44 protein-coding genes, 2 tRNA genes and 1 pseudogene are annotated in these 45,224 nt (G+C 63.3%); 27 read left to right on the top strand and 20 right to left on the bottom strand.

Translation table 11 applies throughout. The features are described 5' to 3' along the window. From F2P46_RS31295 to F2P46_RS31280, 4 genes are all read right to left on the bottom strand, one after another. A partial coding sequence (locus tag F2P46_RS31295) for a flagellin (RefSeq protein ID WP_166897822.1) occupies positions 1–818 on the bottom strand: 818 nt, incomplete at its 3' end. A gap of 223 nt (positions 819–1,041) precedes the next feature. Further along, entirely contained in the window at positions 1,042–1,899 is an 858-nt protein-coding gene (locus F2P46_RS31290; protein ID WP_166897819.1) for a flagellin, read from the bottom strand. A gap of 224 nt (positions 1,900–2,123) precedes the next feature. Further along, on the bottom strand, positions 2,124–2,984 hold the full coding sequence (locus F2P46_RS31285) for a flagellin (RefSeq protein ID WP_166897816.1): 861 nt from the start codon (positions 2,982–2,984) through the stop codon (positions 2,124–2,126). A 227-nt stretch (positions 2,985–3,211) separates the two neighbouring features. Next, the gene (locus F2P46_RS31280; RefSeq protein ID WP_166897813.1) at positions 3,212–4,072 is read right to left on the bottom strand and encodes a flagellin; all 861 of its coding nucleotides are present in this window, start codon (positions 4,070–4,072) and stop codon (positions 3,212–3,214) included. Positions 4,073–4,363: 291 nt separating this feature from the next. Between F2P46_RS31280 and F2P46_RS31275 the strand changes: the two genes are divergently transcribed. From F2P46_RS31275 to F2P46_RS31250, 6 genes are all read left to right on the top strand, one after another. After that, the gene (locus tag F2P46_RS31275; protein WP_166897810.1) at positions 4,364–5,224 is read left to right on the top strand and encodes an RHS repeat domain-containing protein; all 861 of its coding nucleotides are present in this window, start codon (positions 4,364–4,366) and stop codon (positions 5,222–5,224) included. 23 nt (positions 5,225–5,247) lie between these two features. Then, on the top strand, positions 5,248–5,688 hold the full coding sequence (locus F2P46_RS31270; protein ID WP_166897808.1) for a hypothetical protein: 441 nt from the start codon (positions 5,248–5,250) through the stop codon (positions 5,686–5,688). Between the two features lie 231 nt (positions 5,689–5,919). Continuing rightward, positions 5,920–6,918, top strand: a complete 999-nt coding sequence (dusA, locus tag F2P46_RS31265) for a tRNA dihydrouridine(20/20a) synthase DusA (protein WP_267875902.1) — start codon at positions 5,920–5,922, stop codon at positions 6,916–6,918. 444 nt (positions 6,919–7,362) lie between these two features. Continuing rightward, positions 7,363–9,111: a methyl-accepting chemotaxis protein gene (locus F2P46_RS31260; protein WP_229509529.1), complete on the top strand. Its 1,749-nt coding sequence runs from the start codon at positions 7,363–7,365 to the stop codon at positions 9,109–9,111. A 108-nt stretch (positions 9,112–9,219) separates the two neighbouring features. Next, a complete protein-coding gene (locus tag F2P46_RS31255; RefSeq protein WP_166897805.1) occupies positions 9,220–9,561 on the top strand; it encodes an energy transducer TonB in 342 nt (113 codons plus the stop codon). Between the two features lie 253 nt (positions 9,562–9,814). Continuing rightward, on the top strand, positions 9,815–11,038 hold the full coding sequence (locus tag F2P46_RS31250) for an MFS transporter (protein ID WP_166897803.1): 1,224 nt from the start codon (positions 9,815–9,817) through the stop codon (positions 11,036–11,038). A gap of 24 nt (positions 11,039–11,062) precedes the next feature. Here the strand turns inward: F2P46_RS31250 and F2P46_RS31245 are convergent, their stop codons facing one another. Both F2P46_RS31245 and soxR read right to left on the bottom strand, forming a co-directional pair. Continuing rightward, complete coding sequence (locus F2P46_RS31245) at positions 11,063–13,126, bottom strand: acyltransferase family protein (protein ID WP_166897800.1); 2,064 nt, start codon at positions 13,124–13,126, stop codon at positions 11,063–11,065. Between the two features lie 185 nt (positions 13,127–13,311). Beyond that, the gene (gene soxR, locus F2P46_RS31240) at positions 13,312–13,809 is read right to left on the bottom strand and encodes a redox-sensitive transcriptional activator SoxR (RefSeq protein ID WP_166897798.1); all 498 of its coding nucleotides are present in this window, start codon (positions 13,807–13,809) and stop codon (positions 13,312–13,314) included. An 83-nt stretch (positions 13,810–13,892) separates the two neighbouring features. Here soxR and F2P46_RS31235 point away from each other — a divergent pair, with 83 nt between their 5' ends. Further along, on the top strand, positions 13,893–14,231 hold the full coding sequence (locus F2P46_RS31235) for an antibiotic biosynthesis monooxygenase (RefSeq protein WP_166897796.1): 339 nt from the start codon (positions 13,893–13,895) through the stop codon (positions 14,229–14,231). Here the strand turns inward: F2P46_RS31235 and F2P46_RS31230 are convergent. The 4 genes from F2P46_RS31230 to F2P46_RS31215 all read right to left on the bottom strand — a co-directional run bounded on the left by F2P46_RS31230 (position 14,216) and on the right by F2P46_RS31215 (position 16,741). Then, the gene (locus tag F2P46_RS31230) at positions 14,216–15,040 is read right to left on the bottom strand and encodes a DUF4349 domain-containing protein (RefSeq protein WP_166897795.1); all 825 of its coding nucleotides are present in this window, start codon (positions 15,038–15,040) and stop codon (positions 14,216–14,218) included. The two genes, F2P46_RS31235 and F2P46_RS31230, sit on opposite strands and share 16 nt — an antisense overlap. 203 nt (positions 15,041–15,243) lie before the next feature. Continuing rightward, the gene (locus tag F2P46_RS31225) at positions 15,244–15,465 is read right to left on the bottom strand and encodes a hypothetical protein (protein ID WP_166897793.1); all 222 of its coding nucleotides are present in this window, start codon (positions 15,463–15,465) and stop codon (positions 15,244–15,246) included. An 81-nt stretch (positions 15,466–15,546) separates the two neighbouring features. After that, positions 15,547–16,305 carry a hypothetical protein gene (locus tag F2P46_RS31220; RefSeq protein WP_166897792.1) on the bottom strand — a complete coding sequence of 253 codons (759 nt, stop codon included), beginning with the start codon at positions 16,303–16,305 and terminating at the stop codon, positions 15,547–15,549. Next, positions 16,295–16,741 carry a hypothetical protein gene (locus F2P46_RS31215; protein ID WP_166897790.1) on the bottom strand — a complete coding sequence of 149 codons (447 nt, stop codon included), beginning with the start codon at positions 16,739–16,741 and terminating at the stop codon, positions 16,295–16,297. The genes F2P46_RS31220 and F2P46_RS31215 overlap by 11 nt, the downstream gene beginning before the upstream one ends. A gap of 149 nt (positions 16,742–16,890) precedes the next feature. On the opposite strand from F2P46_RS31215, the gene F2P46_RS31210 reads away from it, so the two are divergent. Next, positions 16,891–18,132 (top strand): glycosyltransferase family 4 protein, encoded by a 1,242-nt coding sequence (locus F2P46_RS31210; protein ID WP_166897789.1) that lies wholly within the window; start codon positions 16,891–16,893, stop codon positions 18,130–18,132. 134 nt (positions 18,133–18,266) lie between these two features. Then, positions 18,267–19,166 carry a transcriptional activator NhaR gene (nhaR, locus tag F2P46_RS31205; protein WP_166897786.1) on the top strand — a complete coding sequence of 300 codons (900 nt, stop codon included), beginning with the start codon at positions 18,267–18,269 and terminating at the stop codon, positions 19,164–19,166. 32 nt (positions 19,167–19,198) lie between these two features. Here nhaR and F2P46_RS31200 read toward each other — a convergent pair whose 3' ends face one another. Continuing rightward, a complete protein-coding gene (locus F2P46_RS31200) occupies positions 19,199–20,269 on the bottom strand; it encodes an acyltransferase (protein ID WP_166897783.1) in 1,071 nt (356 codons plus the stop codon). A 393-nt stretch (positions 20,270–20,662) separates the two neighbouring features. Between F2P46_RS31200 and F2P46_RS37180 the strand changes: the two genes are divergently transcribed. Next, positions 20,663–20,848, top strand: a complete 186-nt coding sequence (locus F2P46_RS37180) for a hypothetical protein (RefSeq protein WP_208296842.1) — start codon at positions 20,663–20,665, stop codon at positions 20,846–20,848. Between the two features lie 249 nt (positions 20,849–21,097). Here F2P46_RS37180 and F2P46_RS31190 read toward each other — a convergent pair. The 4 genes and pseudogenes from F2P46_RS31190 to F2P46_RS31175 form a co-directional block, all read right to left on the bottom strand. Then, positions 21,098–21,173, bottom strand: a tRNA-His gene (locus F2P46_RS31190). Positions 21,174–21,619: 446 nt separating this feature from the next. Beyond that, a pseudogene (murI, locus tag F2P46_RS38000) lies at positions 21,620–22,297 on the bottom strand (glutamate racemase); the annotation flags it as partial. 135 nt (positions 22,298–22,432) lie between these two features. After that, entirely contained in the window at positions 22,433–23,974 is a 1,542-nt protein-coding gene (locus F2P46_RS31180; RefSeq protein WP_166897781.1) for a fumarate hydratase, read from the bottom strand. Positions 23,975–23,993: 19 nt separating this feature from the next. Further along, positions 23,994–24,614: a TIGR00645 family protein gene (locus F2P46_RS31175; RefSeq protein ID WP_166897779.1), complete on the bottom strand. Its 621-nt coding sequence runs from the start codon at positions 24,612–24,614 to the stop codon at positions 23,994–23,996. A 294-nt stretch (positions 24,615–24,908) separates the two neighbouring features. On the opposite strand from F2P46_RS31175, the gene acs reads away from it, so the two are divergent. Both acs and F2P46_RS31165 read left to right on the top strand, forming a co-directional pair. Then, the gene (acs, locus tag F2P46_RS31170) at positions 24,909–26,909 is read left to right on the top strand and encodes an acetate--CoA ligase (RefSeq protein ID WP_166897776.1); all 2,001 of its coding nucleotides are present in this window, start codon (positions 24,909–24,911) and stop codon (positions 26,907–26,909) included. A gap of 78 nt (positions 26,910–26,987) precedes the next feature. After that, positions 26,988–27,078 (top strand) — tRNA-Ser (locus F2P46_RS31165). A gap of 546 nt (positions 27,079–27,624) precedes the next feature. Here F2P46_RS31165 and F2P46_RS31160 read toward each other — a convergent pair. Continuing rightward, on the bottom strand, positions 27,625–28,512 hold the full coding sequence (locus F2P46_RS31160) for a zeta toxin family protein (protein WP_166897774.1): 888 nt from the start codon (positions 28,510–28,512) through the stop codon (positions 27,625–27,627). A gap of 488 nt (positions 28,513–29,000) precedes the next feature. Here F2P46_RS31160 and F2P46_RS31155 point away from each other — a divergent pair, with 488 nt between their 5' ends. From F2P46_RS31155 to F2P46_RS31145, 3 genes are all read left to right on the top strand, one after another. Beyond that, positions 29,001–29,501 (top strand): hypothetical protein, encoded by a 501-nt coding sequence (locus tag F2P46_RS31155; RefSeq protein ID WP_166897771.1) that lies wholly within the window; start codon positions 29,001–29,003, stop codon positions 29,499–29,501. A 107-nt stretch (positions 29,502–29,608) separates the two neighbouring features. Continuing rightward, on the top strand, positions 29,609–29,971 hold the full coding sequence (locus F2P46_RS31150; RefSeq protein WP_166897769.1) for a hypothetical protein: 363 nt from the start codon (positions 29,609–29,611) through the stop codon (positions 29,969–29,971). Positions 29,972–30,338: 367 nt separating this feature from the next. Next, on the top strand, positions 30,339–30,824 hold the full coding sequence (locus F2P46_RS31145; protein WP_166897767.1) for a VOC family protein: 486 nt from the start codon (positions 30,339–30,341) through the stop codon (positions 30,822–30,824). 9 nt (positions 30,825–30,833) lie between these two features. Here F2P46_RS31145 and F2P46_RS31140 read toward each other — a convergent pair whose 3' ends face one another. Beyond that, entirely contained in the window at positions 30,834–31,961 is a 1,128-nt protein-coding gene (locus F2P46_RS31140; protein WP_166897765.1) for an acyltransferase, read from the bottom strand. A gap of 164 nt (positions 31,962–32,125) precedes the next feature. Further along, on the bottom strand, positions 32,126–32,587 hold the full coding sequence (locus F2P46_RS31135) for a cupin domain-containing protein (protein WP_166897763.1): 462 nt from the start codon (positions 32,585–32,587) through the stop codon (positions 32,126–32,128). Between the two features lie 167 nt (positions 32,588–32,754). Between F2P46_RS31135 and F2P46_RS31130 the strand changes: the two genes are divergently transcribed. Both F2P46_RS31130 and F2P46_RS31125 read left to right on the top strand, forming a co-directional pair. After that, positions 32,755–33,459 (top strand): NAD-dependent deacylase, encoded by a 705-nt coding sequence (locus F2P46_RS31130; RefSeq protein ID WP_166897761.1) that lies wholly within the window; start codon positions 32,755–32,757, stop codon positions 33,457–33,459. Positions 33,460–33,622: 163 nt separating this feature from the next. Next, on the top strand, positions 33,623–34,378 hold the full coding sequence (locus tag F2P46_RS31125) for an ATP-grasp domain-containing protein (protein WP_166897759.1): 756 nt from the start codon (positions 33,623–33,625) through the stop codon (positions 34,376–34,378). Between the two features lie 55 nt (positions 34,379–34,433). Here F2P46_RS31125 and F2P46_RS31120 read toward each other — a convergent pair whose 3' ends face one another. After that, positions 34,434–34,802: a hypothetical protein gene (locus F2P46_RS31120; RefSeq protein WP_166897757.1), complete on the bottom strand. Its 369-nt coding sequence runs from the start codon at positions 34,800–34,802 to the stop codon at positions 34,434–34,436. A gap of 233 nt (positions 34,803–35,035) precedes the next feature. Between F2P46_RS31120 and F2P46_RS31115 the strand changes: the two genes are divergently transcribed. The 6 genes from F2P46_RS31115 (at position 35,036) to F2P46_RS31090 (ending at position 40,766) form a co-directional block, all read left to right on the top strand. After that, a complete protein-coding gene (locus F2P46_RS31115) occupies positions 35,036–36,094 on the top strand; it encodes an OmpA family protein (RefSeq protein WP_166897755.1) in 1,059 nt (352 codons plus the stop codon). A gap of 139 nt (positions 36,095–36,233) precedes the next feature. Next, positions 36,234–37,295, top strand: coding sequence for an OmpA family protein (locus tag F2P46_RS31110; protein ID WP_166897753.1), 1,062 nt, complete (start codon positions 36,234–36,236; stop codon positions 37,293–37,295). Positions 37,296–37,593: 298 nt separating this feature from the next. After that, positions 37,594–37,950, top strand: coding sequence for a hypothetical protein (locus F2P46_RS31105; protein ID WP_166897751.1), 357 nt, complete (start codon positions 37,594–37,596; stop codon positions 37,948–37,950). A gap of 189 nt (positions 37,951–38,139) precedes the next feature. Continuing rightward, a complete protein-coding gene (locus F2P46_RS31100) occupies positions 38,140–38,904 on the top strand; it encodes an OBAP family protein (protein WP_229509528.1) in 765 nt (254 codons plus the stop codon). 164 nt (positions 38,905–39,068) lie between these two features. Beyond that, positions 39,069–39,536 (top strand): hypothetical protein, encoded by a 468-nt coding sequence (locus tag F2P46_RS31095; RefSeq protein WP_166897750.1) that lies wholly within the window; start codon positions 39,069–39,071, stop codon positions 39,534–39,536. A gap of 150 nt (positions 39,537–39,686) precedes the next feature. Then, positions 39,687–40,766, top strand: a complete 1,080-nt coding sequence (locus F2P46_RS31090) for a hypothetical protein (protein ID WP_166897748.1) — start codon at positions 39,687–39,689, stop codon at positions 40,764–40,766. A 55-nt stretch (positions 40,767–40,821) separates the two neighbouring features. Here the strand turns inward: F2P46_RS31090 and F2P46_RS31085 are convergent, their stop codons facing one another. Further along, positions 40,822–42,021 carry an MFS transporter gene (locus F2P46_RS31085; RefSeq protein WP_166897827.1) on the bottom strand — a complete coding sequence of 400 codons (1,200 nt, stop codon included), beginning with the start codon at positions 42,019–42,021 and terminating at the stop codon, positions 40,822–40,824. Between the two features lie 100 nt (positions 42,022–42,121). Here F2P46_RS31085 and F2P46_RS31080 point away from each other — a divergent pair, with 100 nt between their 5' ends. From F2P46_RS31080 to F2P46_RS31065, 4 genes are all read left to right on the top strand, one after another. After that, a complete protein-coding gene (locus F2P46_RS31080) occupies positions 42,122–42,607 on the top strand; it encodes a helix-turn-helix domain-containing protein (RefSeq protein WP_166897744.1) in 486 nt (161 codons plus the stop codon). A gap of 193 nt (positions 42,608–42,800) precedes the next feature. Next, on the top strand, positions 42,801–43,334 hold the full coding sequence (locus tag F2P46_RS37995; protein ID WP_166897742.1) for a PAAR domain-containing protein: 534 nt from the start codon (positions 42,801–42,803) through the stop codon (positions 43,332–43,334). An 8-nt stretch (positions 43,335–43,342) separates the two neighbouring features. After that, positions 43,343–43,978 (top strand): paar repeat-containing protein, encoded by a 636-nt coding sequence (locus F2P46_RS31070; RefSeq protein WP_229509527.1) that lies wholly within the window; start codon positions 43,343–43,345, stop codon positions 43,976–43,978. Positions 43,979–44,238: 260 nt separating this feature from the next. Further along, positions 44,239–45,224: IS1380 family transposase (locus F2P46_RS31065; RefSeq protein WP_229509530.1), on the top strand; the 986-nt coding region annotated here is incomplete at its 3' end.

Below are 45,224 nucleotides of genomic sequence, written 5' to 3'. Positions count from 1 at the left end.
TGTTTCAGCATGGCGGTGCCGGCTTGCAGCAGCATCTGGCTGGTGGTCATCTTCGAGCTTTCGCTGGCGAAGTCGACGTCCATGATGCGGCCGGTGGCGGCCTTGCTGTTGGTGCTGATGTTCGACAAGTTGTTGTACACATGTTCCAGGCGGTTGGCCGAGGCGCCCAGGGACGAACGCACGGTGCCGATCGAGGCGATCGCGGTCGAGAGCTTGTCGATCGTGGTCGAGGCGGTGCCGACGGCGGTCAGCTCGGTGCCGACCGTGTTCGGAGTGACGTAGTTGGCGGTGGTGGCGGTCACGTCGGCCACCAGGGTGGTCATGCTGGCCGACATGTCGACGGTCATTTTTTCGCTGGTGCTCGAACCGATCTGGAACGTCATGGCCGAGGCGATGGTGCCGCCCACGAGCAGCTTGGCGCCGCCGAAGGAAGTGTTTTTCAAAACGTTGTTCAGTTCGGTGCCGAGGGCGTCGTATTCCGACTGCATGGCGGTCTTGTCGGCGCCGGTCGAGGAGGCATCGGCCGCTTGCGTGGCCAGGTCTTTCATGCGCACCAGCATGTTGCTCACTTCATCGAGCGCGCCTTCGGCCGTTTGCAGCATCGAGGTCGAGTTCTGGGTGTTGCGCATGGCCACGGCCATGCCGCTGGTCTGGGCTTTCAGGCGGGTGGCGATCTGCAGGCCGGCAGCGTCGTCCATCGACGAATTGATGCGGTAGCCGGTCGACAGGCGGGTCATCGAGGTCGACAACGAACCCTGGGTGCGGTTGATCGAGTTTTGCGCGGACAGGGCGGCGTTGTTGGTGTGAAGGCTCAGCATGGTCAAACTCCTGGATGTTGGGGGTGGAAACTGGTCGGAGCCGCGCTGGTGCCGCTCTTATCACTACAAGGCGACACTTTGATATAGATCATTAAGTGCCACATGGAAATATATTTCGACCTTGCCAATCCGATCACCTTATGGCGCGCGCGGACGTAAAAAAGCCAGCCGGGTGGACGGCTGGCCTTTCGGGGACCCGGCTTGCGGCCGGGCATGCCGTTGATTACTGCAGCAGCGACATGACCATCGAGGACATGCTGTTGCTCTGTTTCAGCATGGCAGTGCCGGCTTGCAGCAGCATCTGGCTGGTGGTCATTTTCGAGCTTTCGCTGGCGAAGTCGACGTCCATGATGCGCCCGGTGGCGGCCTTGCTGTTGGTGCTGATGTTCGACAGGTTGTTGTAGACGTGTTCCAGGCGGTTGGCCGAGGCGCCCAGGGACGAACGCACGGCGCCGATCGAGGCGATCGCGGTCGAGAGCTTGTCGATGGTGGCCGAGGCGCCGCCGCCGGTCAGTTCGACGCCGACCGTGTTCGGCGCGGCGTAGTTGGCGGTGGTCAGGCCGACGTCGGTGACCAGGGTACCCATGCTGCCCGACATGTCGACGGTCATTTTTTCGCTGGTGCTCGAACCGATCTGGAACGTCATGGCCGAGGCGATGGTGCCGCCGACGAGCAGCTTGGCGCCGCCGAAGGAGGTATTGGTCAGAACGTTGTTCAGTTCGGTGCCGAGGGCGTCGTATTCCGACTGCATCGCGGTTTTGTCGGCCGAGGTCGAGGAAGCGTCGGCCGCTTGGGTGGCCAGGTCTTTCATGCGTACCAGCATGTTGCTCACTTCGTCGAGCGCGCCTTCGGCCGTTTGCAGCATCGAGGTCGAATTCTGGGTGTTGCGCATGGCCACGGCCATGCCGCTGGTCTGGGCTTTCAGGCGGGTGGCGATCTGCAGGCCGGCCGCGTCGTCCATCGAGGAATTGATGCGGTAGCCGGTCGACAGGCGGGTCATCGAGGTCGACAACGAACCCTGGGTGCGGTTGATCGAATTTTGCGCGGACAGGGCGGCGTTGTTGGTATGAAGGCTCAGCATGGTCAAACTCCTGGGTGTTGGGGGTGGAAACTGGTCGGAGCCGCGCTCAGTGCCGCTCTTATCACTACAAGGCGACACTTTGATCTAGATCGTTAAGTGCCGCATGGAAATATATTTCGACCTTGCCAATCCGATCACCTTACGACGCGCGCGGACGTAAAAAAGCCAGCCGGGTGGACGGCTGGCCTTTCGGGGACCCGGCTTGCGGCCGGGCATGCCGTTGATTACTGCAGCAGCGACATAACCATCGAGGACATGCTGTTGCTCTGTTTCAGCATGGCAGTGCCGGCTTGCAGCAGCATCTGGCTGGTGGTCATTTTCGAGCTTTCGCTGGCGAAGTCGACGTCCATGATGCGGCCGGTGGCGGCCTTGCTGTTGGTGCTGATGTTCGACAAGTTGTTGTACACGTGTTCGAGGCGGTTGGCCGAGGCGCCCAGGGACGAACGCACGGTGCCGATCGAGGCGATCGCGGTCGAGAGCTTGTCGATCGTGGTCGAGGCGGTGCCGACGGCGGTCAGCTCGGTGCCGACCGTGTTCGGCGCGACGTAGTTGGCGGTGGTAGCGGTCACGTCGGCCACCAGGGTGGTCATGCTGCCCGACATATCGACGGTCATTTTTTCGCTGGTGCTCGAACCGATCTGGAACGTCATGGCCGAAGCGATGGTGCCGCCCACGAGCAGCTTGGCGCCGCCGAAGGAGGTGTTGGTCAGAACGTTGTTCAGTTCGGTGCCGAGGGCGTCGTATTCCGACTGCATCGCGGTTTTGTCGGCTGAGGTCGAGGACGCATCGGCCGCTTGCGTGGCCAGGTCTTTCATGCGCACCAGCATGTTGCTCACTTCGTCGAGCGCGCCTTCGGCCGTTTGCAGCATGGAGGTCGAATTCTGGGTGTTGCGCATGGCCACGGCCATGCCGCTGGTCTGGGCTTTCAGGCGGGTGGCGATCTGCAGGCCGGCGGCGTCGTCCATCGACGAATTGATGCGGTAGCCGGTCGACAGGCGGGTCATCGAGGTCGACAACGAGCCCTGGGTGCGGTTGATCGAGTTTTGCGCGGACAGGGCGGCGTTGTTGGTGTGAAGGCTCAGCATGGTCAAACTCCTGGGTATTGGGGGTGGAAACTGTTCGGAGCCGCGCTCGGTGTCGCGCTCTCATCACTACAAGGCGACACTTTGATCCAGATCATTAAGTGCCGTATGGAAATATATTTCGACCTTGCCAATCCGATCACAGTGCGCCGCCCCTGGACGTAAAAAAGCCAGCCGGGTGAGCGGCTGGCTTGTCGGGGGACCCCGCTTGCGGCCGGGCAGGCCGATGATTACTGCAGCAGCGACATGACCATCGAGGACATGCTGTTGCTCTGTTTCAGCATGGCGGTGCCGGCTTGCAGCAGCATCTGGCTGGTGGTCATTTTCGAGCTTTCGCTGGCGAAGTCGACGTCCATGATGCGGCCGGTGGCGGCCTTGCTGTTGGTGCTGATGTTCGACAGGTTGTTGTACACGTGTTCGAGGCGGTTGGCCGAGGCGCCCAGGGCCGAGCGCACGGTGCCGATCGAGGCGATCGCGGTCGAGAGCTTGTCGATCGAGGTCGAGGCGGTGCCAACGCCGGTCAGTTCGGTGCCGGTGACGGCCACGGCGGCGTAGTTGGCGGTGGTGGCGAGAACATCCGTGCCCAGGGTGGTCATGCTGGCCGACATGTCGACGGTCATTTTTTCGCTGGTGCTCGAACCGATCTGGAACGTCATGGCCGAAGCGATGGTGCCGCCGGCGAGCAGCTTGGCGCCGCCGAAGGTGGTGTTGTTCATCACGTTGTACAGTTCGGTGCCGAGGGCGTCGTATTCCGACTGCATGGCGGTCTTGTCGGCGCCGGTCGAGGAGGCATCGGCCGCTTGCGTGGCCAGGTCTTTCATGCGCACCAGCATGTTGCTCACTTCGTCGAGCGCGCCTTCGGCCGTTTGCAGCATCGAGGTCGAATTCTGGGTGTTGCGCATGGCCACGGCCATGCCGCTGGTCTGGGCTTTCAGGCGGGTGGCGATCTGCAGGCCGGCGGCGTCGTCCATCGACGAATTGATGCGGTAGCCGGTCGACAGGCGGGTCATCGAGGTCGACAGCGAGCCCTGGGTGCGGTTGATCGAGTTTTGTGCGGACAGGGCGGCGTTGTTGGTGTGAAGGCTCAGCATGGTCAAACTCCAGTGTACGGGTGGGAACGTTGGAGCTGCGTTGCTTCGCGCTCTCCCAAGTACAAGACGACCGTTTCATCGAAGTCGTTAAGTGCCGTACGGAAATAATTTGAACGCTGCTCGTCCGGGCTGCGCGGCGCGCCTGGCGGCGGTTGCGGAAACAATCACAAAAATACGCTATTTTCCTTTGTAATTAATGACTTAGCGAATGCGCGACGCACTTGAGGCGCGACAAACCGGCGCTACCGGGCACGCGCAACATGGTTGTTCTTTCATCAACCGGGGCCCATCATGAACCGCACCTTGCCGACCTTATCCGTCTTATTCGCCACCTTGTTGTGCGTGGCCGAATGCGCCATTGCCCAGCCGCCACAGCCAATGCCGCGCTCCGCCAAGGTCTTGCGCGCCGTTCTTGTCAACGGAACAACGCTGGTGATGGATGGCGAGCGCCTCGTTGCGCGCCTGGCCGATGAGAACAGCACGCATTACGTCTATACAGAAGGCAGGCTGTCCAGCATCCACCATTCGGATGGCCGCTTTGCCACCTATTACTATGACGACGAGCAGCGGCTCGAGCGCATCGACTTATCGGACGGGCAGGTGCAGCGGGCGGTGTACCAGGCGGGCGCGCTGGCCTTGCTCGGGAACGAGGCCGGCCAGCGCCTGCACGTCGCGCCGCCGGCGCGCGCGCCCGGGCACACGGCGGCGGCACTGGCCGGGCGGGCGCCGCCGCAGGTCGCGGCCGGCGTCGCCGCCGCCCCGGCCAAGGCCGCGGCCGATTCCCTCAACCACACCCTGATCGCCGTCGCCGGCTGGGAAAAACATAGCTGGGATTGCCGTTTCTCGCCCCAGGAGTTCAGTCTGTGCGGCGGCGGCGGCGATGGCGGGCGCGGCCCCTACGACGGCGGCGGCTGGAGCGCGGACGGCGGCGGCGGCCCGTTCCGGGGCGGCGGCTGGGATGGCGGCGACTTCGCTCCTTACCCGACCAATTTACCCACCCGCATGAGTTGCCTGGCGGCGGCGACCTCGACTTTCGAGATCATGCGCGACCAGGTGTGCTCGATGGTCAAGGACAAGGCCATCTGCACGGCGCAGAATCACAAGCTCTTCGATGAACTCTGGAAAGAGTGCATGGCCACCTATCCCGGTTAACGTGCAACAGAGGAGGACAGACCATGATATCGATCTCTTCGGATGAGCTTGAACGCATGCACCGCGCGATTTTTTCGGTCCAGCGCCTGAAAGGCATGGCCCACGTCCTGTCCGTATGGATGGCGAACGGGACGATGTCGGCGTGGGAGGGCGGGGCGGTCTCGCTGTCCGGCTGCGAAGCGGTGGCGCGGGCCTACTTCGAGGCGCGCCCGGGACGGGCCGCGCTGCCGCAGGCGTATTGCGCGGCGCTCCAGAACGCCGCCCAGCTCGACCAGGCCATGGCCGAGTTCCTGGCCCAAGGCGCGCAGGGCGACCTGGACGCCTTGCTCGAACGGGCGGGCGGGGCGCTCAACGTGCTGGCCGGCGTGATCGACCAGTTGCCCGACTACCCCGCCGCTGCGGACGATGCGCGCGCCCTCAGAAGCGAAGCGGGCCGCTGCCTGGCGCTGTGCCAGGCGCGCTGAGACGCAGGAGGCGGGCGCGCCCGGCTGTGGGGCCGCTGGCGCCCGCAAACGACGGCCGCCGCGGCGGGCGGCGCCATGTTTGCTATGATGCGTCTTTGCGGTGCGAGCGCGCGGCCTTTGTGCGTGCGCGTTCCCGGCGCGGACGCACAAAGGCCGCGCGCCGCCCTGACCGGCACCATTGACATATCCGCAGCCGCGCGGCAGCACGGCTGACATCACAGGTAAAACCACTTGAAATCAACGAATTACCGGGGCAGGAAGCTCTCTGTCGCCCCGATGATGGACTGGACCGACCGCCATTGCCGCAAGTTCCATCGCGAAATCACCCGCCATACCTGGCTGTACACCGAGATGGTGACCACCGGTGCGCTGGTGTACGGCGACGTCGAACGGCACCTGCGCTTCAATGAAGAAGAGCATCCGGTGGCGCTGCAACTGGGCGGCAGCGATCCGGCCGACCTGGCCACCAGCGCCAAATTGGGCCAGCAATGGGGCTATGACGAGATCAACCTGAACTGCGGCTGCCCGTCGGAGCGGGTGCAGAAGGGCGCGTTCGGCGCCTGCCTGATGGCCGAACCGCAACTGGTGGCCGATTGCGTGAAATCCATGCGCGACGCCGTCACCATCGACGTCACCGTCAAGCACCGCATCGGCATCGACCGCAACGAGGAGTATGGTTTTGTGCGCGATTTCGTCGGCACCATTGCCGACGCCGGCTGCACGACGTTCATCGTGCATGCGCGCAACGCGATCCTGAAAGGTCTGTCGCCCAAGGAAAACCGCGAGATTCCGCCGCTCAAGTACGAGGTGGCGTACCAGCTCAAGCGCGAGTTTCCGGACCTGGAAATCATCATCAACGGCGGCATCAAGTCATCCGATGACATCGCGCTGCACCTGGAGCATGTCGATGGCGTGATGCTGGGGCGCGAGGCGTATCACAATCCCTACGTCATGGCCGAGTACGACGCCCGCTTTTACGGCGACGATGCGCCGGTCAAGACGCGCGAAGAAGTGCTGGCCGCGATGATTCCGTATATCCAGGCGCAGCTCGACCTGCACGCGGCGCGCGGCTTGAAGCTCAACAGCATTACGCGCCACATGCTGGGGCTGATGGCCGGGCTGGGCGGGGCGCGCAGTTTCCGCCAGGTGATGTCCGACCCGAAACGGCTGGCCGCCGCCGACCCGCATCTGCTGCTCGAAGCGGCGGCGGGCATGCGCCGCGCAGGCTAATGCCAAGCGTCTGCGCCGCATCGTTCCGCCTTGCACGGGAACGATGCGCCTCCGGGCGCCGTACGCGCGCCCTGTTTTCCTCCTTTCCCCCCGCCGCGCATGACTGGCCTTGACTTGGCATGCGCTGCGCGCTCCCCCCGCGCTGAATAGTTCCATAAAGGAAACTATATTTCAATTGCGTAAAGGTATTTTTGCTTGCTCTAAGGCAAAATAGTCCTCTATAATCGGTGCATCTCTTGTCCATTTTCCAAGCAGCGCCAGCGCCGTTCATGCTGTTGTTATGATGAAACAATTCGTTCTCAAACCAACTTTTTTGCATGCGCAGTCACTGTTTTGATTTATCCTAAATGAAACGCAGATAGCCACCGTTTCTTCAGAGACAGCCCACAGTACCCGCCGTTACCCTAGCTAATCCGATCAATCGTTCCATAGAAAAGACGCGAAATGAATTTATCCAACATGAAGGTCGGCACCCGTTTAGGTCTTGGATTTCTCCTGGTCCTGTCTTTTCTGGTCGCCGTCACGATCGTCGGCATCATCAGCATGGCCCAGATCCAGACGCGCCTGGATAACGTGGTCGGAGTCAACAACGTGGTCACCCGCCTCGTGATCGATATGCGCACCAATGTCAGCGAGCGCATCGTGTCCTTGCGCATCCTGACCCTGATGACCGATTCGGCCGACATGGAACCGGAAATGAAGCGCATCAAGGAACAGACCGCGCGCTACGACGAAGCCCAGAAAAAGCTGAGCGACAAGTTCGCCAAGTCCGCATCCAACGAGGAAAAGAGCTTGCTGGCCCAGATCAAGGAACACGAAGCGCTGGCCATGCCGGCCGTGGCCAAGGCGTCCGAACTGTGGATGGCCGACAAGGCCGAAGACGCCACCCGCGTCATGATCAAGGAAATCCGCCCGGTCCAGAAAAAATGGATGGATGCGCTGGAACAACTCGCCGCCCTCGAAGACAAGCTCAATAGCGCAGCCCAGAAAGACGCCGAAAGCGGCTTCGAAGCGGCCCGCCTGACCATGCTGATCCTGGGTGGCGTGGCGATCCTGCTGGGCGGCATCGCCGCCGTCTTCATCACCCGCGGCTTGCTCAAGCAGCTCGGCGGCGAACCGGACTACACCGCCAGGATCGCCAGCAGCATCGCCCACGGCGACCTGTCGGTGCACATCGACACCAGCCACGCCGACAAGGGCAGCTTGCTGATGGAAGTGCGCGAAATGCGCAACAGCCTGAAAGATATCGTCGGCCAGGTGCGCGGCGGCACGGAAACCATCGGCACCGCCTCGCGTGAAATCGCGGCCGGCAATATCGACCTGTCCTCGCGTACCGAAATGCAAGCGAGCGCCCTGGAAAAAACCGCCTCGGCCATGGAAGAACTGACCTCGACCGTGAAGCAGAACGCCGACAACGCCCGTGAAGCCAACCAGCTCGCGGCCAGCGCCTCGGACGTGGCCCGCAAGGGTGGCGAGGTGGTCTCGCAAGTGGTCGACACGATGGGCTCGATCAACGCCTCGGCCAACAAGATTGTCGACATCATCGGCGTGATCGACGGGATCGCCTTCCAGACCAATATTTTGGCGCTGAACGCGGCGGTGGAAGCGGCCCGTGCCGGCGAACAGGGCCGCGGTTTCGCGGTCGTGGCCTCCGAAGTGCGCAACCTGGCGCAGCGCTCGGCGGCGGCGGCGAAAGAAATCAAGACCCTGATCGGCGATTCGGTCGAGAAGGTCGAGCGCGGCAGCAAGCTGGTCGGCCAGGCCGGCGTGACGATGGATGAAGTCGTCGCCAGCGTCAAGCGCGTCACCGACATCATGGGCGAGATCGCCAACGCCAGCCAGGAGCAGAGCGCCGGCATCGAGCAAGTGAACATGTCGATCATCGAGATGGACAGCATGACCCAGCAGAACGCCGCCCTGGTCGAGCAAGCCGCCGCCGCCGCGCAGAGCCTGCAAGACCAGGCGAGCGAACTGGCGCACGTGGTCAGCATCTTCAAGTTGATCGAAGGCGAAGAGACGCACCTTGTCGCCGCGCCGTCCGTGATGGCGGCGGCGGCGGCGCCGGCCCGTCCGGCCAAGGCAGTTGCGCTGCGCGTGGCCAAGCCGGCCCTGAAGCGTCCGGCCCCGGCCGCCGCCGCCAAGCCGAAAAAGGCGGCCGCCACGACCAGCAACGACGAATGGGAAGAATTCTGATCCGCATCCCGGGCCGGTAAGGACGGGGCGGGCAGTGCGGTTGCCAGCCGCAGCGTCAGCGTCGACGTAACACAGACGCGCGATTGAACGTTACATTAGGGATATTGTATGTGGACCTCTACGCGTTGTACCAGTGTGTTCGCCGGCTTGCTGGTGTGTGGCGCCGCTGCGGCGGCTGAAGTGCCGGCCAGTTTCGATGCCGCCAAGTGCAAGGCCGAGTATCCGAAAGCGTCGCTGATGAACGAGGAACAAGGCACGGTATCGATGTCCTTCCTGGTCGCTCCGGACGGTTCGGTGGTCGAATCGAAGCTGGAAAAAACCAGCGGTTTCAAAAATCTCGACAAGGCCGCGATCAAGTCGATCAGCGCCTGCAAGTTCAAGCCGGGCACCAAGGATGGCGCCCCGGCCCAGACCTGGACCAAGGTCGACTACGCCTGGAAACTCGACTAGCCGCGCGTCCTGGCGCGCCCGGCCGGCCTGGCCGGCCTGGCCGGGCGCCTCCCCGCCAGCGTCCCCGCCGGTGTCCCCGCCGGTGTCAGGTCTGACATTCCGCCGGTGTCAGGTCTGACATTCGGACACGGCCTCGACGTTCCAGAGGCGTATCAATTCACCAAACATCAAACGCATGGCAGAGCTCGTGTCCGAATGTCAGACCTGACACCAGCTGTTGACCTATTGCTAGTGCGCATGTATGTTCCCGCGCATGCACATCAAACTTCTTATTGCCGCCGCTTGCCTGCTGGGGCTGTTCTCGACCATCGGCGCCTCGCTGCCGTATCCGATCCTGCCCCCGCTGTTCGCTTCGGGCGTGGGCAACGGTCTCAATTCCTTCCTCGGGCTGCCGCCCAAAATGCTGTTCGGCCTGGCCCTGACCATCAATCCGCTCGGCTTGTTGATCGGCAATACTCTGCTCGGCCCGCTCTCGGACCGTTACGGCCGCCGCCCGCTGCTGATGCTGACCACCATCGGCGCCGCCCTCGGCCACATGCTCACGGCGTTCGCGCTGCTGCTCGAATCGTATCCGCTGTTTATCGTGGCGCGCTTTGGTACCGGCTTGTTGGAAGGTAATGGCGCCGTCGTGCGCGCCATGCTGGCCGACCGCCTCGAAGGCGACCTGCGCGTGCGCGCCATGTCGTGGCTGAACGGCGCGTTTTACCTTGGCTGGCTGGCCGGGCCGCTGCTGGCCGGCGCCACAGTGGTGTGGGGCATCACAGTGCCGTTCTGGATCGCGGCCGGCGCCCTGGTCATGACCACCGCGCTGGTGGCGCTGGTGCTGCCGCGCGAGGCGCCTTCGCTGGCCACCACCTCGTGGTGGCATGTGGCGCGCCACCAGCACGCGTTTCACTTGCTGCGCCACGCCGACCTGCGCAAGCTGTTCATCGTCCAGTTCGCCTATACCTGCGGCGTGACCGCTTTTTACGAGTTCTATCCCTTGTGGCTGGTGGAGTATCCCGGCTACGGCGCGCCCGGCATCGCCTGGGTCACGGCCGCCCTGTGCGCGGTGATGACCTGCACCGCCGTGTTCGCCGGCCGGCCGAGCCGTTTCGCCCCCTTGCAACGGGCCGCGTGGAGCGCGTTCGCCTGCGCCACGGCGATTGCGGCGGTGGCGCTCGGCCATGTGTGGCTGGGACTGGTGGCGATCGTGCTGTTCGGGATTCCGAACGCGTTCTATAACGCCATCGTGCCGGGCTGGTGCGCGGAGCGCTTCGGCGCGCTGGGGCAGGGCGCGGTGATGGGCTTGCTGTCGACCACGTTCTGCCTGGCCAATATCGTCATGGCCCTGGTCGGCTCGGTGCTGACCCTGCTCGATACGCGCCTGATCCTGCTGCTGGGCGCGCTATTGTCGGCCTGGGCCGCCTGGCGCCTGCGCGGCTGGCGCGTGCAGATGGCCGGTGCGGGCGCAGCCAGCCTGCGCGCCGGGCCATAAGCAAGGGCGGGCAGGGCGGCGCCGTCACAGCGCCGGCGGCGAATTGATCAGCGCGGTCGGCTTCGCCGTGGCCGGCGCCGGCCCGCGCAGCATGGTCGGGTCGAGGAAGCTGGCAGCGCGCCGGCTGTAGGCCGGGCGCATGTGGATGGTGTCGGTGTACAGCGGCGCGCCGCTCTCGTCGAGCACCGGGCACAGCTGGTCCTTGCACATGAATTGGGCCGGTTCGATGACGATGGCGCCGGTGTCGGCGGCAATCGCGGTCAGGCGCGCCAGCGGCGCCGCGTTGCGCTGGCGATACTCGGCCAGGTTGAACGCGGGCACCTTCGGCACCGGGACGATGGTGCCGAAACGCGAGCCGGTGACCATCGATTGCGGATCGTAGGCGCTGCCGGCCGGCGGCTGCAGCACCAGGAACACGCGCTTGCCGTTCTTGCGCAAGGTGGCCAGGCTCGCGCGCAGCGACGCATACGCCAGCTCTTGCGCATCAGCCGCCGGGAAGGCTTTTTGCACGCCGTCTTTGTCGACCAGCAGTTCGCGCTGGCCGGCGTTGAAGTAGCCGTACCAGGCCGCGCCCAGCACCACCGTATCGACCTGCGCGCTGTTGGCCAGCGCGTAAGCCGCTTTCACCGTCTTGGGACACAGCGGGAAGCGGATCTGCGGCAGGCGCACCGTGTGCTCGATCGGCGGACAGCCGCCGGCGGTGGCGAAAATTACCGAGCTCAAGCGCGCCGGATCGGTCGCCACCGCGTGCTCGATGCGCGGGCCGTACTGCTGCATCACGGAGTCGCCCAGGAACACGGTCAGGCCGGGTCCGCGGCTGGCCGCTTTCTGGAACAGCACGCCGTCGTAGCGCAGCGGCGCCAGGGTCGGACCGGGGTACTGGCTGTCGTTCAGGGCCGCCAGGAAGGGCTCGGCGCCATGCGTGTCGATGCGTTGGCGCAGCATGCTGGTGCTGATCGCCAGGCCGGACACGGCGATGGCGACCATGCCCAGGCCAAGCGACCAGGTCACGCGCGTACGGTCGCGCCGTTCGCGCAGCGGGATGTCGACCAGGCGGTAAGTGAGCCAGGCGAGCACGAAGCCGGCGCCGATCAGCGCCAGCTTGACTGGCATCGGCGGCTTCTGGCCATGGACAATATGGCTGTAGGACAGCAACGGCCAGTGCCACAGATACAGGGGATAACTGATCAAGCCGATCGCGACGGGCAAGCGCCGTCCCAGCACCAGGCGATTGAGCACGGCATCCTTGCCGGCCAAAATCAGCAGGCAGGCGCCGCCGACCGGCAACATGGCCCACCAGCCGGGAAACAGCGACTGCTCGTCGGTCAGCCAGAACGCCAGCCCCAGCAGCACCGCGCCGCCCAGCGACAGCGCCGTGCCATGCCGTGCGAAGCGCTGCGCGTGGTGCAGGTTCAGATACGCGACCACGCCGCCGGCCATCAGTTCCCAGAAGCGCGTGAGCGGCGAAAAGAAGGCCGCCACCGGATGGCCGGCCACCAGCAGCACGTTGGCGCTCATGGAGATCACGAAGATCATGCCGGCGACCCACAAAAAGCGCAGCTTGCGCGAAAATACCAGCCACAGGATCAGCGGCCACAGGATGTAGAACTGTTCCTCGACTGCGAGCGACCACAGGTGCAGGAAGGGCTTGGTGATGCCGTCGTTGTCGAAGTAGCCGGCCTCGTTCCACAGCACCAGGTTCGACACGAAGGTGGTGCCGGCCACGGCGTGCTTGCCGATCTGCTGGAACTCGCCTTGCAGCAGGGTCACCCAGCCGAAGGCGAGGGTGGCGGGCATGACCACGGTCAGGGCCGGGAAAATGCGGCGGATGCGGCGCACGTAGAAATCGGCGATGCTGAACTTGCCCTTTTCCAGCTGGGACAGGAGGATCGAGGTGATCAGGAAGCCCGAGATGACGAAGAAGATATCGACGCCCACGAAACCGCCGGCAAACCAGGTCGGCCAGGCATGGAACGCGATCACGGCGATCACCGCCAGCGCGCGCATGCCATCGATATCGGGCCGGTAGGCAAGGGCGCCCGCGTGCGCGCTATGATTGTTGGATGGAATGACAGCCGCCCGGTGCAAATGATTGGATAAAAGACAATGCCGGCAACACGCGCAGACCAGTTCGATGCAGTACGCATACAAGCGTTGTCGACATTGTCCATACTTCGTCATTCGACCGCGCGCCCGTCGCGGTGTTCCCGCTTCGTGGCGGCGTGCTGGCCGGCGTCAAATCGCGCCTGCCTTGCGTACCTTGATCCTTGCCTTTACCCTTGCCGGTCGTCGTCGTCCTCGCGCGCCGGCGTGCCGATCCAGAGCCGGTGCGGCCCCGGCCCCTTGCCGGCCAGCTTGTCCTGCGGATTGCGCAACGAGCAGCGCTCCAGCGACAGGCAGCCGCAGCCGATGCAATCGTCGAGCGTGTCGCGCAGTTTTTTCAGCTGCGCCATGCGCTGGTCGAGGTCGTGGCGCCAGGCGGCCGACAGGCGTGCCCAGTCGTCGCGGCTGGGCGCGCCGCTGCCGAGGGTGGCCAGCGCGGCCTCGATCTCGGCCAGGCTCACGCCCACGCGCTGGGCCACGCGAATGAAGGCGATGCGGCGCAGCACGTCGCGCGTGTAGCGGCGCTGGTTGCCGGCGCTGCGCGTGCTGGCGATCAGGCCGCGCGTTTCGTAAAAATGCAGGGTTGACACGGCCACCCCGCTGCGCCGCGCGACCTCGCCCACCGACAAGCTCGGATGGGCTTCGCGTACCGGATGTTGCTCTGCCATCGAAGACTCCTTGACCTCAACTTAACTTGATGTTTTAGACTGGCTTTCACTGCCCAGGCAAGCATTCTAAAGGAGAATTTCAGATGGCAAGGAACACACCCAGGAACCCGTCCGACGGGGTATTTCGCATCGATAAATATGTCGTGCCGGCGGCCTCGCTGGCGGCCTTTGTGACGCAGATGCGCGAGATTGACGCCATGTTCGAGCGCCTGCCCGGCTGGCGCCAGAAGCATTTATTGACGCAATTTGGCGGCACCGGGGAATTTAATGTGGTGACCATGGTCGAATGGAAGACGGCCGGCGCGATGGCGGTGGCCCAGGAAATCGTGCAGCGGCATTTTGCCGGGCAGGGCGTGGCGCCTGGCCAGGTGCTCGAGCGCCTTGGCGTGCGCTCGGACCGGGGGTTTTACATCGCCGCTTGAGCGCGGCGCGCCTTGCGTGCGCGGTACAGCTTGCGCAAGCACAGGAACAGGGGGATCAACACCAGCAACCACGGTAAGACGGCAACGACCACGGTGATCAGGACGCCCAGGCTCGACGTGAGCACATGGCCGGATTCCTTGATCGCCTGTGCTACCGGCGCGACCCAGCTTTGTTCGGCATGCAGCGATTCGGCTACCAGGTTCAGTTCGACCCGCGTCATTTCGGTCTGGCTGGCCAGCGCCTTGCGCTGGCCGCTGATGCTGTCGAGTTCGGATTGAGTTTCCGATAACTGCTTTTCGGCTTCGAGCACTTCCTTCAGGTTGCCCGTGCGCTTGGCCAGCAGGTCGAGGATGCGCGCCTTGAGCGCCGTGAGGTTGGCGATTTTTGCCTCCACATCGATCACCTGGGCGGTCAGGTCTTCGCTGTCGCGTTCATGTTGCAGCAGCTTTCCGTGCTCAAGCATGGTCTTGAGAAAGCTGTCGAACGCTTGCGGGGGGATGCGGGCGCTGAGGGTGGCATTGGCCGGGCTGCGCAGGCGTGCCTGCGACTGATCGGCGTTGAGCACCACGCAGGCGAGCTTGAGGCAGGCCGCCTGGATCGCCTCGAAGTGCTTGTGCAGCTCGGCTTCGGGCGCTTCGAGCAGCAGTTTGTGACGCGTGGCGATGTAGCGCCGGCTTCCTGGCGGTTCGGGCGCCTCCGCCAATATGGTTTCGACAGCCTGTGGCGCGGCGCCGCCGGCGGCGACCTCCATTTTTTGCGAACAGGCGCACAGGAAGAGGGCGACAACGATGCCGGACAGAATTTTCATAGGAGGGGCGCGAATGGATGTTGAGGGAATAGTAACATCATGCACGTGCCTGTGGGCAATGGGTGCAGGCTGGCGCGACGGTGATGGCCGCGCGCGGCCGTCACCGCCTGGCCCGCCTGCGCCCAGGCGCTGCCCGGCGTGCTGGCAGCAGCCGCCGGGCGGGGACTGGCGGGATACTGGTGTGGTGTTCGCCTGCGGGCAGGCTAGCTGACCGCAGCCTCGCGCAGGCGGCGCGCCGCCTGACGGCGGTCGTAACTTTCGATCAGTGCGTTTTGCGAAATTTCATCGCCGATGCCGCGCAGCTTGAGGAAGCGCTGGGCGGCGTCGCTGCCGAAAGCGCGCTGCAAGGCAATCGCTTCGTGCAATTGCGCTGCGGTTTCAATGTCCTGGCGACGGTCTTCGTGACGGCGGTCTGCATCGTCCATGTTGTTCTCCTGGTTACTGTATTGCATTTATAGCACGCCGAGAAAATGCATGCTGAGTATGCGCGTACCGAACGCGGGTATTTACATTATCGTCAGCAGGCCGTCGAACTTGATACTGAGTGCATGCAGAGGGGAGGAAATCATGGGCGCCGGGCTGTGGGTGCTGTCGCTGCCGCAGTGGCCGCAGTAGTGGCGCCGGTGTGGCTTTTGCGCAAAGCTGCCCAGGTCCAGGTGCGGATGGCCGCAGCGCGCACAGCGAACACAGCCAAGCTGCAGGCCGGCCGCGCGTGCCGTGCTGTACGCCAGCAGGGCGGGCGGGGTAATGTTGATCTGCACGATGTCGGTGCCGGGAAACAGCGCGTGCGTGGCGCTGGTGCGCAGCGCCACTGCCGCGCAGCGCGTTGCGATGGGCGAGGTTGCGCCGGCCGCCACGCGGGTAAGCGCGATGGCGCCGTCGGGCGCGCCGGCCAGGCTTACCCTGGCGCAGGCCGCCAGGTCGATCATGGGCGGGTGCAGCGCGTAGCCCATCTTTTCCAGATGGTGCGCGCAACGTTGCTCGCCGCTGTCGGCCAGTGCGGCCAGGTCCGCCTTCACGCCCCAATAGGTTTGGTGCGTGCGGCACCACTGGCGCGCGGCGCCGTTGCGGTATTTGCCGGCCGCCACCAGCACGCAGTCGACGATGGCGTCGTCGCCCCGGTCGGCCGGAAAATATCCGGCGACGCGCCCGCTCGCCACCGTGATGTGACCGACCGTGGCCTGATGCGGCCAGCAGATGCCGGATATGACGGACCCGCCGCCAAGGTGTTGCAAGCTCAGTGGCGCTGCAAGCTCAGTCGGCATGGGCGAGGTACAGGCCGCCTTTGCCGTCCGGCAGCCAGGTTTCGGCGATATCGGAGCTGACATCGAAAAAGCCCACGCCATGCTGGCCGGCGAGGCGGGTCACGGTGGCGTGCGCGTCGTCGATCTGACTCCACGGAAAGCTCATATAGATGAACGCCTTGCCGATGGTGTAGTCGGTGTCGGTCATGTCCTCGTCTTCCTCCTCCTCCTCCTCCTCCTCCTCCTCCTCGTCTTCGTCCTCGCGTTCGTCGAGCGGCATGGCCGGGAAGGCCTGGACGATGTCGGCGTAGAACGCCTGCAATGCCGGCGTGGTGACGGCCGGGTCGGCGTAGGAATGGTCTTCGCCCAGTTCGGTTTGTTCTTCATGCCACATGAGGAAGGGCTCGCGTTTTTTGGGAGCGGCTTCCGCTGCGAAAACCATCAGGTCGTAACTCATGCTTGTGTGCCTTTATCGTAGTGAAGTGCGCTGGCGCTATTTTAGAGCAAGCATGAGAATCCGAGATTTTTCCTTCTTGCCATTCTGGTAAGATGTTCACTCCTTAGCAACCCGGTCATTGCGGACCAACCGTGCCGCAGGACGCGATAATGACATCCACACCAGCTCAGCCAACCCGCGCGCGGCGCGTTCTGTTCGTCCATCAAAACTTCCCCGGCCAGTTCAAGCGGATTGCCGCCCACTTGGCGCGCGACCCGGCCTACGAGGTGCTGGCGATCGGCAAGGAAGGCTGCCCCGGCCTGCCGGACGTGCGCACCCTGACTTACAAGCTGCACCGGGTCCATGCCAAGGAAACGCACCACTATGCGCGCCCGTTCGAGTCTGGCATCCTGCATGGCCAGGCTTGCCTGCGCGTGCTGCTGGCATTGAAAGAAAAGGGCTTTGTGCCGGACGTCATCGTCGCCCATCCGGGCTGGGGCGACACCATGTTCGTACGCGAGGCGTTTCCCGATGCGCGGCTGGTGCATTTTTCCGAGTTCTACTATCACACGGACCATGCCGACGTCGGTTTCGACCCGGAGTTTCCCAGCAACATCGACGACCGGGCGCGGGTGCGCGCCAAGAATGCGCTGCAACTGCTTAACCTGGAAGCGTGCGACATCGCGGTCGCCCCCACCCGCTGGCAAAAAAGCCTGCACCCCAAGCCCTACCAGGACAAGATCGCACTGATACACGAGGGCATCGACACCGCCTACCTGTGCCCGAATCCCGCCGCCTCCTTCACCCTGCCGAACGGAAAAGTGCTGCGTCCGGGCGACCCGGTGGTGACTTATGTGTCGCGCAACCTGGAACCGTACCGCGGCTTTCATACCTTTATGCGCGCGCTGCCGGCCATCCTGGCCGACAATCCCGGCTGCGACATCGTGCTGGCCGGCGGGGACAGCGTGAGCTACGGCGCGCGGCCGGCCGGCGCTGCCAACTGGCGCGAGAAAATGCTGGCCGAGGTCGCCATCGATGCCAGTCGCGTGCATTTTCTCGACCGCATTCCGTTCGCGCGCTACCGCGAGCTGCTGCAGGTATCGGCCGCGCATGTGTACCTGACGTATCCATTTGTGCTGTCGTGGTCGATGCTCGAAGCGATGGCCTGCGGCTGCCTGGTGATCGGCTCGGACACGGCGCCGGTGACGGAAGTGATCCGCGACGGCGAGAATGGCTTGCTGGTCGATTTTTTCGATACGGCGGCGATTGCCGCTACCGTCAGCCGCGCCTTGCGCGAGCGCGAGCGCTGGATGCCCATGCGGGCACGGGCCGTGGAATCGATCAAGGCGGGGTATGCGGTGGAGGAGGGCATCGCCGGCTACCGCCGCCTGATCGACGCGGCCACGCTGTAAGGCCCGGCCCGGCCCGGCCTGTCAGGGCAGGGCAGGCCTCGGCCGGGTCCCGTGATCCATCGCGCGAAACGCATATACTTGGCTGATCGATCGAACAATTCGAACAATTCGAGCAATCGCCAGGAGCGGCCCGCATGTCCAATCTCAACTTCAAGCACTTGCGCTATTTCTGGATGGTTGGCAAGACCGGCAGCATCGCCCGCGCAGCCGAGCAACTGCACCTGACGCCGCAGTCGATTTCCGGGCAATTGACCGAGTTTGCCAGCACGCTCGGCGTGGAACTGTTTCGCCGCTCCGGGCGCAACCTGGAGCTGACCGATACCGGCCGGCGCATCCTCAGTTACGCCGAAACCATCTTCAACACCGGCGACGAACTGCTCGACATCGTGCGCGACCAGTCGCTCAAGACCGCGCTGGCATTTCGGGTGGGATGCGCCGATTCGGTGTCCAAGCTGATCGCCTGCCGGCTGGTCGAGCCTGCGCTCAGCCTGGCCGAGCCCTTGCGCCTGATCTGCCGCGAGGGCCGCCTGGCCAGCCTGCTGGCCGACCTCGCGGTGCACCGGCTCGACCTGATCATCGCCGACCGTCCGATGCCACCGCACCTGAGCGTCAAAGGATACAACCACATGCTCGGCGAAAGCGGCTTGAGCGTGTTTGCGACGGCGGCGCTGGCGGCCACCTTGACAGGTACGTTTCCGGCCTGCCTCGACCGCGCGCCCTTGCTGCTGCCCGGCGAGGACTTCGCGATCCACCACAAGCTGCTGCAATGGCTGGCCAACCAACAGCTGCGCCCGCGCATCGTCGGCGAGTTTGACGACAGCGCGATGATGAAAGCCTTCGGCCAGTCGGGCGCCGGCGCGTTTTTCGCGCCGGCCGTGATCGCGCGCCAGGTATGCGAGCAGTATGCGGTGGTGGAACTGGGCACGGTGCCGGGACTGGTCGAGCAGGTGTATGCGATCACTACCGAGCGCCGCATGAGCCACCCGGCGACCCTGGCGATCAGCCAGCGGGCGCGGCGCGAATTGTTTGCTTGATTGTTCGCTTAGTTGTTTGTGTAAAAGCGCGCTTACACGGCAGTGGTGTCCGACGTGACTGCGCGCCGCGCGTGCCGCTCGGCCCACTTGCGGTTCAAATACAGGCGCACGGGGTTTTCGAAGAGATAGAACGACAGCGCGCCAAGGCTGATCGCGCCCAGCAAGCCGGCAAGGTGCGAGATCGCGCCGGCGCCCACGGCGTAGTAAAACGGTTGCTGCCACAGGTACAGCGAAAACGAACAGACCCCGAACCACTGCAACACCGTGCCTGCCAGCAGTTGCCGGATGATCAGTGGAGTGCGTTCCAGATGGTTGATCGAGTACGCCAGGCACAGGGGCGCGAGCGTGTATTGCAGTTCCTTGTGCGCATAAGTCGAGTAGCACGCGATCGCGACCACCAGGGTCAGGACCGGCAGCCAGGGGGATGTCTGGCGCAGCCATGGCGCCTGGGTGGCGGCCGCCGTCACCCGATAGGCCGCCGCCGCGATCAGGCCGATGGCGGCCGACTCGCTGCGCAGGAACCACGGAGTCGCGCCCGCTGGCGGGTGGGCAGGGTAATACGCGTTGATCGCCAGGATGGCGCCGGTGCTGACCAGCAGGAATGCGGCGCCGGCGAAGCGGTGCCGCAGGCCGCTGGCCAGCAGGGCGCCCGCCGCCAGGAACAGGTAGCTATGCTCTTCCACGCTGAGCGACCACAAATGTCCGATCGGCCAGGTACGCGCCCAGATGCTGATATCGGCGGGGAAGTAATTACGCAAAAACGCGAGGGTGGCGATCAATTCGCCCTGCGGCACCACAAAGCGCACCGGCTGCATAAAGGCCGCGTAGATCGCCATCGCGATGACGAACAGCCAGAAGGTCGGGAACACCCGGCTCAGTCTGCGCACGAAAAAATCTTTCAGCGGCACCTTTTTGATGAACAAAAGGTTGCCCATCAAAAAGCCCGACAGCACGAAGAACAGTTGTACGCCGAACTCACCGAGCCAGGAAAGTTCTTGCGTCGATTTGAAGTGCGAAATCAGTACGGCGATGATTGCCAACCCGCGCCACCCGTCAAGGTAAGGGATATGCCTGGTGGGGTTGTTCATGATGGTTGTCGCCATGTTGTTGTCGATCAATCAATCAAGTTACCACATGGTTATTGATACGACAAATGATTCGTGGCGCGCGTTGCGGCTTGTCCGCCTGCCGGCTGATCGCGCGATTCGTCGCGCGCGAAGCCGGCATGCAAGATACCAAGCTGAGAATCACATCCACGGATACCGTCCGGCTAGCGCCCGGCTACCACAGCGACAATTCCGTTATAACAACACCGATGCCACAGCTGCCTTGGGGGGGCAGCCGGCAATCTGAAGTCGACTATGCCGGATATGGCGAAGTACCTGCGCCTGCAATTGGGTGCCAATCCGGCGGTCGTCGAATCGCACAAGCCGCTGGTACGCTTCCAGGACGACTTCAGTATTGGCTATTTCTAGAACATCGGCACCAATCGCCAGTTGGGCACGCATTATGTACACCATGGCGGCGTGCCACGCGCGCAAAGCTACGCCTACGTCGTTCCTAAATATCAGCTTGGGGTCTTCATCATCACCAACCAGAGCGGCGACGCTACTGCCGGCGCCATGGAAAGCGCGCTGGCGCATATTTTCGACACAGTGGAATCCATGGAAATCGCAAAGTAGGCCGGCCCTTGTTTTGCGCCGCGGCCACCGGAACATGCCTGAAAAAGGCCAGCCATCGGCGCCTGGCCTTGGTGTTGATGGATTTCGTCGTCCTCGGCTCCGGTCGATTTCCGGCCAACTGCTTCCGGCGATCCAGCGCGCGCCGTCATAACCGAACGGGCTGCGGATAGATGGCGCGGGAGTGTGACGCGGACAACAAAAAGCCCAACACGATGGTTGGGCTATATGCTTGACTTGCGATGCAAACGATGGGGTGGCTGATGGGGCTCGAACCCACGACAACAGGAATCACAATCCTGGACTCTACCAACTGAGCTACAGCCACCATCGAATCTGCATTTTGTTCAGATGCTTCCTGAACAGGAAAAGATTATACAAACATCTGAGCGAACTGGCAAATCAAAATGCGTGGAATGCTAAATATTTTCAAATCAGCACTTCACGAACGGGCGGGGCGATGCCCAGCAGGTTGGCAAACGCCCGCGACAGCGCGGGTGCCCCGGCGCTGGTAAAGCTTTGCAGCGTGGCGGACGATGGCGCCAGCCCCGCAGTCCCGGACTCGCCCACTGCCGGCAGGATGGCACTGGCACTGGCACCGGCACTGGCCACGTTGCCATGCGCCTCCAAATTGGACGCTTCCACGCCGCACGCATCCACGCCGGACGCATCCACATCAGACGCGACCACGCCGGACGCATCCACGCCGGACGTATCCACGCCGGACGCATCCACATCGGACGCTGCCACGCCGGACGTCTCGACGCCCGGATTGAGCAATCCCGCAGTCCCCAGCAAGCGCGCCAGGTGGCGCGCCACCGCATCGCCCGTGTCGATCAGCACGATCTCGCGCGAGGTTGCCTGTGCAATCACCTCGCCCAGCATCGCCAGCACGAACGGGTAGTGCGTGCAGCCGAGCACCAGCGTATCGGCGCCCTGGTCCAGCAGCGGCGTCGCATAGCGCTCCAGCAGCGCGCGGATAGCGGGCGAACCCAGGTCGCCCAGCTCGATCTGGTCGACCAGCCCCGGACAGCCTTGCAGCAAAAACTGCGCGTGGCTCGCCGCGCTGATCTGGTCGCGCAGCAGCAGGAACTTGGCGCCGGCAACGGTCACGCTGGTCGCCAGCACGCCCACCTTGCCGTTGCGCGAGGCCGCCGCCGCTGGCTTGAGCCCCGGTTCCACCCCGACGATGGGCATGTCGGGATAGTGCGCGCGCAATACCTTGATGGCGGCCACCGTCGCCGTATTGCACGCCACCACCAGCGCCTTGGCGCCGTTGGCGATCAGGAAACCGGCTACCGCCAGCGAGCGCTCGACCAGCACGCTTTCGGGCTTGTCGCCATATGGCGCAAAACCGGAATCGGCGAAGTACAGCAAATGCTCATGCGGCAGCTGCGCGCGAATATGGCGCAGGACCGACAAGCCACCCACGCCGGAATCGAACACACCGATCGGCGCGCTACGCGACGCGCTACGCGACGCGCTACGCGACGCGCTAGCCGACGCTGTAGCAGGCGCGCTAGGCGACGCGCTAGGCGACACGCTAGCCACCATGGGGACGCTCGTGTTGCTCACTCGTTCGTCGCCTCAGGCCACGGTGACCGGAATCTTGCCGACGCTCGACAAGGATTCGATTTTCGCTGCCCATTCCTTTGGACCGGTGTTGTGGACCGAAGTTCCGTTGGAATCGACGGCCACCGTGACCGGCATGTCGATCACGTCGAACTCGTAGATCGCTTCCATGCCCATGTCATGGAAACCGAGCACGGTGGCGCTCTTGATTGCTTTTGAGACGAGGTAAGCCGCGCCGCCGACCGCCATCAGGTAGGCCGACTTGTGCTTCTGGATCGATTCGATCGCTGCGGGACCGCGCTCGGCCTTGCCGATCATGGCGATCAGGCCGGTTTTTTCGAGCATCATGTCGGTGAACTTGTCCATGCGGGTGGCGGTTGTCGGACCGGCCGGGCCGACCGCTTCGTCGCGCACCGGATCGACCGGGCCGACGTAGTAGATCACACGGTTCTTGAAGTCCACCGGCAATTCTTCGCCTTTGGCCAGCATATCCTGGATGCGCTTGTGCGCGGCGTCGCGCCCGGTCAGCATCTTGCCGTTCAACAGCAGGGTCTGGCCCGGCGTCCACGAAGCGACTTCCTCTTTCGTGAGCGTGTTGAGGTCGACGCGGCGCGATTTTTCGGTGTCCGGGGTCCAGTGCACGTCAGGCCAGCTCGACAGCGCCGGCGGCTCGATGTAGCTCGCGCCCGAACCATCGAGCACGAAGTGCGCGTGGCGGGTGGCGGCGCAGTTCGGAATCATGGCGACCGGCTTCGAGGCCGCATGGGTCGGGTGCATCATGATCTTGACGTCGAGCACGGTCGTCAGGCCGCCCAGGCCCTGCGCGCCGATGCCGAGCGCATTGATCTTGTCGCACAGTTCGATGCGCAGTTCTTCGGTCTTGTTCTGCGGGCCGCGCAGTTTGAGTTCGTACATGTCGATGTCGTCCATCAGCACTTCCTTGGCCATCAGCATGGCTTTTTCGGCAGTGCCGCCGATGCCGATCCCGAGCATGCCCGGCGGACACCAGCCCGCGCCCATGGTCGGCACGGTTTTCATGACCCAGTCGACCAGCGAGTCGGACGGGTTGAGCATGACGAACTTGGACTTGTTCTCGGAGCCGCCGCCCTTGGCCGCGACCTTGACGTCGACGGTGTTGCCTTCGACCAGTTCCATGTGGACCACGGCCGGCGTGTTGTCCTTGGTGTTCTTGCGTTCGAACTGCGGATCGGCCACGATCGAGGCGCGCAACTTGTTGTCGTCGAAGTTGTACGCGCGGCGCACGCCTTCGTTGACGGCGTCGGTCACGGTGCCCGAAAAACCTTCGAAGCGCACGCCCATGCCGATTTTGAGGAAGACGTTGACGATGCCGGTATCCTGGCAGATCGGGCGCTTGCCCTCGGCGCACATGCGCGAGTTGGTCAGGATCTGGGCGATCGCATCCTTGGCGGCGTCGCTCTGTTCCGACTCGTAGGCGCGCGCCAGGTGGGCGATGTAATCGGCCGGATGGTAATAGCTGATGTACTGGAGGGCGGCGGCGACCGATTCGATCAGGTCTTCCTGCTTGATGATAGTCATGGCTATGGTTCTCGTTGGCTTAGTGGGGAGTCTTAGACTGGTTCTGGGTGCCGATCATGATGCGGTCGGTGTAGGCGATTGCCAGCGCGGACAGCAGGAACACGATGTGGATCACGGTTTGCGCGATCAGGGTTTTTTCGTCGTATGCCTTGGCGTTGATGAACGTCTTGAGCAGATGAATCGACGAAATGCCGATAATCGCCATGGCCAGTTTTGTCTTGAGCACCGACGCATTGACATGCGACAGCCATTCCGGCTGGTCCGGATGGCCTTCGAGGTGCATGCGCGAGACAAAGGTTTCGTAGCCGCCCACGATGACCATGATCAGCAGGTTGGAAATCATCACGACGTCGATCAGGCCCAGCACCACCAGCATGATGGTCGCTTCGTTGAGCTTGGTGGCGGTGGAGGTGGCGCTTCCCGGCACCGCGACCGCTTCGAAGATATGCCGCAGCGCGGTTTCGTTGCCCAGCACGGCCAGGATCAGGTCCTTGAGTTCAACCCAAAAATGGAACACATACACGCACTGCGCCAGGATCAGGCCCAGGTACAGTGGCAACTGCAGCCAGCGGCTCATGAAGATCAGGTTGTTTAACGGGGTCAGCTTGTGGCGCTCGGCAGGTAAAATCGGTTCAGACATGAATGGCTTGGCTCCTGAAGTAAGGCAAAAATTTTCGCTGCGTCATTTTACCAGCGCTTCGCCCGCCTGCAGATAGCCGGCTCGGTCCGGCAGCGTATTGATCTGGCGCAAACCACAGGCGAGTCATCTTGGCGCGCCATTGATCTTGTCGTTAATGCAAGTGACCATACCGCTTTGTTGGATGATCCATGCTTTAATGCCTTGTCGTCCTTGTTCGCTGTGTTGCAACGTAAGGGCGCAGTAAGCGAGCGGGATTAAGGTTTTAGCAAACAACACCACTAATGGAGACTCAGCATGGCAGCATCAGATTCCCCCCAGCAGGAAAATCAGGGCTTGCAGGAAAGCCGCGTGTTTGCGCCGCCAGCCGACTTCGTGGCCAAGGCCGCCATCTCCGGCATGGATGCGTACAACGCGCTGTGCGCCGAAGCCGCCGCCGATTACGAAGGCTTCTGGGCGCGCCTGGCGCGCGAGAATCTGGACTGGCACAAGCCGTTCACCTCGACCTTGGACGAGACCAACGCGCCGTTCTACAAATGGTTCGACGACGGCCAGCTGAACGTCTCGTACAACTGCCTCGACCGCAACCTCCAGAATGGCAACGCCAATAAAACCGCCATCATTTTCGAAGCCGACGACGGCGCCGTCACGCGCGCCACCTACCAGGATCTGTACGAGCGCGTCTGCAAGTTCGCCAACGGCCTCAAGGCGCGCGGCATCAAGAAGGGCGACCGCGTCATTATTTATATGTCGATGTCGATCGAAGGCGTGGCCGCCATGCAAGCCTGCGCGCGCATCGGCGCCACCCACTCGGTGGTGTTCGGCGGCTTTTCGGCCAAGTCGCTGCAGGAGCGCATTATCGACGCCGGCGCGGTGGCGGTCATCACGGCCGACGAACAACTGCGCGGCGGCAAGCACCTGCCGCTGAAAAGCATCGTCGACGAAGCGCTGGCGCTGGGCGGCTGCGATAGCATCAAGAACGTCATCGTATACAAGCGCACCGGCGGCACCATCGCCTTCACCGAAGGGCGCGACCTGTGGCTGCACGAGCTGGTGGCCGACCAGGCGGCCGAATGCGAGCCGGAATGGGTCGATGCCGAGCATCCGCTGTTCATTTTGTACACGTCCGGCTCGACCGGCACCCCGAAAGGCGTGCAGCATGCCAGCGGCGGCTACCTGTTGTGGGCCGCGCTGACCATGAAGTGGAGCTTCGACATCAAGCCGCAGGACGTGTTCTGGTGCACCGCCGACATCGGCTGGGTCACCGGTCACAGCTACATCGCCTACGGCCCGCTGGCGGTCGGCGCGACCCAGGTCGTGTTCGAAGGCATTCCCACGTACCCGAACGCCGGGCGCTTCTGGGACAACATCGCCAAGCACAAGGTCAGCATCTTCTACACGGCGCCGACCGCGATCCGTTCGCTGATCAAGGCGGCCGATGTCGACCCGGCCGTGCATCCCTCCAAATACGACCTGAGCAGCCTGCGCCTGCTCGGTTCGGTGGGCGAGCCGATCAATCCGGAAGCCTGGATGTGGTACTACAAGAACGTGGGCGGCGAGCGCTGCCCGGTGGTCGATACCTTCTGGCAGACCGAAACGGGCGGCCACATGATCACGCCGCTGCCGGGTGCGACGCCGATGGTGCCGGGTTCGTGCACCTTGCCGCTGCCGGGCATCATGACCGCGATTGTCGACGAGGCCGGCGTGGACGTGCCGAACGGGCAGGGCGGCATTCTGGTGGTCAAGCGGCCGTGGCCGTCGATGATCCGCACCATCTGGGGCAATCCGGAGCGCTTCAAGAGCAGCTACTTCCCGGATGAGCTGGGCGGCAAGATGTATCTGGCGGGCGATGGCGCGATCCGCAACAAGGACACCGGTTACTTTACGATTACCGGGCGCATCGACGACGTGCTCAATGTGTCGGGGCATCGCATGGGCACCATGGAAATCGAATCGGCGCTGGTGGCCAATCCGATGGTGGCCGAGGCGGCGGTAGTGGGCAAGCCGGACGACACGACGGGCGAATCGATCTGCGCGTTCGTGGTGCTCAAGCAAGCCCGTCCGACTGGCGAGGAAGCGAAGAAGCTGGCGCTGGAGCTGCGCAACTGGGTGGCCAAGGAAATCGGCCCGATCGCCAAGCCCAAGGAAATCCGCTTCGGCGACAACCTGCCCAAGACGCGCTCGGGCAAGATCATGCGGCGCTTGCTGCGCGTGCTGGCCAAGGGCGAGACCATTACGCAGGACGTCTCGACCCTGGAAAATCCGGCCATCCTGGAGCAGTTGAAAGAAGCGTCGTAAGGCGGAATGCAAATTTCTTCATACTTCGCGGAATCTTTGCTATAATCTGCGGCTTCGCGAAGGCGGAGATGTAATGCAGGAGAGATGGATGAGTGGTTGAAGTCGCACGCCTGGAAAGCGTGTATAGGTTCATAGCCTATCCGGGGTTCGAATCCCCGTCTCTCCGCCAGAAAACAAAAAAGCCACCCTCGGGTGGCTTTTTTTGTTTCCTGGCGGAGAGAAGAAGAGCCCCTGCGGGCTCTTCGGCGGGGATTCGAAGGGCTGGGCGTACTCGCCCAGCCCTCTCCGAATCGTCCATCTGCCACCGCTGCGCGGTGGCGCGCCGAAGGCGCCGCGCGCAGCGCACGCAAAAATATCACTCGATCAGGCCCTCTCTCTAATCCACGTCGAATCTCCTTGAACACAGCAGAGATCCTTCCCGCATATCCGCCAGAATAGCAACGTGCGGAAGAACTTTTGCCCCCTGCCCAAGCACAACGGTATCGCGTGTCATAGTGTCCCCTTTTGGCGAGAAAATTTAGCCATGTCCATAGCTCCGCCAGGGAAACAAATAGACAAGCCACCTTCAGGTGGCTTTTTTGTTTGTTTCATGAAGGAGAGAAGAAGAGCCCCGGCGGGCTCTTCGGCTGGGATTCGAAGACTTGCGCAAGGGCGGCCTGCGGGATGTCGGCAAAATCGTACTCCCCTGGCGCAGGCTGTTTTCACGGATGCGCGTTCAGTTCCTGTAAACCTTCACAGCATGAACACTCTTGGCGCGCTCAACTGCTTCAACACTGTCCGGCAAGCCTTCATAGGCAGCGTCGTGGACGTTCTTCGGAACAAACCGTCCCATTCCCTCTTGTGCTTTTTGGGCTTCATACCTGAGCAAAGTGCGTAGATAGCTCAATTCGGGGTTGACTGCCATCACTCTCAGCTCAACATGATAGCCGGCCTCGCTCAGCCTTGTGGTCAGCGCTACCAGCGAGTCCGCGTTTTTTGAGGTCTGGTCGATAATGAGGTTGCGCCGGCCTTCAATCGCGTCGCTGGTCAGGCGTTTCGCCCATTTCGAAGCGTCGCTATGTGTCAAGTCGGCCGCTTCGCGGTCGTTCTCGCTCATGAGTTCAAAGTATGCCGGGTGACTCAAGCGAAGCTCGTTGGGGTCGACAAGGACATACCCGCCTTGCGTGGCAAATTCCTGTTTTGCTTGAGCGGTAAGGGTGCCTTTCCCTGATCCGGGCTGGCCGCCAGTGATGATCGCCATCGGCTTTTCTTGCGGTTCCGCGCACGCCAGATGATCTCGCGCAATGAGCGTGTAGAGTCTGTCGTGTTCGGCCTTGTCGAGTTCGTATGGCGGCGCGCTCCCGGTGCTCGCCAGCGTCTTGCATGCACGGAGAACTGGCCCGTACGTGACGTTAATGCCTGCGATGGCTGCCTGGTCCTCGAATTCGAGCGCCCTTGCCAAAGCCATCAGCGATCGCTTTTCATTTTCCCACTGCGCGATTTGCTTCAAATCCGGGATCGCCTGATGCTCCTCCATATACATACACTGCGAGTAATAGCTTATCAAGAGGTGTAATCTGCCTTCGGCAATGTCGTATTCTTCCCGTTTTTCGCTCTGGCTCATGATATTTCCTTTTTGCGTGAGTCCGGTCTTGCACATGGTAATGGAGCCGGGCGGTTGAGGAACACCGAGGCCAACGCCGTGGCGGCAGGCGCGACGGCTGCACGGCGTTGTGCAGCCATGTCTGCATCTCTTGCTGTCCGGCTGCGCGGCTGTGATGCTCCTGCAACTCATTTTCGCACGTCTTGTAGTCACGCCTCAATAAATATTGTTATTAAGGCTAGGTTGCCTCTGCCGCAATGGGCGCGCGGTGAAGCGCCAACTGCGGAGATGGGGAAATTGGCCTGAGGCGGGAGCGACTGCCTGGCGCAGACCGCTGGGTCATCGGTAGAAGCTTTTGCTACAGCGAGTTCGCGTGGCAACCGGACAAGCAACACTGCTTGTTTGGCGTCGGGCGGACTTGATAGTCAACGCCTGATTCCGTTGAGGTCTGTGGCTGGAAGGCGACGTGATTGGTCGGGTAAAGTAGAGGCCCGCCATTGGAGTGACTCATGTTTGAGATGATTCTGCCCCTGACGCATGCTTGCCTGCGCGCGCATCCACACGCCTGGGATGACGGCTACCTCGCGTTCGGCGCCGCGCCGATCGACTCGGCCATGCGCGGAAAGGAAGCCGTGTTTGCTTTTTTCGGCGCTCGGCATACTTTCAGCACCTTGAGTAGCCAGGGCGACCTGGAACTGCTGCTCACGGAGCGCGCATTGAAGCGCATACCCATCGGATCTGCGCATCGGGCGCTGGTCGAGTTGATCGAGCAGGACCTTCACATGATGTCCTGCCGACAGGTGGAACGCCGCGTTCTGGACGATATTGCCTCCGTGTTTTTCCTGGAGATGGGCACATGCGAGGTGTATATGAATACGCAGTTTCCGTCAGATGGGCGGACGGTAGCGCAGTGTTCCTGGACGCCGGTGACACGGCACACGCAAGACATTTTTCTGTGCGCAGTCAACGATGCTTGCCTGGGCTATTGGCTCTATATCGACGACGAATGAATGGAACATCGCCGCCATATCACATTTGAAAGGAGCCCACGATGTCAGCCGCAGTTACTTTGGCAGATGGCAGAGCCATGTGGAGATCGAATCTTGGGGTGAGCAGCATGCTGTGGCTGATCGCGAACGAAACGCGCGCCGATCAGCTCAGGCGCTGGCTGTTTGATGTCTCGGACCGGCCATGCGGCTATCTCGATATCGACATCCGAGGCCTCGCGCCGCACGATCAAGAGGAGTTCTGGTCCGCGGCGCAAAGAGCGTTGACGATGCTGGCCGAAAAACACGGCCCCCGATTCCTCGAGCGGAAACATGCGCATGGCACGAACTGCCTGGCCAGTCTACTGGCAATGCGTCGGCGCGAGGTGGCTGGGGAACCGTCATTGTCACTGAGTGACTATGCCGAAGTGCTTCAATGGGATGGAGAGAAAATCGATCTTTCCGATCTGTGGTCGGATACCGGCGGCACATGAGGGTCTTGAAAAGAAAACCCGGCCGCTGAAGTCTGATGCCGTTAACGTAAGCGCTGTCGGCTACGAGTTCAGGCAAATCTACGGATCTCACGGGACTCACCACTGGATCAAGACGGGCAAGAACCGGGGCAACGCTATTTGGTGGTCTGAAGACGGACAGGGCTATGGATACCGTTGGCAGGCCCAGATAGTTACGACGCCTGGCGCTGTACTTGAACCTCACAGCTCGGCTTTACCTGGCGTATCGGGCGCTATTGACGAATCCCGGCAAGCGCTTTAGGCTCATCGAGCGACCGATGCCCCCTCGGACGGGCGCGCTCGATTTGCGGCAATCGCTGCCGGTGTTCAACTTTTCGGGAGGCATGCAATGACCAGCAAGAATACGATCTGCCTGTGGTACGACGGCGATGCCGTCGACGCGGCCAACTTTTATGCAGACACCTTTCCCGACAGCGCAGTCCAGGCCATCCACCGCGCGCCGGGCGACTACCCGGATGGAAAAGAAGGCGATGTCCTCACGGTCGAATTTACCGTGGCCGGCATTCCGTGCATCGGGCTCAACGGCGGCCCGCATTTCAAGCACAGCGAAGCCTTCTCGTTCATGATCTCTACCGACGACCAGGCCGAAACCGACCGCTTGTGGAATGCCATTGTCGGCAATGGTGGTCAGGAAAGCGAATGTGGCTGGTGCAAGGATCGCTGGGGATTGTCCTGGCAGATTGCGCCGCGCGCGCTGACGGCGGCTGTATTCGGCCCCGATCCCGCCGCAGCCAAGCGCGCGTTCGATGCGATGATGACGATGAGAAAAATCGATATCGCCACGATCGAACGGGCCGTGCTTGGCCGGGAGTGATCCGCTCGATTAAACGAATGCGGTGCGCGCCGCCGCCGCCGTGGCCGCTTGCAAAATGCGTCCCAGGGGAAGCTCGACGCACCGGTAAAATATCGCGCCCGCCAGCACACTCGCAGCCCAGGCCGCCAGCATGCCCAGCGCCTGGTAATGCGGCTCGGGTGGCACGAAGCGGGCAAACGCCGCATTGATCAGCAGGCACACCGGGAAATGGATCAGGAACATCGAATAGGAGATTTGCGCCAGGCGATTAATCGCCGACATGCCCCAGTAGGAAAACGCTCCGGTGCGCGCGCGGCCGAACAAAAACAGGACGCAGGTCACCGCCAGCGCCACCGCGATGCGCAGGCGGAAGTCCAGCACCAGCGCGACCAGGGTCGGCGCCAGGATCATCGCCACCAGCAGCGCCACCGCGCGTGGCCGCCGTTTCGGATCGCTCGCCAGCCAGGCCATGATGCCCAGTCCATAGCTGCCGAAGAAATAGGGCGCCCATTCATCCCAGTTGGGATCGCGATTGAAGTACAACAGGGACGTGCTGATCCCGAGCACCACCACGGCAGGCATCAGCCAGCGCCGCCGTCCGGCGCCGGAAACGCGTCCGCACAGCCAGACCAGCATGGCCACGACCGCGTACAGCTGGAAATCGATGGCGACGTACCACGCCCCCGCCGACAAGGAGTCGTAACCGAGCACGCCTTGCAGCAACAGCGCGTGCGCAGCCAGTTGCAACAAATCGGGCGGCGGGGAAATCGAATCATGCGTCATCCATCGGGTGGCGAGGGCGGAAGCGGCAACCGCGCACAAAATCGCCACCATGAACGGCGGCACCAGCTTGGCATAGCGCCGCCACACGGTCGCCAGCGGATTGATCGCGCCTGGCTGGCCTTGCGGGAACAAGGACTTGGCCACCAGGAAACCGCCGATCACCAGGAACACTTGCACGGCAATGCGCGCGAAGGAATCGAGCCAGTCGATCACATCGGGCATCAGGGGGCGCGCATAGTCGGCCATCGGACCGTAGAAGGCCAGGTGGTGCAGCACAATCAATTGCGCCGCGATGACTTTTAACAGATTGATCAGTCCAAACTGCGCCGGGGCGCTTGCCTTGGCCCCGGGTACTTTTTCTACAACGACAGCCATCCAAACCTCTTCCAAAAGCGCGACCGAGCAAGCTGCGCATCGGTCGATATCAGCCAGTCATGAGCGATGATTGCTGATAACAATTTGTCATCATAGCGTATGCGGCCAGGATATGGCGTATGGATGCGTTACCGGATGTTACGTGCCGGTCGCCGGAGACGGCGTCAATACGGACTCGAGGCGGGTTCTCCGGCAGCGTTCGTCCAGATATCGTCGGGCAGCGCGCGGTCGCGGTGGCACACCCGGTCGTGCTCGGGATAGGTGATCCGGTCGACCGCGGCGCGGGTGCCGACCACCAGGCAGCGCGTTGGCGATGCGCTGCGGTTCCAGAGAAAGTGGCCCACTGCGACCCCGGCGCGGAAGGTGGCCGCGTCGCCCGGCTTGAGCAGTGTTTCGGCATCGCCTTCGACCAGCGTCAGCTGGCCTTCCAGGACGTAGACCATTTCATCCTCGGCGCTGTGCCAGTGCCTGATCGACGAGCGCGTGCCCGGTTGCAGCACTTCCACGAAAGCGCCGAACTGCGTCAGTCCGCCCGCCTCCGAAATCCACAGCGTCTGGTTGGGTTCGGCCGATCCCTCGGCCCAGCTTTCTTCCTTCATGAAGCCATCTGGCGTGAGCGCAGTCATGCGGGTATTCCTTTCATCAGTGAAATCGGCGACGATGGATCATCCTTGGATGGGGCGCGCGAGCGCATCGGCCGGCTTCGATTCTACGCCGGGCGGATGGCGCGGCGGCAGGCCTGGCAACCGTCTTCTGCTAAACTTTGTGGCCAGGAACGCTTGAGTCAATCCGTATGAAACCAGAAGTCCAGCCAAACAAGATCGTCGTTCTCTCCGGCGCCGGATTGAGTGCCGAGAGCGGCCTGCCGACGTTTCGGGACGCAAACGGACTGTGGAATAATTTCTCCCTGGAGGAGGTCGCAACGCCGCAAGGGTGGGCGGCGAACCCCGAAGCCGTTCTCGCTTTTTACAACGAGCGCCGCTTGAGCGCGTATCAGGCCGCGCCGAATGCGGCGCATCAGGCAATTGCGGCGCTCGACGCTGCTTACGATGTCGTCATCATTACCCAGAACGTGGATGGTTTGCACGAACGCGCAGGCTCCAGGAATGTGATCCATCTGCACGGGCAACTGGCCTGGGCGCGCGGGACATCACCGCTGCCCAAGCGCTATCGGATCGACGCGGCACCTGTTTCCCTTGGCCAGCTGTGCGAGGACGGCACGCAACTGCGTCCCAATGTCGTCTGGTTCGGCGAGGACGTCCAGCACATGGACGAGGCGCGCCAGCACGTCGCCAGTGCCGCCAGGGTGCTGGTGGTTGGCACCTCGCTCTCCGTTTTTCCGGCAGCTTCCCTGGTCAAGGCGGCGCGCGGGCGCGCGCAAAAGGTGATCAATTCCCTGGCCATGAAACGGGTACCGTTCGGATTTACTTTTTTGCCTGGCAAAGCGACCAGCATCGTCCCGGCGCTGGTACAAACATGGCTGGAACAAGCTCGCTGACAGCGGCATGCCGGTCTGCTGCGCTGCGCGCGATAGTGGCCGGCTGCGCCCCTGCGCCCCTGCGCGCAAGCTGGCCGCGCGCGGTTCTTGGTTCTTGTTGCCATGCGCTGTCGCGCCTGCGACACTGTGCGCCCACGGGCATCAGCCTCTCTCTGGATTCGCCATGCATTGGATCATTCAACAAAGTATTTTCAAGCCGGGCAATTACCAGTTGCTGGTCGACGCACTCGACATGCTCGGCATTGCCCGTACGTCGGTCGCGATTCCCAACGGGACCGTCGAGATGGTTCCCGATGCGAACCCGGCAGGGAAGGTGTATGTTTGCGGCGCCATCAAACTGGCGAACATCGCGCGCGACAAGGGATGGACGCCAGGCAGTTTTTTGAACGACAATTTCAGGTTCGATCTGTGGCTGGAGCAACTCGGTTCCGAGCTGCTCAATCACGACATTGCGTGCGGCACGCTGGCGGACGTGCCCACCGGGCGCATGGAGACATTTTTCATCCGTCCGTCCGAAGATAACAAGGCCTTTGACGGCATGCTGATGGACACGGAGATGCTCGCCGACTGGCGGCGCGATCCCGCCAGGGCGCGCCTGCACAAGATGCAAGTGATTGTCTCGCCAGTCAAGGCGATCTATCGCGAGTACCGCCTGTTCATCGTCAAGCGCAAGGTGGTGGCCGCTTCGGTGTACCGCATCGGCGGCCGGGCCGAACTATCGCCCACGGTGGAAGACGATGTGCTCGACTATGCACGCGCCATCATCGAGCGCTGGACGCCGGCCGAGTCGTTCGTCATGGATGTCGGCCTGACGCAGGACGGCTTGAAGGTCATCGAATTTAACAATATCAACAGCTCCGGTTTTTACGCCATCAACGTGCCCAGGTATGTCGACGCGATGCAAACGCAGTACGGATAAATCGGGGCCATCCTGACGCCAGCGTGCTCCGGCGGCGACGCCCGGCCGAGCCGGCTTATGCGCAGACGCTGGCCAGGAAATCGGCCACGTTGCCTTTTTTCAAAATCAGGCTGGAGGCGGCCGCATACGGATCGAAGCGGCGCTCCCTGCCGCCCGCCAGCGGTACCCGCACGCTGATGCGCTCGTCTTCGACCTGCACCGACGCATTGGCCAGGTCGAGCAGATACTGCGAAATGAAGGCGCCCACCAGCCCGACGAAGAACCCCAGGTCCTCGCGCCCGACCGCCTGCGCCTGGAGCCATTGGCTGAACGGCGCGCGCAGCGCGTCCAGGTCGAGCGGCTCGCCCGGCACCTGTAGTCCGGCCTGGGTCAGCACCGCATCGAGCATCGGCCTGGCTTCTTCGAGAACTTTGTACGGATCCATGTTTATCGTGTGAGAGTGAGAGCGGGCCGCAGGCCGCGCGTTGGGGGCGTCATCATACCACTGACCGCCAGCCGCGCAGGCCCCGGCATGCGCCTGCCGCCCCCAAGCGAAACGGTAAAACGGCGCCGCTATTACCGCTTGCTGCGGATCAGCTCGCGTGTATGATTGCCTTGCTTTTATGTAATCGTTCTCCTGCACCGCCAGGCCGATCCTCTTTTGCCCGACTGCCCGCCATGACCAAACAATTGAACGCCGCTTTTTGCCTGTCGATCTCGCTCGTTTTCGCCATCACCGGATGCAAGCCGAAAGAACCAGTGGCAGCGCCGCCGCCGGCAAGCGCGCCGGCCCCCGTGGCAGCGCCCCCCGTCGCGCCGGCCCCGGTGGCCGCAACGCCGCCGCCGCCGGCCGACGCCGGGGCCAGCGCCGGGGTCAACCTCGACCAGATCGCCGTCATCGCCAAGCCGATGCCGCCGTTTCCCTTCGTCGATTATCCCGACAATGTCGGTAAAGAGAAGCAGAACACCAAGGCGTCCGAGTTCGATCAGTTGCACCTCGTCGTCGGTAACAAGATCCACACGGTGGAAGGGCGTTTCCGGCGCATCGAATTCGAACTGGCCGCCGCCGGCATTTCGCGTTTCCAGGGCCAGCGCGATTACGCCAAGGCGGCCGCCGACATGGGCGGCGTCAAGGTCAACACCACGACCCCGAAAGACGACGTGTTCGAGAAAATGAATGGCGTGTTGAACGACGCCATGAGCCACAAGCTCGACTATCCGAATGCCAACTACAGCTATGACACCTATTTTTTCGCCACCCCATCCGGGCGCAAGTGGATGCTGATCATGGCCAACGACGACAAGGTGCGCGTCATCTCGATCGAAGAAAAACAAGCCGCTTCGGTGGTCAAGATGGTGACCGCCGCCGTCATGAAGTCCGAACTCGACACCAAGGGCCATGTCGCGCTGTACATTAACTTCGATACCGACAAGGCGGCCATCCGTGCGGACGGCAAGCCGGCGGTCGATGAAATCGCCGCGCTGATGAAGAAGGAAACGGCGCTGCACCTGTCCATCGAAGGCCATACCGACAATGTCGGCGACAAGGCCCGCAACGTGGCCTTGTCGCGCGAACGGGCGCAGGCGGTGGTGCAGGCCCTGATCGGCGACGGCATCGACGGCGCCCGCCTGAGCGCGGCCGGCCACGGCGCCGACAAGCCGCTCATGGACAACGGCAGCGAAGAAGGCCGCGCTAAAAACCGCCGCGTCGAGCTGGTCAAGGTCGCCAAAGGCTGAGCGTCAGCCGGAAACGGTAAAACGCCGCCGCGATTACCGCTTGCGATGCCTCAGCGGCGATGTATTATCACCTTGCTTTTATGTAATCGTTATCCCCTGGCAGCGCCAGGCCGATCCTTTTTTGTTCCTACTGACCGACATGACCAAACAACTTAACGCCGCCCTTTGCCTTTCGATCTCGCTGGCCTTCGCTCTCACCGGATGCAAGCCGAAACCGCCGGCCGCGCCGGTGGAAGCGCCGGTCGCCAGCGCGCCCGTCGCCGCCACGGTTACGCCTGTCGTGCCGGCGCAGCCCGCAGCAGCGCCGGCGCCGGCCGCCGCCGTGAACGCCGCCGGCGATGACCTCGACAAGATCGCGGTCATCACCAAAGCGCTGCCGCCGTTTCCTTTCATCGATTATCCAGGTACTGTCGTCGGATCGTTACAGCGGACCGAAGCATCCGATTTCGACCAGCTGCACGTGATCGTCGGTAACAAACTGCACACCGTCGAAGGACGTTTTCGCAAGACCGTGTTCGATTTATCGGATGCCAAGATTTCGCAATTCCAGGCCCAGCGCGATTACTCCAAAGCGGCATTGGACATGGGCGGGGTGAAGGTCAATACGGTGAACCCGAGTGATGATGCGTTCGCGAACGCAAATGGCGGCGATAGCTACGCGCTTAACAAGAAACTCGGTTATGGCCATTCAAGCTACAGCTACGAAGCCTATTTCTTGCCGACCCCGACCGGCCGCAAATGGCTGGTGCTGATGGTCAGCGACAGCGCCGTGCACATGATTGCCATCGAAGAAAAACAGACGGCATCGTCGGTAAAAATGGTGACCTCCGCCGTCATGCAATCTGAACTCGAGAGCAAGGGCCACATTGCGCTGTACATCAACTTCGACACCGACAAGGCCGCCATCCGCCCGGACGGCAAACCGGCGGTCGATGAAATCGCCGCGCTGCTGAAGAAAGAAACCGCGCTGCACCTGTCGGTCGAAGGCCACACCGACAACGTGGGCGACAAGGCCCGCAACAAGACCTTGTCGCGCGAGCGCGCCCAGGCGGTGGTGCAGGCCCTGGTCAGCGACGGCATCGACGGCACGCGCCTCAGTTCCGCCGGCCATGGTTCGGACAAGCCGCTGACCAATAACAACAGCGACGAGTCGCGCGCCAAGAACCGCCGTGTCGAGCTGGTCAAGGTGGCAAGGGGATAATCCCCGGCGGGAGGCGCCCAAGCGCGCCTCCCGCTCGCATCCGGGCAAACACCATGCAACGCATTACTTGCGACGCGTTCGAGACGCGGCGGCGCCTCTTGCGGGAAGTCCGGGCGATCCCTGGCTCTTCTTTGACCAAATCCATAATTCAGTCAAAATAGCGCCTCGATCAATCCTGACAAACCAAAAGAACCCCATGCTTAATCGCTATGTAAAACCGTTGTCCTGTATGGCCATCACCCTGTTGCTGACGGCATGCGCGGCTAGCGGCCCTAAATTTGCGTCGGTGAAGGATGCAATGCCCGCCGTGGCGGAGAACACCGGACGCTTGTTTTTTTACCGTGAATACGCAGCGTTCGGCTCCGGCATGCGTCCCGATATTTTTGCCTGCGGCGCCAAAATAGGGGAGTCCATTCCCGGCGGCGTGTTCTACGCCGACCTGCCGGTTGGCGAGTGCGAGATCGCGATCCCGTCGGTCATGTATCCGGGCGAGCGCAAGATGATGGTGACCGTCGGCAAGCCGAAGGTCCAGTATTTCCGCACCTGGATGGGTGCATCGAGCTTCGGCGGGCGCACCAACATCGAAGCGGTGACCGAAGAAGCCGCACTGAAGGCAATACAAGACCTGGCGCTCACCAACGAGAAAAAGAACTGAGGCATTTCCCCTTGCCCCAGGGTTGTCGTTGCGTCTGATCCATAAGCCAGCACGCGCACGAAACAGTATTGCCGGCATCAACCATGTCACGCCCGTAACGCGTGGCGCAAAACGCGCCGTTGGGCTACCGTATCAGTGAACCGGCGGCGTCGGATCGTCCGCGCCGTCCCACTTTTCGGGAGCTGTTTCATGATACGCACGCATCTTTCCATGACGATGGCAGCGCTGCTGCTGTCGCTGTCCCCTGCCTGGGCGCAAGAAAAAGTCGCGCCGCCCCAATCCCCGCCAGGCGCCGACAAGGCGCCCAAGACGCGCGCCCTCGAAGCCGGCGCCAAACTCTTGCAAAGCAACAGCCCGGTGGCCGGTTTTGATATCTACCTGGTCGGCTTTCATCCCATGAAGGACCATCCCGAGCACCAGATGGAAGCGCATCATTACTGCCACCAGATGAACGAAGATTTCGCCCAGTGCGTGCTGTTCGACAGCAACACCAGGAAAGCCAATATGCACGGCATCGAATACATTATTTCGGAAACCTTGTTCGAGACCTTACCCGCCGAAGAAAAGAAATTCTGGCATCCGCACAACGGCGAAATCCTCAGCGGCCAGCTGATGGCGCCCGGCATCCCCAAGGTGGCCGAAAAAGCGCTGATGAAGTCCAAGATGAACAGCTACGGCAAGACCTGGCACGTCTGGAACACCGGTCACATGGGCCAGCCCAACGACAAGCTACCGCTGGGCGAGCCAATGCTGGCCTGGTCCTTCAGCCGCGATGGCGAAGCGCAACCCGGCCTGGTCGAAGAGCGCGACCGCCGCATGAAGCTCGATACCGCCGCAACGCGCAAGGACCGGGCCGACCTGACCAAACTGGCCAAGCCGCAGGCGGGCACGGACGACCTCAAAGGCAAGTTCGCCCGCCCTACGCGCGAGATTCCCGGCGTGACCAACAAATAGACGCGCCGCAGGCCGGATCAGGGACGGACTGTTCCTACATGCACTGGGCCAGTTGGCCGATGGACTGGCGCAGGGCAGGGCGCTAGGATACCCATCACCGGCTGCGCGCACCATCAGGACCACGCGCAGCTTCCATTCACCGGAACAGGCAAAGGAGCTGCAACATGAACAAAATTCCTCTGATAAAGAATGTGGCGTGTATCGTGCTGGCGGCGGTGTCGCTGGCGGCGTGCAAGAACGATGGTGCCGGACCGGGCGCGGGCAGCAACGCCGCGCCGACGGCGACCGTTCCCGGTAGCGGCGCCGGCAACAGCACGACGGGCGCGACCGGCGGCACGGCGACCTCGACCACCGCCGGCACTGACGGCGGCGCCGCGACCACGCCGGGCGTGACCGGCGGCGGCAACAGCGCCACCGGCACCAGCGGCGCGGCTGGCAGCACCGCCACCGGCGCCAGCGGCGCGGCTGGCAGCACCGCGAGCGGCGCCAGCGCTGGCAATGCGGGCGCCACGGGAACAGCAGGCACGCCCGGCACGACGTCAATGACTGGCAGTGACGGCGCTGCCGGCGCCAACAGCACCGACACCGGCACCAGGGGCACGGCTGGCACCACGCGCCCGAACGGCCAGTAAGCGTCGCGCTGGCGCCGTCCGCCGGCTGCGCGCCGGCGACGGCGGCGGTATCGAGGCACGGCGGGCAGGGCGCCCGCATGCCCTATACTGGCAAGGTCACCCACGCCGTCGCACCCGCGCAGGCGGGTGCCCAAGTTTTCTGCCTGGCCCATGACCAATTTCCGCACGCCGCCCGCACCACCCGATCCCCTGGACGAGCTGAAGGAGCGCTTGGACTGCTATGCCGGCCGCATCCGCGAAACGACGGTGCGCGAATGCGGCACGTTGTCCGATCCGCGCGTGCTGGCGCTGCTCGTGCCCCGGCTCAACGACTGGGTGCCCCAGGTGCGCGACGCCGCGCGCGAGGCGATGATGTCACTGGTCGAGCGCATGCCCACCGCCGCCTTGCTGGCCATCCTGCCGGGCGTGCAGCATCTGCTCAATGCCGGCAGGACCGACCACCGCGCCTGGGTCGATGCCTACGAGAAGACAATGATCCGGGTCACCGGCATGCCCGCCTTGCTGCAAGGCGTGCAAGATGCCGATTGCCGCCTGGCGCGTGCAAGTTTCCATCTGTTGCGCCGGCACGGCATGTGCACGCCCGCCGAACTGGTGGGCGCCATCGGCCGCAACTGGAACGATGTGATGCTGGCCGTGCAGGGCGTGCGCCTGTGCATGCAATTGCCGCCGGACCAGCGCAATGCCTTGTGCCGCAAGGCCCTCGGCTCGCCCTTCAGCAGCGTTCGCGCCCTGGCGCTGCAAGCCATGCTCGAGACCGATAACGCGGAAAGCCTGGCGGCCGCGCACGCTGCACTGCTCGACTTCAACGGATCGGTGCGCGCCGTGGCCAAGCCGTTCATGGCGCGGCACGGCGTCGATCTGCGCGATTTTTACCGCAACGCGGCGCGCCGGCCGAACCAGAACGCCCTGCAGGTAAGAACCGCGCTGGCGGGCCTGGCCAGCCTGCGCGACCCGGCCGACCTGGCCTTCATGCAATCGTTCACCAACCACGGCAGCAAGTCGGTCCGGGCCGAAGCCCTGCTCGCCTGGCTGCAGCATGCGCCGGGCGACAAGGACGACATCGCACTGGCGGCGCTGATGGATGCCTCGCGCACGGTGCGCAAGCTGTCCTTGTACCTCGTTTGCAGGCAGGGCGCGTACATGCCGATGGCGCTGGTCAGGGCGCGCCTGGCGGCCACCGGCGACGCTGCCATGCTCGCCGCCTTTGGCGAGCGCCTCGGGTCGTCGTAGCATCCGCATCCGGGCTGGCCGGCTCGCGCCCTTGACGCGCCTTGCGGCCGCGTTCTCAGGGCGGTGTCCAGCGCAGGCTGAGCGCCCAGAACACGGCCGCCAGCGCGCTCACGGCGGCGCCGAGCACGCACACCCCGGTCCAGCCGGCGGCGGCGTACATGGCCGTTGCCGCCAGCGCCCCGGCGCCGCTGCCGACTGCGTAGAACAGCATGTAGCAGCCCACCAGGCGGCTGTGCGCGTCCGGGCGGCTGCGGAAAATCATGCTCTGGTTGAGCACCTGGATCGCCTGCGCGCCGATATCGAGCAGCACGATGCCCAGCCCGAGCAGCCACAGCGAGCGATGCAGCAAGCCGAGCGGCAGCCAGGCCAGTACCAGCAAACCGAGCGCAATGCCGGTGGCGCGTTGCCCGAGGCCGCGGTCGGCCCAGTTGCCCGCCTTGCCGGCCGCCAGCGCCCCGGCCACGCCCACCAGGCCGAAGGCGCCGATGGCGCTGTGCGACAGGGCAAAAGGCGCAGCGCTCAGCGGCAGCACCAGCGCGCTCCAGAAAATACTGAACGCCGCGAACATCAGCAGCGCAATCACGCCACGGATCTGCAGCATCCTTTCATGCCGCAGCAAGTCCAGCATCGACAGCAGCAGCGCGCCGTACGGCAAGCTTGGGCGCGTGCGCGCCTGCGCCGGCAGCGCCGTCCACAGCAGGGCCGCCAGCGCCAGCATGGTGGCGGCCGACAGCAGATACACCCAGCGCCAGCCGGCCGCGTCGGCCACCACGCCCGCCAGCACGCGCGCCAGCAGCAGGCCGATGACGACCCCGCCCTGCGCCGCGCCGACCACGCGCCCGCGCTCGGATGCATCGGCGGCGCTGGCGGCGGTCGCGATCAAGCCCTGCGTCATGGCGGTGCCGAGCAGGCCGACCGCCAGCATGCCGGCCAGCAGCAGCGCCGTCTGGCGCGCCATCGCCACGCACGCCAGCGCCAGCGCCAGCAGCACGGCCTGGACCAGCATCAGGCGGCGCCGGTCGAGCCGGTCGCCGAGCGGCACCAGCATCAGCAAGGCCACGATGCTGCCGGCCTGGGTGGCCGTGATCACCCCGCCGATGGCCGCCGGGCTGATCGCGAAGTCGGCCGCCAGCGAACCGAGCAGCGGCTGGGCGTAGTACACATTGGCCACGCTCAAGCCGCTGCCGCACGCAAACAGCGCGACCAGCCGGGGCGGCACGGGTGGCGCCGCAACGGCGCCTGGGAAGAGTTCCATCATGCTCATCCTAAACTGGTTTTAAATTGAAACTAGTTGAAGTGTAAGGATTCTGGTTTTAAAATGCAACTAGTTAAGCGCAAAGAGGGACTTCGCAACGATGGCCAAACGTAAAAGCATGAAAGCCGACCCCTGCCCGGTGGCGCGCGCGCTCGATGTGATCGGCGAGCGCTGGTGCCTGCTGGTGGTGCGCGACGCCTTCGACGGCGCGCGCCGCTTCGGCGACTTCCAGCGCCGCCTGGGGGTGGCGCGCAATATCCTGGCTGACCGCCTGCGCGTGCTGGTCGAGGCCGGCGTGCTGGCCGTGCGGCCGGCGGCGGACGGCACGTCTTACCAGGAATACGTGCTCACCGCCAGGGGCGAGAGCCTGTTTCCGGTGATCGTCGCGCTGCGCCAGTGGGGCGAACAGCAACTGTTCGCGCGCGGCGAGGCGCACTCGCAACTGGTCGACCGGCACAGCGGACAGGCGCTGGCGCCGATGCTGCCGCGCGCCGCCGACGGCCGCCTGCTGGACGCTGGCGGGACGCTCGTCAACAAGCTGGCGGACAGCGCTGGCCAGGTGTTGTCACCCTGTTCAAGCTGCTAGCTAGCAAGGGTTTGATTGAGCGAGATCAAGCCCGCGATAGCCTCCAAAAGTAACCTTGGCATATGTCAGGCGCCCCGGCGCCGCTAACGCCAGCTTGTTTATGCCGTCGCAAAGGAAGAGCCATGAAACCGACCTCCCATCCCGTCGTTCCCGCCGCAACCCGCCGCCACTGCGCCCTGCGGAGCCTGGCGCAATGAGGCGCTACACCATTACCCTGGGCGCCACCACCAGCGCCGGCGGGCGCGTCGTCTCGGCCAGCGGCAGCGGCTGCATCAACGGCGTGCCGATCGCGCTCGAAGGCGACCTGGTGGCCTGTCCCGCATGCAAGGCGACCGGGCGCATCATGTGCATCGGCCCGCGCATCCCCGAAATGTCGGACGGCAAGCACGTCGCGCTCGAAAACGATCTGTGCAATTGCCGCTGCTCGCCCCTGCCCAAGCTGCAGCCGGTGCAGATGATGCGCAGCCAGGTGCTCAAGGATACCGGGCGCGCCCTGTCCAACAGCGACAGCCTGCCGTCGCGCGCCGCGCGTGAGGCCGCGCGCGGTCCGAGCTTCAACGAGCGCTTCGTGCTGCTCGACGAAGAAACGGGCGATCCGCTGGTGCACAAGGAATACGCGGTGGTGCGCGCCAGCGGCCAGCTCGAATTCGGCACCTCCGACCGCAACGGCTACACCCACTTGCTGTCGACCACGACGATGGCTGAATCCGTCGAACTCTTTGTCTAGGATGCCGCATGAGCGCCACCCTCATTTCGCCTTCCGGCGCCGTGCTGCATCGCCGGGCGCGCCTGAGCACCACGCCGGCTGACGAGGCTGAAGCCAAGACAGTGCGCATCCGCCTGGAAAAAGCTTGCCGGCTTGAAGAAAACCGGATCTGCCTGAAGCAGCCCAACATCCGCGCCTTCCTGCGCGCGATGTGCCACAGCTTGGGCGGCGGCGTCGATTTTCTCGACGGCGCCATCCGCGGGCGGCGCAACGACCCGTGGCGCTTCACCGACTTTTCCACCCATCCCGGTGCCGGCCACAACGGCATCTGTACCGCCGCCGGCCTGTACCGCATCACGCGCGAAGTCTGGCAAGAGGTGGGCGCGCGCATGGACCTGTCCGACTTTTGCGCCGAGACGCAGGAACTGATCGCGGTCGACGTGCTGCGCGAGTTGGGCGTGCTGGGCAAGATCCAGGCCGGCGATATCGACGCCACGCTGGCGGCCGCCGCGACCTGCTGGCCGGGGCTGCCCAGGACGCCGGGAAGCCAGGCGCGCTTTGCGGCGCCGGACGCGGCCTACGAGAGTTTCATGCAAAAGTATGGCGAATGCGGCGGCACCATTGCGTCGCGGGCCGACCAGGGCTTGCCGCCACCGCGCCGTTAGGATTCGTCGTTCCCGCGCAGGCGGGAACCCAAGTTCGCACAGAAGCCGCTGGCGGCTCGAGGAAATTGGGTTCCCGCCTACGCGGGAAGTCGTTTCTGGCAGTTCCAGGAACGACGGAACAAGTGCGGTTTTTCCTTGGATTCAATCAGACACACCCTAGCCTGAATTTTGCATAAAAAAGGGCAAGAATGCCATAAGTAATTGATTAAATGTGAGTTATCCCTAAAACACAATTTCAACACGAACGCACCTTGCCCGGCATGAATTCTACCTCAGAGCAGCTACGTTTTGCATCGATTCCAGCCCACAGCGTCCGCGCCGATTTCGCCGGTGGCGGTTTGTCGTCTGATCTCGGTCCGGTCCTGCTGCGCGGCGTTGACCTTCAGATCGGCCTGACCAAGCGCTTGGCCGCAGCTTTGCCCGACCGGCGCCATCAGAGTTACGTCAGCCATTCGTATCACGATCTTCTGACGCAGCGCATCTATCAAATCGGCTGTGGCTACGAGGACGGCAACGACGCGAATCGCCTGCGCCACGACCCAATTTTCAAACTTGGCGCGGCCCGTTTGCCGTTTGATGCCGCCGCCGCGCTGGCATCGGGAGCGACGATCTCACGCTTCGAACACGCTGTAAGTCGTCAAGATATTTATCGCGTCAGCGAGGCTCTGGTCGAACAGTTCATTGCCAGCTTCGCCGGTCCGCCAAAGAGCTTGATTCTCGACCTCGATCATTCCGAGGATGCGTGTTACGGCCAGCAGCCGCTGGCGTTCTATAACCACCATTATGGTTCGACCTGCTACTTGCCACTGATGATCTTCGACGGCCAGTCGGGCGGTTTGATCGCGGCGGTACTGCGGCCCGGAAGGCGACCATTTGGCGAAGAGAACGCGATGATCATGCGGCGCGTTCTGAAGCGGATTCGCCACGACTTCCCCGATACGCATATTCTTGTACGTGGCGATGGACACTTTAGCGGGCCTGAATTAATGGGCCTGATCGATGGGATGTCGAACATGGACTTCATTTTTGGTTTCGCCTGCAACACCAAGCTCCTTGCGATGGCCGAGCCGACCAGCCTTCGCGCCATCGACCGGTGGGTGGCTGCGCAATCGCAGGACGTGGTGCCCAATGCGGTGCGTCTGTTCGATGAATTTACTTACAAGGCGCGTTCGTGGCCGAGGGCCTGGCGCGTGTTGCTCAAGGCCGAGGTCATGGCGCTTGGCGAGAACACGCGCTTCATCGTGAC

This window comes from Massilia sp. CCM 8734 (assembly GCF_011682155.1).
Classification (GTDB): Bacteria; Pseudomonadota; Gammaproteobacteria; order Burkholderiales; family Burkholderiaceae_D; genus Telluria_A; species Telluria_A rubra.
Note: the sequence above shows the minus strand (reverse complement) of the source record. Positions and strands in the feature narration are given on the sequence as shown.

Excerpts from the sequence above, each read along its gene's own strand:
- F2P46_RS31150 (WP_166897769.1), top strand. The coding sequence starts at position 29,609 with ATGCTGTGGCTGATCGCGAACGAAACGCGCGCCGATCAGCTCAGGCGC.
- F2P46_RS31155 (WP_166897771.1), top strand. The coding sequence starts at position 29,001 with ATGTTTGAGATGATTCTGCCCCTGACGCATGCTTGCCTGCGCGCGCAT.
- F2P46_RS31090 (WP_166897748.1), top strand. The coding sequence starts at position 39,687 with ATGACCAATTTCCGCACGCCGCCCGCACCACCCGATCCCCTGGACGAG.
- F2P46_RS31125 (WP_166897759.1), top strand. The coding sequence starts at position 33,623 with ATGCATTGGATCATTCAACAAAGTATTTTCAAGCCGGGCAATTACCAG.
- F2P46_RS31270 (WP_166897808.1), top strand. The coding sequence starts at position 5,248 with ATGATATCGATCTCTTCGGATGAGCTTGAACGCATGCACCGCGCGATT.
- F2P46_RS31215 (WP_166897790.1), bottom strand. The coding sequence starts at position 16,741 with ATGAGTTACGACCTGATGGTTTTCGCAGCGGAAGCCGCTCCCAAAAAA.
- F2P46_RS31255 (WP_166897805.1), top strand. The coding sequence starts at position 9,220 with ATGTGGACCTCTACGCGTTGTACCAGTGTGTTCGCCGGCTTGCTGGTG.
- F2P46_RS31290 (WP_166897819.1), bottom strand. The coding sequence starts at position 1,899 with ATGCTGAGCCTTCATACCAACAACGCCGCCCTGTCCGCGCAAAATTCG.
- F2P46_RS31280 (WP_166897813.1), bottom strand. The coding sequence starts at position 4,072 with ATGCTGAGCCTTCACACCAACAACGCCGCCCTGTCCGCACAAAACTCG.
- F2P46_RS31100 (WP_229509528.1), top strand. The coding sequence starts at position 38,140 with ATGATACGCACGCATCTTTCCATGACGATGGCAGCGCTGCTGCTGTCG.
- F2P46_RS31115 (WP_166897755.1), top strand. The coding sequence starts at position 35,036 with ATGACCAAACAATTGAACGCCGCTTTTTGCCTGTCGATCTCGCTCGTT.
- F2P46_RS31095 (WP_166897750.1), top strand. The coding sequence starts at position 39,069 with ATGAACAAAATTCCTCTGATAAAGAATGTGGCGTGTATCGTGCTGGCG.
- F2P46_RS31120 (WP_166897757.1), bottom strand. The coding sequence starts at position 34,802 with ATGGATCCGTACAAAGTTCTCGAAGAAGCCAGGCCGATGCTCGATGCG.
- F2P46_RS31210 (WP_166897789.1), top strand. The coding sequence starts at position 16,891 with ATGACATCCACACCAGCTCAGCCAACCCGCGCGCGGCGCGTTCTGTTC.
- F2P46_RS31180 (WP_166897781.1), bottom strand. The coding sequence starts at position 23,974 with ATGACTATCATCAAGCAGGAAGACCTGATCGAATCGGTCGCCGCCGCC.
- F2P46_RS31160 (WP_166897774.1), bottom strand. The coding sequence starts at position 28,512 with ATGAGCCAGAGCGAAAAACGGGAAGAATACGACATTGCCGAAGGCAGA.
- F2P46_RS31135 (WP_166897763.1), bottom strand. The coding sequence starts at position 32,587 with ATGACTGCGCTCACGCCAGATGGCTTCATGAAGGAAGAAAGCTGGGCC.
- F2P46_RS31110 (WP_166897753.1), top strand. The coding sequence starts at position 36,234 with ATGACCAAACAACTTAACGCCGCCCTTTGCCTTTCGATCTCGCTGGCC.
- F2P46_RS31260 (WP_229509529.1), top strand. The coding sequence starts at position 7,363 with ATGAATTTATCCAACATGAAGGTCGGCACCCGTTTAGGTCTTGGATTT.
- F2P46_RS31230 (WP_166897795.1), bottom strand. The coding sequence starts at position 15,040 with ATGAAAATTCTGTCCGGCATCGTTGTCGCCCTCTTCCTGTGCGCCTGT.
- F2P46_RS31275 (WP_166897810.1), top strand. The coding sequence starts at position 4,364 with ATGAACCGCACCTTGCCGACCTTATCCGTCTTATTCGCCACCTTGTTG.
- F2P46_RS31080 (WP_166897744.1), top strand. The coding sequence starts at position 42,122 with ATGGCCAAACGTAAAAGCATGAAAGCCGACCCCTGCCCGGTGGCGCGC.
- F2P46_RS31145 (WP_166897767.1), top strand. The coding sequence starts at position 30,339 with ATGACCAGCAAGAATACGATCTGCCTGTGGTACGACGGCGATGCCGTC.
- nhaR (WP_166897786.1), top strand. The coding sequence starts at position 18,267 with ATGTCCAATCTCAACTTCAAGCACTTGCGCTATTTCTGGATGGTTGGC.
- F2P46_RS31130 (WP_166897761.1), top strand. The coding sequence starts at position 32,755 with ATGAAACCAGAAGTCCAGCCAAACAAGATCGTCGTTCTCTCCGGCGCC.
- F2P46_RS31140 (WP_166897765.1), bottom strand. The coding sequence starts at position 31,961 with ATGGCTGTCGTTGTAGAAAAAGTACCCGGGGCCAAGGCAAGCGCCCCG.
- F2P46_RS31175 (WP_166897779.1), bottom strand. The coding sequence starts at position 24,614 with ATGTCTGAACCGATTTTACCTGCCGAGCGCCACAAGCTGACCCCGTTA.
- F2P46_RS31250 (WP_166897803.1), top strand. The coding sequence starts at position 9,815 with ATGCACATCAAACTTCTTATTGCCGCCGCTTGCCTGCTGGGGCTGTTC.
- soxR (WP_166897798.1), bottom strand. The coding sequence starts at position 13,809 with ATGGCAGAGCAACATCCGGTACGCGAAGCCCATCCGAGCTTGTCGGTG.
- F2P46_RS37995 (WP_166897742.1), top strand. The coding sequence starts at position 42,801 with ATGAGGCGCTACACCATTACCCTGGGCGCCACCACCAGCGCCGGCGGG.
- acs (WP_166897776.1), top strand. The coding sequence starts at position 24,909 with ATGGCAGCATCAGATTCCCCCCAGCAGGAAAATCAGGGCTTGCAGGAA.
- F2P46_RS31285 (WP_166897816.1), bottom strand. The coding sequence starts at position 2,984 with ATGCTGAGCCTTCACACCAACAACGCCGCCCTGTCCGCGCAAAACTCG.
- F2P46_RS31225 (WP_166897793.1), bottom strand. The coding sequence starts at position 15,465 with ATGGACGATGCAGACCGCCGTCACGAAGACCGTCGCCAGGACATTGAA.
- F2P46_RS31105 (WP_166897751.1), top strand. The coding sequence starts at position 37,594 with ATGCCCGCCGTGGCGGAGAACACCGGACGCTTGTTTTTTTACCGTGAA.
- F2P46_RS31085 (WP_166897827.1), bottom strand. The coding sequence starts at position 42,021 with ATGGAACTCTTCCCAGGCGCCGTTGCGGCGCCACCCGTGCCGCCCCGG.
- F2P46_RS31200 (WP_166897783.1), bottom strand. The coding sequence starts at position 20,269 with ATGGCGACAACCATCATGAACAACCCCACCAGGCATATCCCTTACCTT.
- F2P46_RS31070 (WP_229509527.1), top strand. The coding sequence starts at position 43,343 with ATGAGCGCCACCCTCATTTCGCCTTCCGGCGCCGTGCTGCATCGCCGG.
- F2P46_RS31220 (WP_166897792.1), bottom strand. The coding sequence starts at position 16,305 with ATGCCGACTGAGCTTGCAGCGCCACTGAGCTTGCAACACCTTGGCGGC.
- F2P46_RS31235 (WP_166897796.1), top strand. The coding sequence starts at position 13,893 with ATGGCAAGGAACACACCCAGGAACCCGTCCGACGGGGTATTTCGCATC.